Annotated in this window: 65 protein-coding genes and 1 pseudogene (1 of these 66 cut by a window edge); 39 read left to right on the forward strand and 27 right to left on the reverse strand. The window is 57.6% G+C overall.

The genetic code is table 11. The features are described from left to right. Positions 1-140 precede the first annotated feature (140 nt). The 3 genes from tyrS to CVS29_RS16865 all read right to left on the reverse strand — a co-directional run bounded on the left by tyrS (position 141) and on the right by CVS29_RS16865 (position 4,426). Complete coding sequence (tyrS, locus tag CVS29_RS16855) at positions 141-1,451, reverse strand: tyrosine--tRNA ligase (protein WP_110107637.1); 1,311 nt, start codon at positions 1,449-1,451, stop codon at positions 141-143. Between the two features lie 83 nt (positions 1,452-1,534). Further along, positions 1,535-3,775: a HelD family protein gene (locus tag CVS29_RS16860; RefSeq protein ID WP_110107639.1), complete on the reverse strand. Its 2,241-nt coding sequence runs from the start codon at positions 3,773-3,775 to the stop codon at positions 1,535-1,537. A gap of 147 nt (positions 3,776-3,922) precedes the next feature. Continuing rightward, complete coding sequence (locus CVS29_RS16865) at positions 3,923-4,426, reverse strand: adenine phosphoribosyltransferase (RefSeq protein WP_245932319.1); 504 nt, start codon at positions 4,424-4,426, stop codon at positions 3,923-3,925. 148 nt (positions 4,427-4,574) lie between these two features. Between CVS29_RS16865 and CVS29_RS16870 the strand changes: the two genes are divergently transcribed. Continuing rightward, on the forward strand, positions 4,575-5,234 hold the full coding sequence (locus CVS29_RS16870) for a GNAT family N-acetyltransferase (protein ID WP_170121022.1): 660 nt from the start codon (positions 4,575-4,577) through the stop codon (positions 5,232-5,234). Here CVS29_RS16870 and CVS29_RS16875 read toward each other — a convergent pair. After that, complete coding sequence (locus CVS29_RS16875) at positions 5,173-5,838, reverse strand: DNA-3-methyladenine glycosylase (RefSeq protein ID WP_110107643.1); 666 nt, start codon at positions 5,836-5,838, stop codon at positions 5,173-5,175. The genes CVS29_RS16870 and CVS29_RS16875 overlap by 62 nt on opposite strands. Positions 5,839-5,944: 106 nt before the next feature. Between CVS29_RS16875 and CVS29_RS16880 the strand changes: the two genes are divergently transcribed. The 4 genes from CVS29_RS16880 (at position 5,945) to CVS29_RS16895 (ending at position 9,895) form a co-directional block, all read left to right on the forward strand. Next, the gene (locus tag CVS29_RS16880) at positions 5,945-7,003 is read left to right on the forward strand and encodes an NADPH:quinone reductase (protein ID WP_211315166.1); all 1,059 of its coding nucleotides are present in this window, start codon (positions 5,945-5,947) and stop codon (positions 7,001-7,003) included. A gap of 62 nt (positions 7,004-7,065) precedes the next feature. After that, positions 7,066-7,962, forward strand: coding sequence for a DNA-3-methyladenine glycosylase family protein (locus tag CVS29_RS16885; protein WP_110107644.1), 897 nt, complete (start codon positions 7,066-7,068; stop codon positions 7,960-7,962). Positions 7,963-8,172: 210 nt separating this feature from the next. Further along, a complete protein-coding gene (locus tag CVS29_RS16890) occupies positions 8,173-8,586 on the forward strand; it encodes a hypothetical protein (protein ID WP_146213096.1) in 414 nt (137 codons plus the stop codon). Between the two features lie 943 nt (positions 8,587-9,529). Continuing rightward, positions 9,530-9,895, forward strand: coding sequence for a hypothetical protein (locus CVS29_RS16895; RefSeq protein WP_110107648.1), 366 nt, complete (start codon positions 9,530-9,532; stop codon positions 9,893-9,895). A gap of 90 nt (positions 9,896-9,985) precedes the next feature. Here CVS29_RS16895 and CVS29_RS16900 read toward each other — a convergent pair whose 3' ends face one another. The 3 genes from CVS29_RS16900 to CVS29_RS16910 all read right to left on the reverse strand — a co-directional run bounded on the left by CVS29_RS16900 (position 9,986) and on the right by CVS29_RS16910 (position 12,421). Next, complete coding sequence (locus CVS29_RS16900) at positions 9,986-10,801, reverse strand: hypothetical protein (protein ID WP_211315167.1); 816 nt, start codon at positions 10,799-10,801, stop codon at positions 9,986-9,988. 590 nt (positions 10,802-11,391) lie between these two features. Then, positions 11,392-11,709: a hypothetical protein gene (locus tag CVS29_RS16905; protein ID WP_245932312.1), complete on the reverse strand. Its 318-nt coding sequence runs from the start codon at positions 11,707-11,709 to the stop codon at positions 11,392-11,394. 301 nt (positions 11,710-12,010) lie between these two features. Further along, positions 12,011-12,421: a hypothetical protein gene (locus CVS29_RS16910; protein WP_146213098.1), complete on the reverse strand. Its 411-nt coding sequence runs from the start codon at positions 12,419-12,421 to the stop codon at positions 12,011-12,013. A gap of 501 nt (positions 12,422-12,922) precedes the next feature. Between CVS29_RS16910 and CVS29_RS16915 the strand changes: the two genes are divergently transcribed. Together CVS29_RS16915 and CVS29_RS16920 are read left to right on the forward strand one after the other, a co-directional pair. Further along, on the forward strand, positions 12,923-13,120 hold the full coding sequence (locus CVS29_RS16915; RefSeq protein ID WP_110107656.1) for a hypothetical protein: 198 nt from the start codon (positions 12,923-12,925) through the stop codon (positions 13,118-13,120). Positions 13,121-13,157: 37 nt separating this feature from the next. Then, the gene (locus tag CVS29_RS16920) at positions 13,158-13,748 is read left to right on the forward strand and encodes a hypothetical protein (protein ID WP_110107658.1); all 591 of its coding nucleotides are present in this window, start codon (positions 13,158-13,160) and stop codon (positions 13,746-13,748) included. A gap of 74 nt (positions 13,749-13,822) precedes the next feature. Here the strand turns inward: CVS29_RS16920 and CVS29_RS18555 are convergent, their stop codons facing one another. Next, entirely contained in the window at positions 13,823-14,005 is a 183-nt protein-coding gene (locus CVS29_RS18555) for a hypothetical protein (protein ID WP_211315168.1), read from the reverse strand. Positions 14,006-14,090: 85 nt separating this feature from the next. Here CVS29_RS18555 and CVS29_RS16930 point away from each other — a divergent pair, with 85 nt between their 5' ends. Next, a complete protein-coding gene (locus CVS29_RS16930) occupies positions 14,091-14,837 on the forward strand; it encodes a formylglycine-generating enzyme family protein (protein ID WP_110107662.1) in 747 nt (248 codons plus the stop codon). 750 nt (positions 14,838-15,587) lie between these two features. On the opposite strand, the gene CVS29_RS18725 is transcribed toward CVS29_RS16930, so the two are convergent. Together CVS29_RS18725 and CVS29_RS16945 are read right to left on the reverse strand one after the other, a co-directional pair. Then, positions 15,588-15,983, reverse strand: coding sequence for a GNAT family N-acetyltransferase (locus tag CVS29_RS18725; RefSeq protein ID WP_211315169.1), 396 nt, complete (start codon positions 15,981-15,983; stop codon positions 15,588-15,590). Positions 15,984-16,385: 402 nt separating this feature from the next. Beyond that, positions 16,386-16,859 carry a hypothetical protein gene (locus tag CVS29_RS16945; protein ID WP_110107665.1) on the reverse strand — a complete coding sequence of 158 codons (474 nt, stop codon included), beginning with the start codon at positions 16,857-16,859 and terminating at the stop codon, positions 16,386-16,388. Positions 16,860-17,251: 392 nt separating this feature from the next. Between CVS29_RS16945 and CVS29_RS16950 the strand changes: the two genes are divergently transcribed. The 9 genes and pseudogenes from CVS29_RS16950 (at position 17,252) to CVS29_RS16990 (ending at position 22,878) form a co-directional block, all read left to right on the forward strand. Beyond that, entirely contained in the window at positions 17,252-17,515 is a 264-nt protein-coding gene (locus CVS29_RS16950) for a type II toxin-antitoxin system Phd/YefM family antitoxin (protein ID WP_110107668.1), read from the forward strand. Beyond that, positions 17,512-17,772 carry a type II toxin-antitoxin system RelE family toxin gene (locus tag CVS29_RS16955; RefSeq protein ID WP_110107669.1) on the forward strand — a complete coding sequence of 87 codons (261 nt, stop codon included), beginning with the start codon at positions 17,512-17,514 and terminating at the stop codon, positions 17,770-17,772. The genes CVS29_RS16950 and CVS29_RS16955 overlap by 4 nt, the downstream gene beginning before the upstream one ends. A 331-nt stretch (positions 17,773-18,103) precedes the next feature. After that, the gene (locus CVS29_RS16960; RefSeq protein WP_110107671.1) at positions 18,104-18,331 is read left to right on the forward strand and encodes a hypothetical protein; all 228 of its coding nucleotides are present in this window, start codon (positions 18,104-18,106) and stop codon (positions 18,329-18,331) included. Between the two features lie 200 nt (positions 18,332-18,531). After that, positions 18,532-19,560 (forward strand): PDDEXK nuclease domain-containing protein, encoded by a 1,029-nt coding sequence (locus tag CVS29_RS16965; RefSeq protein ID WP_110107673.1) that lies wholly within the window; start codon positions 18,532-18,534, stop codon positions 19,558-19,560. A gap of 411 nt (positions 19,561-19,971) precedes the next feature. Beyond that, positions 19,972-20,213, forward strand: a pseudogene (locus tag CVS29_RS16970) (IS110 family transposase); the annotation flags it as partial. A 72-nt stretch (positions 20,214-20,285) separates the two neighbouring features. Next, complete coding sequence (locus CVS29_RS16975; RefSeq protein WP_110107675.1) at positions 20,286-20,693, forward strand: DUF3021 domain-containing protein; 408 nt, start codon at positions 20,286-20,288, stop codon at positions 20,691-20,693. A gap of 253 nt (positions 20,694-20,946) precedes the next feature. After that, the gene (locus CVS29_RS16980) at positions 20,947-21,678 is read left to right on the forward strand and encodes a hypothetical protein (RefSeq protein WP_110107677.1); all 732 of its coding nucleotides are present in this window, start codon (positions 20,947-20,949) and stop codon (positions 21,676-21,678) included. A 65-nt stretch (positions 21,679-21,743) separates the two neighbouring features. Beyond that, the gene (locus CVS29_RS16985; protein WP_110107679.1) at positions 21,744-21,947 is read left to right on the forward strand and encodes a hypothetical protein; all 204 of its coding nucleotides are present in this window, start codon (positions 21,744-21,746) and stop codon (positions 21,945-21,947) included. Positions 21,948-22,248: 301 nt separating this feature from the next. Continuing rightward, positions 22,249-22,878, forward strand: a complete 630-nt coding sequence (locus CVS29_RS16990; RefSeq protein WP_146213099.1) for a hypothetical protein — start codon at positions 22,249-22,251, stop codon at positions 22,876-22,878. Between the two features lie 241 nt (positions 22,879-23,119). Here the strand turns inward: CVS29_RS16990 and CVS29_RS19125 are convergent, their stop codons facing one another. Beyond that, a complete protein-coding gene (locus CVS29_RS19125) occupies positions 23,120-23,422 on the reverse strand; it encodes a recombinase family protein (protein ID WP_281268053.1) in 303 nt (100 codons plus the stop codon). Between the two features lie 64 nt (positions 23,423-23,486). On the opposite strand from CVS29_RS19125, the gene CVS29_RS17000 reads away from it, so the two are divergent. Together CVS29_RS17000 and CVS29_RS17005 are read left to right on the forward strand one after the other, a co-directional pair. Beyond that, the gene (locus CVS29_RS17000; RefSeq protein ID WP_110107682.1) at positions 23,487-23,831 is read left to right on the forward strand and encodes a hypothetical protein; all 345 of its coding nucleotides are present in this window, start codon (positions 23,487-23,489) and stop codon (positions 23,829-23,831) included. A 432-nt stretch (positions 23,832-24,263) separates the two neighbouring features. After that, on the forward strand, positions 24,264-24,905 hold the full coding sequence (locus tag CVS29_RS17005; RefSeq protein ID WP_110107684.1) for a hypothetical protein: 642 nt from the start codon (positions 24,264-24,266) through the stop codon (positions 24,903-24,905). A gap of 100 nt (positions 24,906-25,005) precedes the next feature. Here the strand turns inward: CVS29_RS17005 and CVS29_RS17010 are convergent, their stop codons facing one another. Next, positions 25,006-25,338, reverse strand: a complete 333-nt coding sequence (locus CVS29_RS17010) for a hypothetical protein (RefSeq protein ID WP_211315170.1) — start codon at positions 25,336-25,338, stop codon at positions 25,006-25,008. Between the two features lie 1,213 nt (positions 25,339-26,551). On the opposite strand from CVS29_RS17010, the gene CVS29_RS17015 reads away from it, so the two are divergent. The 5 genes from CVS29_RS17015 to CVS29_RS17035 all read left to right on the forward strand — a co-directional run bounded on the left by CVS29_RS17015 (position 26,552) and on the right by CVS29_RS17035 (position 32,256). After that, positions 26,552-28,108 (forward strand): DUF2079 domain-containing protein, encoded by a 1,557-nt coding sequence (locus tag CVS29_RS17015; RefSeq protein ID WP_110107688.1) that lies wholly within the window; start codon positions 26,552-26,554, stop codon positions 28,106-28,108. Further along, complete coding sequence (locus tag CVS29_RS17020; protein WP_110107689.1) at positions 28,105-28,842, forward strand: hypothetical protein; 738 nt, start codon at positions 28,105-28,107, stop codon at positions 28,840-28,842. Before CVS29_RS17015 ends, CVS29_RS17020 begins: the two co-directional genes overlap by 4 nt. Positions 28,843-29,278: 436 nt before the next feature. Beyond that, on the forward strand, positions 29,279-29,866 hold the full coding sequence (locus tag CVS29_RS17025) for an RNA polymerase sigma factor (RefSeq protein WP_245932313.1): 588 nt from the start codon (positions 29,279-29,281) through the stop codon (positions 29,864-29,866). Then, positions 29,841-30,875 carry a CU044_5270 family protein gene (locus CVS29_RS17030; protein ID WP_110107691.1) on the forward strand — a complete coding sequence of 345 codons (1,035 nt, stop codon included), beginning with the start codon at positions 29,841-29,843 and terminating at the stop codon, positions 30,873-30,875. Before CVS29_RS17025 ends, CVS29_RS17030 begins: the two co-directional genes overlap by 26 nt. Before the next feature lie 358 nt (positions 30,876-31,233). After that, on the forward strand, positions 31,234-32,256 hold the full coding sequence (locus CVS29_RS17035; RefSeq protein WP_110107693.1) for an Abi family protein: 1,023 nt from the start codon (positions 31,234-31,236) through the stop codon (positions 32,254-32,256). 630 nt (positions 32,257-32,886) lie between these two features. Here CVS29_RS17035 and CVS29_RS17045 read toward each other — a convergent pair. The 3 genes from CVS29_RS17045 to CVS29_RS18560 form a co-directional block, all read right to left on the reverse strand. Continuing rightward, complete coding sequence (locus CVS29_RS17045) at positions 32,887-33,228, reverse strand: hypothetical protein (protein ID WP_110107697.1); 342 nt, start codon at positions 33,226-33,228, stop codon at positions 32,887-32,889. A gap of 3 nt (positions 33,229-33,231) precedes the next feature. Continuing rightward, complete coding sequence (locus CVS29_RS17050) at positions 33,232-33,687, reverse strand: prevent-host-death protein (RefSeq protein WP_110107699.1); 456 nt, start codon at positions 33,685-33,687, stop codon at positions 33,232-33,234. A gap of 482 nt (positions 33,688-34,169) precedes the next feature. Next, the gene (locus CVS29_RS18560) at positions 34,170-34,325 is read right to left on the reverse strand and encodes a hypothetical protein (protein ID WP_170121024.1); all 156 of its coding nucleotides are present in this window, start codon (positions 34,323-34,325) and stop codon (positions 34,170-34,172) included. A gap of 442 nt (positions 34,326-34,767) precedes the next feature. Here CVS29_RS18560 and CVS29_RS17055 point away from each other — a divergent pair, with 442 nt between their 5' ends. Then, positions 34,768-34,974 (forward strand): helix-turn-helix domain-containing protein, encoded by a 207-nt coding sequence (locus CVS29_RS17055; RefSeq protein WP_110107701.1) that lies wholly within the window; start codon positions 34,768-34,770, stop codon positions 34,972-34,974. Further along, the gene (locus CVS29_RS17060) at positions 34,971-36,215 is read left to right on the forward strand and encodes a type II toxin-antitoxin system HipA family toxin (RefSeq protein WP_110107703.1); all 1,245 of its coding nucleotides are present in this window, start codon (positions 34,971-34,973) and stop codon (positions 36,213-36,215) included. The genes CVS29_RS17055 and CVS29_RS17060 overlap by 4 nt, the downstream gene beginning before the upstream one ends. A gap of 136 nt (positions 36,216-36,351) precedes the next feature. Here the strand turns inward: CVS29_RS17060 and CVS29_RS17065 are convergent, their stop codons facing one another. Then, positions 36,352-36,807 carry an SRPBCC family protein gene (locus CVS29_RS17065; RefSeq protein WP_110107705.1) on the reverse strand — a complete coding sequence of 152 codons (456 nt, stop codon included), beginning with the start codon at positions 36,805-36,807 and terminating at the stop codon, positions 36,352-36,354. A 9-nt stretch (positions 36,808-36,816) separates the two neighbouring features. On the opposite strand from CVS29_RS17065, the gene CVS29_RS18275 reads away from it, so the two are divergent. Next, positions 36,817-37,011 (forward strand): hypothetical protein, encoded by a 195-nt coding sequence (locus tag CVS29_RS18275; protein ID WP_146213100.1) that lies wholly within the window; start codon positions 36,817-36,819, stop codon positions 37,009-37,011. A gap of 112 nt (positions 37,012-37,123) precedes the next feature. Here CVS29_RS18275 and CVS29_RS17070 read toward each other — a convergent pair whose 3' ends face one another. Next, the gene (locus CVS29_RS17070; protein WP_110107707.1) at positions 37,124-37,795 is read right to left on the reverse strand and encodes a VOC family protein; all 672 of its coding nucleotides are present in this window, start codon (positions 37,793-37,795) and stop codon (positions 37,124-37,126) included. Positions 37,796-38,160: 365 nt separating this feature from the next. Here CVS29_RS17070 and soxR point away from each other — a divergent pair, with 365 nt between their 5' ends. From soxR to CVS29_RS17085, 3 genes are all read left to right on the forward strand, one after another. After that, positions 38,161-38,631, forward strand: a complete 471-nt coding sequence (gene soxR / locus CVS29_RS17075; protein ID WP_110107709.1) for a redox-sensitive transcriptional activator SoxR — start codon at positions 38,161-38,163, stop codon at positions 38,629-38,631. 135 nt (positions 38,632-38,766) lie between these two features. Next, positions 38,767-39,069 carry a hypothetical protein gene (locus CVS29_RS17080; RefSeq protein WP_110107711.1) on the forward strand — a complete coding sequence of 101 codons (303 nt, stop codon included), beginning with the start codon at positions 38,767-38,769 and terminating at the stop codon, positions 39,067-39,069. A gap of 160 nt (positions 39,070-39,229) precedes the next feature. Continuing rightward, positions 39,230-39,634: a VOC family protein gene (locus CVS29_RS17085; RefSeq protein WP_245932314.1), complete on the forward strand. Its 405-nt coding sequence runs from the start codon at positions 39,230-39,232 to the stop codon at positions 39,632-39,634. Between the two features lie 329 nt (positions 39,635-39,963). On the opposite strand, the gene CVS29_RS17090 is transcribed toward CVS29_RS17085, so the two are convergent. Then, positions 39,964-40,281, reverse strand: coding sequence for a hypothetical protein (locus CVS29_RS17090; RefSeq protein WP_146213101.1), 318 nt, complete (start codon positions 40,279-40,281; stop codon positions 39,964-39,966). 535 nt (positions 40,282-40,816) lie between these two features. Here CVS29_RS17090 and CVS29_RS17095 point away from each other — a divergent pair. Both CVS29_RS17095 and CVS29_RS17100 read left to right on the forward strand, forming a co-directional pair. After that, complete coding sequence (locus tag CVS29_RS17095) at positions 40,817-41,314, forward strand: hypothetical protein (RefSeq protein ID WP_110107717.1); 498 nt, start codon at positions 40,817-40,819, stop codon at positions 41,312-41,314. Positions 41,315-41,325: 11 nt separating this feature from the next. Then, the gene (locus CVS29_RS17100) at positions 41,326-41,835 is read left to right on the forward strand and encodes a hypothetical protein (RefSeq protein ID WP_146213102.1); all 510 of its coding nucleotides are present in this window, start codon (positions 41,326-41,328) and stop codon (positions 41,833-41,835) included. 307 nt (positions 41,836-42,142) lie between these two features. Here the strand turns inward: CVS29_RS17100 and CVS29_RS17105 are convergent, their stop codons facing one another. After that, a complete protein-coding gene (locus CVS29_RS17105; protein ID WP_110107721.1) occupies positions 42,143-42,457 on the reverse strand; it encodes an ArsR/SmtB family transcription factor in 315 nt (104 codons plus the stop codon). Between the two features lie 96 nt (positions 42,458-42,553). Between CVS29_RS17105 and CVS29_RS17110 the strand changes: the two genes are divergently transcribed. Continuing rightward, positions 42,554-43,606 (forward strand): SDR family oxidoreductase, encoded by a 1,053-nt coding sequence (locus CVS29_RS17110; protein ID WP_110107722.1) that lies wholly within the window; start codon positions 42,554-42,556, stop codon positions 43,604-43,606. Between the two features lie 169 nt (positions 43,607-43,775). Here CVS29_RS17110 and CVS29_RS17115 read toward each other — a convergent pair whose 3' ends face one another. Then, positions 43,776-44,576, reverse strand: a complete 801-nt coding sequence (locus tag CVS29_RS17115; protein WP_110107724.1) for an NAD(P)H-binding protein — start codon at positions 44,574-44,576, stop codon at positions 43,776-43,778. 81 nt (positions 44,577-44,657) lie between these two features. Here CVS29_RS17115 and CVS29_RS17120 point away from each other — a divergent pair, with 81 nt between their 5' ends. The 5 genes from CVS29_RS17120 to CVS29_RS17140 all read left to right on the forward strand — a co-directional run bounded on the left by CVS29_RS17120 (position 44,658) and on the right by CVS29_RS17140 (position 48,281). Then, on the forward strand, positions 44,658-45,071 hold the full coding sequence (locus CVS29_RS17120) for a winged helix-turn-helix transcriptional regulator (RefSeq protein WP_110107726.1): 414 nt from the start codon (positions 44,658-44,660) through the stop codon (positions 45,069-45,071). Positions 45,072-45,229: 158 nt separating this feature from the next. Further along, complete coding sequence (locus CVS29_RS17125) at positions 45,230-46,006, forward strand: aminotransferase class IV (protein ID WP_170121025.1); 777 nt, start codon at positions 45,230-45,232, stop codon at positions 46,004-46,006. A 354-nt stretch (positions 46,007-46,360) separates the two neighbouring features. Beyond that, complete coding sequence (locus CVS29_RS17130; RefSeq protein WP_110107730.1) at positions 46,361-47,053, forward strand: SDR family oxidoreductase; 693 nt, start codon at positions 46,361-46,363, stop codon at positions 47,051-47,053. Beyond that, positions 47,050-47,427 (forward strand): RidA family protein, encoded by a 378-nt coding sequence (locus CVS29_RS17135; RefSeq protein WP_110107732.1) that lies wholly within the window; start codon positions 47,050-47,052, stop codon positions 47,425-47,427. The genes CVS29_RS17130 and CVS29_RS17135 overlap by 4 nt, the downstream gene beginning before the upstream one ends. A gap of 320 nt (positions 47,428-47,747) precedes the next feature. Further along, the gene (locus tag CVS29_RS17140) at positions 47,748-48,281 is read left to right on the forward strand and encodes a hypothetical protein (protein WP_110107733.1); all 534 of its coding nucleotides are present in this window, start codon (positions 47,748-47,750) and stop codon (positions 48,279-48,281) included. A 576-nt stretch (positions 48,282-48,857) separates the two neighbouring features. Here CVS29_RS17140 and CVS29_RS17150 read toward each other — a convergent pair. The 4 genes from CVS29_RS17150 to CVS29_RS17165 all read right to left on the reverse strand — a co-directional run bounded on the left by CVS29_RS17150 (position 48,858) and on the right by CVS29_RS17165 (position 51,909). Then, entirely contained in the window at positions 48,858-49,676 is an 819-nt protein-coding gene (locus CVS29_RS17150; RefSeq protein WP_110107737.1) for an alpha/beta fold hydrolase, read from the reverse strand. A 227-nt stretch (positions 49,677-49,903) separates the two neighbouring features. Then, positions 49,904-50,392 (reverse strand): GNAT family N-acetyltransferase, encoded by a 489-nt coding sequence (locus CVS29_RS17155; RefSeq protein WP_110107739.1) that lies wholly within the window; start codon positions 50,390-50,392, stop codon positions 49,904-49,906. 360 nt (positions 50,393-50,752) lie between these two features. Further along, positions 50,753-51,211: a GNAT family N-acetyltransferase gene (locus CVS29_RS17160; protein WP_110107741.1), complete on the reverse strand. Its 459-nt coding sequence runs from the start codon at positions 51,209-51,211 to the stop codon at positions 50,753-50,755. 143 nt (positions 51,212-51,354) lie between these two features. Further along, positions 51,355-51,909, reverse strand: coding sequence for a hypothetical protein (locus CVS29_RS17165; protein WP_146213104.1), 555 nt, complete (start codon positions 51,907-51,909; stop codon positions 51,355-51,357). A gap of 264 nt (positions 51,910-52,173) precedes the next feature. Here CVS29_RS17165 and CVS29_RS17170 point away from each other — a divergent pair, with 264 nt between their 5' ends. Next, on the forward strand, positions 52,174-52,608 hold the full coding sequence (locus CVS29_RS17170; RefSeq protein WP_110107745.1) for a protein-tyrosine phosphatase family protein: 435 nt from the start codon (positions 52,174-52,176) through the stop codon (positions 52,606-52,608). A gap of 268 nt (positions 52,609-52,876) precedes the next feature. Here CVS29_RS17170 and CVS29_RS17175 read toward each other — a convergent pair whose 3' ends face one another. The 3 genes from CVS29_RS17175 to CVS29_RS17180 form a co-directional block, all read right to left on the reverse strand. Continuing rightward, entirely contained in the window at positions 52,877-53,101 is a 225-nt protein-coding gene (locus tag CVS29_RS17175; protein ID WP_245932315.1) for a transcriptional regulator, read from the reverse strand. 302 nt (positions 53,102-53,403) lie between these two features. After that, positions 53,404-53,595: a hypothetical protein gene (locus CVS29_RS19005; protein WP_245932316.1), complete on the reverse strand. Its 192-nt coding sequence runs from the start codon at positions 53,593-53,595 to the stop codon at positions 53,404-53,406. Positions 53,596-53,619: 24 nt separating this feature from the next. After that, on the reverse strand, positions 53,620-54,343 hold the 3' portion of the coding sequence (locus CVS29_RS17180) for an integrase catalytic domain-containing protein (protein ID WP_245932317.1). 278 nt of this gene lie beyond the right edge of the window; 724 of the gene's 1,002 nt are visible here — the last part of the coding sequence; its start codon lies beyond the right edge, outside the window; its stop codon occupies positions 53,620-53,622.

Consider the following 54,343-nt stretch of genomic DNA (forward strand, 5'->3'; position numbering starts at 1 on the left):
AGAAAACAACCAAAACACAATCATTTTCCCGCTAGTCACGCCGCCCTTCATCAGGACAACTCGATAAACAATACACAGATACCCGCCCCCAACGCAAATCGGGGACGGGTACGCGAATCTGATGCGGGCGTTCCAGTGTATTAGGCGGCTAATTCAACCATGGCTAGGGTGCGCTTGCCACGGCGTACCAACAGGTACTTGCCGTGCAGTGCCTGCTCCACACCCAGTACGGCCTCCAGATCGGTGACCTTCGCATTGTTCACGTAGGCACCACCCTCCCCTACTGTGCGGCGGGCTTCGGAATTTGTCTTGGACAACCCGGAAGCCACCAACAGCTCCACAATGCCCAAGCCGGCTGCCGGCGCAGCGGAACGCGGCAGCTCACGGGTAGCCGATTCCAGTGTCCCCAAGTCCAGCTCAGCCAGATCACCCTGGCCGAACAGCGCTGCCGAGGCCGCGATGACCTTCAACGCGGCATCCACGCCGTGCACCAGAGATGTCACCTGGAAGGCAAGGGTTCGTTGGCCTTCACGGGCTTGCGGCTTTTCCGCAACCGAAACCGCAATGGCCTCAATTTGTTCGCGGGAGAGGAAAGTGAATACTTTCAAGCGGTCAACAACGTCAGCATCGGCGGTATTGAGCCAGAACTGGTACATGTCGAAGGGGCTGCACATGGCTGGGTCAAGCCAGATGGCATTGCCCTCGCTCTTGCCGAACTTGGTGCCGTCGGAGTTGGTGATCAGCGGCGTGCCCAGTGCATGCACGGAGACGCCCTCCACCTTGCGGATCAGATCGGTACCGCTGGTCAGGTTGCCCCACTGATCGGAGCCGCCTTGCTGGAGCACGCAACCATATTGGCGGTAAAGCTCCAAGTAGTCCATGCCCTGCAAGATCTGGTAGCTGAACTCCGCGTAGCTGATGCCCTCATCCGAGTTCAGACGGGAGGCCACAATGTCCTTCTTGATCATGGTGCCCACGCGGAAGTACTTGCCAACGTCGCGCAGGAAGTCCAGCACGGACATCGGCGCAGTCCAGTCGAGGTTGTTGACCATGCGAGCAGCGCTCTGGCCTTCGAAGGACAGAAAGCGCTGCACCTGGCCCTGCAGGTAGCCCACCCACTCCGTCACGGTTTCCTTGGAGTTCATGGTGCGCTCGGCTGTGGGGCGCGGATCCCCCACCAGTCCGGTGGAGCCTCCCACCAGACCCAGCGGTTTGTGGCCGGCCAACTGCATTCGCCGCATGGTCAGCAACTGCACCAAGTTGCCCAAGTGCAGGCTGGGGGCGGTGGGATCGAAGCCGCAATAGTACGTGATGGGATCCCCGGCGAGCAGCTCTTCAAGGGCTGCCTCGTCGGTGGAGACCTGGATCAGGCCTCGCCACTTGAGCTCCTGCCAAACATTGGCGAAGCTGGAGTCATTCTCGGGGACGCGGAGTTCAGTTTGCAAAGACACACCACAAAATTACCAGCACGACGGCGTTTCTTCGCCATTGCTGCCCACGCCGAGTCCCCGAGCCACTCCACAGAGCTTTGGGGCTACTCCACAATGCCTCGGGGCAAGGGGGCCGAGCCAATCAACCGCAGGCGCCGAGTGGGCCTGGTCATGGCAACATAGAGGTCCCCCACACGTCCCTGTGCACCGGCAAGAAGTGCTGCTGGCTCCACAATGATCACGCCGTCAAATTCCAGCCCCTTGGCCTCATGCGGGTCAATCACCACAATGTCCTGCTCCAACGAGCCTGCACCGTGGCCTATGCGGGAACCGTACACGGCCCGCAGCGCCGCAGCGATTTCCGCCACCATGGATGGCGGGGCAATCACTGCCACAAGTCCGCCGCCCACGGCCGCGGTTTCCTCAGGCATAACAGCCACAACTTGGGCCACAACCCCGGAAGCCTGGACCTGGTCAACAACAGGTTCCCATTCGCCGTCGCGCACTGCCTTGGGGGCAGACACCAACTGTCCGGCAGCATTGGCCATCCGCACGGCAGCTTCAGCAATCTGCCGAGGCGTGCGGTAGTTGACGCTCAACTCCTCCACGTTCCACCGCTCCCCCAGGAACGGTGTCAGCGCCTGCCGCCAGGATGTGGCACCGGATGCGGAACTGGTCTGGGCAATATCGCCCACAATGGTGAAGGATTTAACGGGGCATCGGCGCACAAGAACACGCCACTGCATGGGAGAAAGCTCCTGGGCCTCATCCACCACCACATGGCCGTAGGCCCAGGTCCTGTCGGTGAGGGCACGCTCGGCACTGGTCTGGGACTGCGCTTGCACAATGTTGTAGTCCGCGAGCTGCTCAGCGGTTAACATGCCGTCAACACCGGAGTCCTCCAGCTGCTGATTCACGTTGGAGATGGCCTTTTCAGCATTGACCAGGTCCCGCTTGCGTTGGGATTCGGCATGGGCCTGGGCACGGCCGCCTGTAGCGTCCATGTCCCCCAGAAGTTCGGCTGCTTCATCCAGCAACGGCACATCAGACTCACTCCACGGCGAACCCGGAGCCCGCACAAGCAGGTTGCGCTGCTCTGGGCTGAGGTTGGGTGTCACGGCTGTGAGGATGTCCGGCTTGCTGAACATCTCATCAATGAGTTGTTGCGCCGTCATGGGCATCCAGCACAAGTTGAGCATGACCCGCACGTCACGTGATGAGCGCACATCCTCGGCCAGGTAGGATCTGTCGGCGTTATTGCCGGCGCCTGCTGATTCAATGTGTTCGCGTAGTTGCTCGGTGAGTTCGCGCAGCAGAGTCTTGACGAAGGTGACCCGCGCTTCATTGTGCGGTAAGCCCGTGGCCTGGGCCTTCTCCCTGGCGCGGCGCACCTGGCGGACGGAAAGGATCAGACGGGTACCTTCGACGTCGAGCCGAACATCGCCTTGAGGCAGGCGTTGGCGGTTGGCCACGGCATTGGCCACAATTTTGGCCATTCCTATACGGCCCTTGAGCTCCGCGGTTTGTGCAGATTCTGGAGCCTTGGCTTGCACCCCAGGGAACAAGTTGCCAACGCTGGCCATGACCACGCCGGTCTCGCCCAGAGAGGGCAGCACGCGTTCAATGTATTTCATGAACGCGTTGGAGGGCCCCACCAGCAGCACACCGGAGGATTGCAGCCGTTCGCGGTGCGTGTACAGCAGGTAGGCGGCCCGGTGCAGCGCCACGGCGGTTTTTCCGGTTCCTGGCCCGCCCTGAACCACCAAGGCGCCGCTCAGCGGTGAGCGGATAATCCGGTCCTGCTCGGCCTGGATGGTGCCCACAATGTCATTCATGCGTCCGGTGCGCTTGGAATTCAGCGCCGCCAACAAGGCACCCTCGCCTTGGACGTGCTCGCCATCCACCAGCATGGTGTGGTCCAGCACGTCGTCTTCAATGGCCTTGACGTTGCGGCCCTTGAGCAACAAATGACGACGGCGGCGCACACCCATGCGGTCAAAGGCCGTGGCTTGGTAGAACGTGCCAGCCTCCGGTGCCCGCCAATCGATCAAAAGTTGACGCAGGTCCTCGGACAGCAGCCCGATGCGGCCAATGTAGCGGGCCTGACCATCGTCTAAGTCAAGGCGGCCAAACACCAGCCTGTCATCCACGGCATTGAGCTGGGCCAGGCGGTTCTCGTAGAGCGTGGCGAACGCGTCGCGTTCGGAACGGTTCTGGTGCGTGCCCATGGACTTGGCGCGCCGCACCTCACCCAACTGCTCAACCTTTTCGGCGCGGAGTTCATCAAGTCGCCCGTAAAGGACGTCAACATAGTTGCGTTCGTGGGCCAACTCGTCGTCATACATGCAAGGCTCCTGATACGTAAGGCTTCCCGCCAAAAGACGGACCGTCTATTCTATCCCGCTTCTTGGCCGGGCCACTCCGGGCCCAAAAAATCCGCGCAACAAATGGCAATGCAGCCTAAACGGGGAGCAGCTTAGACGTGCAGCAGCCTAGACGTGCAGCAGAGAGAGAACTTCGTGGCCGGCTAGATTATCCCGGCCGGGAAGGCCGTCTATTTCCAAGACAACCCCGACGCCGGCCACCACAGCTCCCGTGCGTTCCAAGAGTGCCGCTGCGGCACCCAGCGTCCCGCCCGTGGCAAGCACATCATCAAGAATTAACACGCGCGTGCCAGCTGGAACGTCTCCTTGATGCAGTTCCAAGGTGGCCTCACCGTATTCCAGGGAGTAGCTTTCGGAAAGTACCTCACGGGGCAGTTTTCCTGCCTTGCGGATGGTGATCACACCCGTACCCGTAGCGTAGGCAGCAGCCGCCGCCAAGAGGAAGCCGCGCGCTTCAACTCCTGCAACGGCGTCGAACTTTCCGGCGAAGGCACAAACTATGGCATCCACCACCTGCTTCAGGGCCGGTCCGTTGGCAAATACGGGGGTTAAATCTTGGAAAACAATCCCAGGCTTCGGGTAGTCGGTAACCGTGGCGCACAAACCTTCAATAACCGCGGAAACATGCGGACTTTCCGGGGCATTGCAGGTGCTGGAGGCGGGCGTTTCTGGGGTACTAAAAGTCTCATTCACCCCTCCACGGTACAGCCTCTTGGAGAAGGGCTTTTCGGATGCCCAAAAAGGTGCTTATATATTCTCCGTGCAACACAACATTTCACTTCCCGGACACGGTGTCCGGCTTGTGCCGCTACGGCGTTCTCACGCGGCAGATCTGTTCCCCTACATCGATGTGGAAATGTGGGCGGGCATGGCCTCTGAACGGCCAACATCAAGGCGTGCCCTGGAACGACTTTTCGCTGCCCGGATCGCTGATCGGTCCGTTATTGCTTTTGCCGTCATCGATGAAGAGACGGACACAGTGGCGGGGACCACCAGCCTGTACGACTACGTGCCGGAGCAATCACGGATTGAACTGGGCATGACTTTTTTTGGCCGCAATTACTGGGGCCGCAACGTCAATGCCTCCTCCAAGTTGGCCTTGCTGAGCTTTGCTTTCGAGGATCTGTCCGTCCAGCGGGTCACGTTGCGCTGCGACGTCCGCAACACGCGCAGTGCTGCCGCGATCGTGAAGTTGGGCGCAACACTGGAGGGAGTGTTGCGCAGTTACCGGCACGGACACGACGGCGCACGTGTTGACTCCTGCGTGTACTCGCTGCTGGCACACGAATGGCCGGCGTCAAGGTCCGGTCTGGTTCAGCGGCTCACACCAGCCGATCTACATCCGGAAGTTACCGAGCTTATTGAGCTGTCGGAGCAGTTGACGCGGGACGACGCGAAGAACGCACCACTCCCGGTCTGAACTTTGACACGGTGGGCTCACCGTCCAGCCAGAACCGCCAAAGATATTCGCTGGTGCCCCCCGGTCCGCTAATGCCCACCCGTGGTCCGGTCATCAGTGACGCCGCCGGTGTCTTTGGCAAGGTGACACTGACCTGCCCACCGAGGGCGAACATGCCGTTGTGTTCACGGGAGAACCCCATGGCTTTGGCCAACCGCGCAGGACCCTGCGCCAGCTCGACGTTGTTCTTGGCGGTGGGGCGCCGGCGTCTGGCCAGCTCCAGCCCCTCTACAATCTCACCGGCGCGCAGGAGACAACCTGAGGAGAACCCCTCCGGGCGGCACACAAGATTGGCGCTAAAGTGCATGCCGTAGCTGAAATACACGTAGAGGTACCCTGGCGGGCCGAACATGGTGGAGTTGCGCTCGGTCATGCCGCCGTAGCTGTGCGAACCCGGATCGGGATCGGCGGAATCGCGGGGGCCCAAGTAGGCCTCCACCTCGGTCAGGCGCACGGCAACGGCACCCTCTGGACTCTCATGGCGCACCACTGCGCCCAACAAGTATGGCGCCACATCAGGGGCCCGGTTTTGAAGTAGCTCATGGAGGTTAAGTGGCGTAGCCATCTTCCCAATTTAGCAGGGCCGGTCAGGTCGGTGCTGTGGCGTTCAGGAAGCCGGGAGCCGGGCACCGAGGTGAAGCTGGCCTGTAGGACAGGTTTAGACTCCTGCCATGGACACCACACCGCCCGAGAATGCAGCTGCAACCGCTGGCAGAACCCGGCCCACATCCATGAAGGCCGCCTTTTTCACCTCGCGCGGAGGTCCCGAAACCATCAGCTACGGGCAGCTTGCCGTGCCGCAGCTGGCCACAGGCACCGTATTGGTACGTGTTGAAGCATCCGCTGTAGACCACGTGGATACGTTTGTGCGCAGCGGCGCCTACACCACTGAACTGGTGTTTCCACAGGTGGTGGGCCGGGACTTGGTAGGAACCGTTGAACGGTTTGGTCCGGGTAGTGCGGAGCTGTACGCCAGCCTTGCCCCGGGCGATGGCGTGTGGTCCAACTCCATGGGTTTTGCCGGCCGCCCCGGAACCGCAGCCGAGTTCGCCACTGTACCAGTGGAGCGCCTCTATGCCCTGCCAGCCGGAGTTGACCCCATTGCAGCAGCCGCCGTGCTGCATTCGGGGGCCACCGCGTATTTGGCCCTGCACACACACGCCGAGCTGCAAGAGGGTGAGGTGGTGTTCATCGGTGGGGCTGGTGGCGGTGTTGGCCAAGGCGCCCTCATCCAAGCCATCCGAGCAGGAGCTGTGGTCATCGCCTCATGCCGCGCATCCGACGTCGACCATTGCCTTGGCCAAGGAGCCAGCGTTGCGCTCGACTACCATTCGCCAACGTTTGGGCAGCAACTGCGGGCCGCCATGGAACGGGTATCCGGCGGACGTGGCATAGATGTACATGTGGAGACCTCGGGGCGGTATCAGCTGGAGCTTGCCGTGGACGTGTTGGCGCCACGGGGGCGCATTGTGGTGCTCTCCGGAGTTGCCGCCACGAACCCGTTGCCTGTGGGCAAGTTGTACATGCGCGACGGCAGCATCCGCGGTTTTGCCATCAGCAATGCCACAGTTGCCGAACTGGCCGAAGCCGCAGCCACCGTGAACGAGCTGCTCTCAGTTGGGGCGCTACACGCCCGCAGGCTCACAACCTTGCCGTTGCGCGAGGCCGCCCAGGCACACGCGTTGATGGAAGCAGGGACAGTGCGGGGGAAGATTGTGCTGCTGCCCTAGATGGCAGCCTGCGCGGCGAGGCTTCGGAGCAGCGTCGGAGAATTGGGTGAAAGAATGATTCCATGGCCTTGGAATTAGCGTTCATTCCCCCTTTTGACCCGGGAATCTTCAGTTTTTTGGCTGCCCGCGCCGTCACTGGCGTGGAAGAGGCTGACGCTACAAGCTATGCACGCACCATAGCGCTTACCGGCGGCCGCGGCCCCATGTTCGGCACCCACGGCTGGTTCCGTGTCAGCTGGGACGGGACCGCGCTATGGCTGGACTTTGAGCTGGAAGATCCCAGCTCCACAACGGACTTGCTGCTGGCGGTGCGGCACTTGTTCAATCTGGACCACGACCCCGTTGCGGCCGATGCTGCGCTCTCTGCCGATCCGTTACTGGCTCCACGGGTGGCTGCTGTGCCAGGTATCAGGCTGCCAGGCTGTGTGGATTCCGCCGAGATTCTCATCCGGGCCATGGTTGGGCAGCAAATCACTGTTGCGGCTGCACGTACCGCGCTGAATCAGCTCATGCCACTGGCCACACCAAGCCGGCTCCCCCACGGCACCATGACGCACGTGTTTGCGGCACCTGGTGAAATTGCTGCTGGCGGAAGGGCAATCCTGCGTGGGCCGCAACGCCGCATTGACTCAATCCTTACCGTCTCAGCCCTTCTGGCCAATGGCACTCTGGCATTTGGAGAGCAGGACACACTAGATTCCTTGCACGAGAAGCTCCTGCCTCTGCCGGGTATCGGCCCCTGGACAGTGGGCTATGTGGCCATGCGTGTATTGGGCAATTCCAATATCTTCTTACCAACGGATGCGGCCGTCCGCAATGGTTACGGGCTGTTGCGAGGCGACTCACCGGCAGAAGCCCGCACCATCAAGGCTGCCGAACTAGCCCGAATGGCGGCCCCTCTGCAGCCTTGGCAGTCCTACCTGACATTGCATTTGTGGCGCGTGGCCGGGGAAAAGTAGCCTCCGCCTTTCGCTGGCACCGCTTACTGGCACCGCTCGCGCGTCACCCCCCTCCTGTTTCACTTCTACTGTGTCACCCATCTGGGGGACAAAGGCTGCTAATACAGGCCTGAGGCGTGCCGAATAGGGCTAAAGACATCTACAGTGAAAATATCCGGCATGCCGTATTGGGGGCATGATGATATTGAATTTCCCATCATGAGGAGGACCATGCGGAGGTTGCCAGAACAGCGTATGCCGCACGAACCTATGGCGGCGGAACCAAGCATTTCGGAATTGGCGGCACGCTGTATTTCCGCCGCCGGTACTGCACATGACGCCGATCCGGCCAGTGTCAGGACGGGGATTTTGAACATGGCAGCCACGCAATTGCCGCACTGGTTCAGGGCGGAACGGCGCACCGCCGAGGCCACCGCCGTTGAACAAATGCTGGCGAGGGATGACTTCCAGGAACAGCAACTGTGGGCATTCCTCGCGGACGATCCTGGAAGGCTCGCTGCACGCAACAAGCTGGCCGAGCTGTTGAGCTCATCCCTAGTGCACGACATTGTGGTTGGTTCAATCCGGCAAGGTAACCACGCTCCGAAATCCGGTACGGCAGCAGACTTCGGCGCACTCTGCTGATAAGAGCAGCCAGAGAAAATCACTAAGAGCGGTTAGGCGGCGGCTTACAGCCACCGGCCCCAAGTGCGGCTGCAACTTTCTGCACAACGGCAGGTTCATCGCCTCATCCATCTTCACGTGAGATCCGCCCTTCCTGCCAACCAAGGGATTTTGTGGTTTCCAGAGACCGAATATCGCGCTGGTACTGGTCCGTGTCGTGGTGGCCGCCGGCGCATTGCAAACTAATCCGGTATTTCTTCTAGGGGCCATCGGGCCACAGCATTGCCCGGCCATGTTCGTCACTAAGAACGACGTTCACCTCTGGCACGCAGCACATCGCCTTCCGAAGCACTGGAAATTCCTCCCCGTGCTCACACACGGTAGGCCCCCGCAACTGCGAGATCGCGCAGTGACAGGCCTGCGGCCAGATCAAACCACGTCCGTGCGGCATCTGTGAAGTGCACCCGATCCATAATCCTCACATCACCGCGCCCAAATACAAATCGATGGCCGATCACGTTGACTCGACGCGGTCCACTCGTTTGGGGTCGACTCAGAAATCGTAATAGATCGTACGTCAAGACGTTCGGAATGACGTGAGGTAATTGAGCCACGCCTGATAGATACCTCTACATCAGTCGAAATCGGTCTCGAATACTGTGTCACTTATGGCCCGGCACCGGACAGTTCACCGTACACCCTATACGGACACTTCATTGGCCACCATCTGCAAAGCAGCAGGTCAGCGGCGGGTGTGCCCGGTGAAGGACCGGCTTACGATACACCTTGCCGATGCCTAAATGGCACACCTCTTTCGGACGTGACAAGAGTTCCAAGTACAAGGAGGTAATCGTTTCTGGTTCTGCTAATAGGACCGCGAATGGCGGCGCCCGAAACGAACAGTCATAGACGCTCTGACAGGCCCAGTCGCATTGATTTCAGGATTCGTGGTTGGATTACAGGCATGGGGAAACGATGGAGCGGCCACAAATGGCTTGCCTTGGCTTGGGCATTGTTGGGCTTGTCTTTGGTATCAACAATCGTGGCATTGGGCGTCTGGTTTTTCGGTGTTGACCCCGACGATTACGAAACAAGGAACTTCAGCGCAGTACTTTTTCAGCGCCAGCTGACGCTAGCCGGAGCGTTACTTCTCCCGGGGCTCTCAGCCGCAGCGGCTATTCGATCGATGTTCGTCACGCCTCGCCGCCCGTCCCGGGTTATCGCATCATTTCTTGTCCTGCTATTGGCGGCAGTAGTGTTCTGGTTCTGCTGTTCATGGGGCTTTTCGGCAATTGACCATGCGAGCCGGGCCGCCTTGTGGCACGACTAGAGTACTTTCCGGTGAGGGTTTCCCGTTAGCCGTAGACTCCGGACACCGCGGGAACCCAAACTTTCGGGGAGCAGTGGTCTTCTGGGTCGGTTATTCAACGATGCTGATCGGGGCTACCCCGATCCTTACGTTGACTGGCAATGGCCCCGTCCTGACACGGGGGAGGTTAATTGGTGGCTCGACGATGAGGATCGTCCCGGCTACTATTCCGATGAAGGGTTCGCCGGTGCGTTGTGTGGCCACGATCTGCGCTTCGACAGGACCGCGAGCAGCAGGAACTAGGAACGGCAGCTCCTGAGGGAATCCGATAGAGGACAAGCTCTCAAGGTCGGCGTCATCAGTTGTTCCAGGATTGAACATATCCACAGTGAGTATTTGATCCGGATCGTCCAGGCTCAAGTTTGGGTTCGGAGTTGTGAAGCTAATTTCTTGGTTGGAACTCTGGCCACCTCCCATTCTGCACGGTGAGGACCAGTGTGTAGAACACTTGTATCCACTCAATTCAAGCTCTGGGCCGGCTACTTTCATCGTCGTTGCGTAGTCATTGGCCGCATACGGCCAGCTTCGATCCTGAACCGCAGAAGTAACGAGGCGGAATTTAGGGACAAGCCCTCCTTCAGCAACGAGGTAGCTGGCGTTCGTGGTGCTGAACTCCTTTATGACAGGTGGGTGCGGGTCATCGGGGAAGAACCTAGGGCCCCTGACAACCTCCGTGATCACTTTGTGGACCTTTGCCGCATCGCTGTGCCACAGTGCCAGGAATGAAGCATCCAGCACTTCGCGCAGTCTGTCCCAGTCGCCGTCGCGCCCACCTCTTTTGGCCGAGATATCTGCATACTGGATGACGCCATCCCGGGTTGTAACAATGTTCACCGAAGTCGCCGATCTGTCGACCTCATTTCCCACGGGGTCCTCTGACGCACGACACCAAACTTGGGCGGCGTCGCTATTGGCACGTACTTGTGCGCAAAAGAAACCCGATTCTTCCAAGCGTGAGACGACGAGTGCAACCTCACCGCGATCCGATACTGGCACTGCCACGGAACTCTCATCCACCAGCTCATGATCAAACGGGTGCGTCGGGACTGAAAGGCTGGTGCAGCCCGTGGCCAGAACCGCCGCTGCCACGAACATACAAAGCAGGGAAATCGCTCTTTTCACTGGTTCCCCACTCGTTCAAAACCCCAAAACATAGTGGCCATGGCTAGTTTATGCATCGGTCCAGTCTGTCAGTAGCCGAGAGAAAGCACCTCCGCCCAGAGGTTGATTCTGTCGGCCGGGGACGCCGGTGAAGGTTCCCCTGCGGGCAGCACCATCGATCACGCATCGACTGCTGAGCTGGGCGGTTCAACGCCCCGGAGCCGGACAGGCTTACGGGACGGTTCTGAGATCCTATACGGACAGACCCCTTACGGAATAAAGAGAGCCGCATTCATGGGGAACACCAGCGTGCCGGAGACTGCGACGGTAGCTCCGAGAAGACTGCGGCGGGTGACTTACCGCTTGACATGAATTTGGCTTTCTCGTCGGTGTGCTTTCAAACGTTTGGTCGCCGCGACGATAAACGCGCAGATAAATGTGGCCGTTAGAACGGCGAATATCACCAGAGCAGGATTGACCCAGACCGGGATCATGTCATAACCGGCGTTGCATTTGTTGTGTAGAGGGAAGAATCGCCCTGGTTCTTGCCAGTTCTGCGACCGATAGTTATTGTCAAGCAGTTGGCCTGCCTTCGCGCATGTCTCGTCAGTGTCCTTACCGGAGGCGAATATCCCGATGAAAAACGTGACGCCGAGGACAAGGAAGGAGAGCAAGGTTAGTCCAAGCCATCCTCGTAGTGGCATTCGTTGCAATTCAGATCATTTCCTTGTGAGTCACGGCGAGTGCACCCATAACGACCGCGGTAGCATTCGGGCTGGGTGCCATCTGTCAATTCTTCCAGGATATGAAAGTTGGATCGCCCAACCAAGGGATGATTTCATCAACCGTGATGACCGCAGAGCGTTCCAGCTGCGGGAGCTGGTGCTTCCATATGGGTGAATTCTTGATCGCTCTTTCATGGCCATTCACCCACGAACCTTTCAGACAGTTCTAGTGTATGAATGGTTCCAGAGCCTACTCACACAAGGGCAAATCGGCCGGTATTTCGATGATTTCAAGAACCTTATCCGTAGCAGTATCGATCATCACGGCGTGGTTCTTCGGCCAAGACGGATCCACATTGACTTTGTAATCGACGCTCTCTGGTGCAACGGCCTCCGCTGTCCCGTCCGATCCCCTGCGCATGGCATCAAAGATACGGCCCGTCTCCGAAACTACCGTCACGGTCTCCTGGGGCAGCTCGGATACATTGCCGTCAACTGGGGTCGAATTCCAGATGGACTCGAATCCCCCTGAGCATTTTTCACCCGGTGTTGAGGCGATGCCCCCGGCAGCTTCAGCTGATGCGCTTGCCTGTGCCGAGCAACCAGTCAGTGCCATCATGACCACTACTGCAGTCATTGCCAGAACATTTCTTGAATTCATTTCCCCCACCTTTACGCCCAAACGGTTCCAAAAACCGAGCCTACCAAGACCTCAGCCTACGCCGTGGCAACGATGATTAATAGCAATTGAGTTCGGCGACGGTTCAACCTACGGGTTGATGTAAAGCGTAGTGTTGCTGTGTTTCGATGTATTGAAGATCAGCCACTAGGCCTGTAACTCATTTGGGGGAACCATGAAATTTGTTCGATTACTCGCAGTTGGGATCATTGCCACCTCGTCTAGCTCGGGCTGCACGACCGCGACAGCACCTATCAAGACAGTCCAGAGCTCCACGGTGAAGTCAGTAAGCTCTAGCCCACTTGCTACCGCACCACTTTCTAAGACCCTGTCCGGAACATTCGTTTCTCAGGCCATTCCAACAAGCGGCGAGATCATCATCACCCAGACTCCCGATAGCCTGACTCTGGAATTAACAGACTTTTCCACTAGCCCTGGGGACTATGGGGCCGAACTATATTTGACCGCGAGTACGGGGGGGCCATGACCAAAAATGCGGACGGGTACAACGTCGTCAATGAACCCACCACCTACAGTCTCGAGAAACTCAAATCCATCACTGGAAACCAGAGCTATGACCTGAGCTACATGATTGATTTTTTCCCTGACGCTCACAGCATCACGATCTACAACACCCATTCCAGAGAGGCCTTCGGCTCAGCAAATCTGCTAGAAAAATAGGCCACTACAAGCTAACAATGACTAAAAGGTACCCAGCATGGATCAACCTCACGACGTGAAGATTACCGAAGCGGACAGCGAAACGGTGGCTGCCCAAATCTCCCGCCACAGCATTGGGCTTCTGAGGGGCACCGCATTCACAGCACTTCTCATCATCTACGTGGCCTGGACCCTAGCAGTTGCCTTCCAAAGCTCAGTCCAATTTAGCGGGTCCGTGGCGCCCTATCTTGGCGCCCTAATTGGCTTGGCCTTCTTGATATCGCTGCCTGGACTTGGCTATCTCTGCACCGTGCGGGACAAGAACGGGAACTTCATGGCCCCCACTGTGATGGTTGTGCTGATTTTTATCAGCTATGGACTACTGGCTGGCGTTGTTCTCGTCTTGGGGCTGTCCTTGGCAATCGGAACATCCTCAACGGTGGGCGAGGCTTCCATGTGGGTGGGTATCCTGTCACCGATTCTGTCCGTCGCTCTGTCCATGCTCCTCGCCGGAATCGTCCGGACAAGACTGGTGTGGGAACCGCAATCAAAGAGACTCAAGACTGCCAAGTACTGGCTGTACCTTTCGCCGCCGTCGTTATTCCTGATTTGCCAGGTGCTGTACATTGTGGGCCGCCTCGTCGGATGAACTCAAAAGCCTTAAAAGCGAGAAACGGCGAGGCACCAGATGCGCGGTGTCTCGCTGTTTCTACTATCTGGTTTTCAGCCAATCACCTCGAAGATCGTAGCTAGGCCTTCTGGGTGCATGGGTAACAACTCGCCGCCCTCAGTGACGCCAGTGATGTCAGGGACGAGGAACTCCTTGCCACTGATGCTGGAGCCGCGGCTGACACGGCGAGCGTATGCATAGCTGTCCCGTAGGAGGTTCCTCACCGGAACTGCCAAAGTGCGACTTTTCAGCTCCGACGGGCGCATGAATCCACGGGTCGGTCGACGAACGGGTGACAGGACTACATGGGAGCATTGTGGAATGTCTACGTTTGATCTTCGACCTCTACCGGCCGGACAAGTGGAACTGCACGACGCTCGACGGCAGCGTCGATGGGTTGTCCAGCTGGAACCATTCGAGATCGGGGCCGTCCCTGTCACCACAGCCCAGCACGCGCAGCTGATGGGTAATGTCGGACCAGCCTCCCAATCGCCGCTAGTGGATATTAATTGGCTGGACGCCGTCAAGTTTTGTAATGCAGCGTCAGTGAGCGAGGGCCTTGACCTTGCCTACGCCTTTGACGCAGGAGAGGTGATTTGGCGGACGACAGCCTCCGGGTACCGCTTACCCACTGAAGCTGAGTGGGAATATGCGTGCCGCGCTGGCACCGTTGGGCCACACTACGGACCCCTCGATGCTATTGGGTGGACATCGAATGACAAGCTGGAAAATCCTGAAGACGTTGGCCTAAAGCAGCCCAATGCCTTCGGACTTCACGACACCCTCGGAAACGTCTGGGAATGGTGCTGGGATCTGCTCGACCCTGCCCGGTACGGCGATTACCATGTTTTTCGTGGGGGAGGTTTTGCTGATAAACAGTGGAGCGTGCGGGCCTCGACGCGTCGTGGCGGTGCGCCTGGGATGAGTCACCCAGATCTCGGCCTACGTCTGGCGCGGGGTGCCTTCCAAGATGCGGTAACAGTTCAAGGCTGGTCAGCGGAGGCTGATTCTGAACGTGGAAAGATCACTGGCATGTTGCCATCAGGGTGGACGCCCAGGCAACACTAACTCTGTTCAATATTGAACAGCTTGTGGGCATATCGGTGAGTGTCCGCAGGAGGTTCCTCGAATGGATACCCTGAAGTGATCAGGACTACTCTTTGTCCGGCGGGTAGTGATGGAGGATAGGTGCATGGTCAGCGCGGTGAAGGGTGAAGGTTGTGTAATTCGAGTTGGGGGCCGATCGTGAGGTGATGTCATGCAATTGCTACACAGCGCAAATGTCTTGCTCAATGTCCACGCCGAGACGCTGCTCGCTCACCCCGCCTTCGACGCACCAGAGAGTCGAAGCTTACGAATCGTGGAAAGAACGGTAGAGGAGCTTGGCTTCGAGCGCGGGGCTACTTGGTCACGGGTCTTCGCCGCTGCGAAAAACCAAGGCCTCGAACTTTGCCCCTTGGTGACGGGCCCCTACCTCCGATTGGCGATGATGGAGCAGGCGGACGCGCCGGACTCGGTCTTGTCTGCAGGCCGCGCCCCGACTGGAGCAATCCACGTCGCTTCCGAGCCGCCGAGCGGAGACGTGGAGTATCCGAAGGGGTTCTACATCCGTGTCGTGGGCGGGCGGGCATGGCTCAGGGGTTACCGGTGCGATGACACGTACGAGTGGCCGCCAGAACAGCGGCTCGCATTCGTACTGCCAGCTGCCCGACAAAGCGCGAGCTCATTCTCGGGCCACGGGAAGGGGTAGCGATCCCGATGCCGCTTCGCGTTCCGGTGGTGGTTCCACCTACGGGCGGCGTCGCGCGGAATTGCTTTCTAGACGTTGAAGAATGGACGGGCTTTTGCCAGGCCGGTAACGACCAGATCCGCGGGGTCGGTCGGTACCCAATCTGAAGCATCGAGGCGAAGACGGTCGGAGACTACGGCTCGCCCGGCGAGAACGTCCCGCGAGATGCCATCGTGAAGGTATCCGAGCCGACGCGAGACGCCTTGCGAACCAACATTGTCCTGGAACACCTCGGTCAGCGCGGTGACGGCTCCCAGTTCCTCAAAAGCAAGACCCAGCAAGGCCGTCCGGGCCTCAGTACCAATACCCTGCCGCTGAAATTCAAGGCCAAGCCACGATTCGGTTTTTACTTCACGCAGTACAGGAAAATTGCGTGCCTTCAGCGTGACCATGCCTACTGGCTGGTCTCCTCGGAATACGCCCATTTCCAATGCCCAAGCCTCCGCACACCACGCGCCCGGCGGCTCCAGTGCTGTTGCATCACGTGAAGTGCCCGCTCACGAGGAGGAAGGTCTGTCCATGGTGTCAGAAAAGGCTGCTCACCAGGCTCGTGTACGCCGTTGGCCGCGACCTGAGCGAACTCGGATAACTCCTCATCGTTTGGAACGCGGAGTTCCAAACGCTTGGTTGCCAGCTTCAAGTGGGCGAGAGGCCAGTAATCGTTCAGCACTTCGCCAGTATCGCACGGCAGCGTCCACCGGTTTACGTTTAGGCATGCGAGGAAACGCATGCCAACTTCCGCCACTGCCCCGCAGAAGGTTCCGCTTCCGGACGGACTCATAGGCTGGCCAAAGCCATGCCGAAGCTGGTTGGCACCACCTGAGTATCTAGCTGTGTTTTGCCCGACGTTCCCGCCGCTCCTGCCGCTGAATGCCACGCAACGTTGTCGGTACTTGCGCATACTCCACACGCCAAACTCTGACCGCACAACTGGTGATTGTCACTAGAGCTATCGTCGACAGCAACCACATCCCAAAGCCACCAATATCAGCAGTTGCCCCCGCAGGGCTCCCGTATGACATCAAAAATCCACTTGTCACAACAACACATGCCGCAAAGAATGCGCAGAGAATGGACAGCCAACGAAATGCCCTGTTCTTTTTAAACAGTCCCCTGGGCGCCGCCACCAGCAAAGTCAATGGAGTCGCGACGGCGAAAACAATTGCGGCTATGAAGGCGGGCACGTACATTGCATCTGTGAGCGGTAATCCGATCCCACAGAACCCTACCAACACGGCAAGTGCAACAGGAATCGCCTGCCGTCCGGACTTCTGTGACTTGTCGACCCAATCCAATTCCATACGAACCCCCAAGTATCGGCGTAAGCCGCAACAGGCATCTTCCAAATCTCGGATGCATGCACAGCATAACCCGACGGGAATCATGACTCGTGGCGTTTGATGACCGGGGCGGTCACGGCGAGGCAACCCACCCCGGCGCAACGGCCTTTACGGTCCGCAGGAAAGCAATCAAACAGCCACGAATGCTAGGAACAAATCACCGTGGTCGAGTTCGCCATGCACTGCGCAGTCACCCTATGAATATCAACCGCAACGACCAAACCTTCGAATTATGACCGGCCCGTCCCAGTGAACGTTCCCCTCTGGAATTGCCGGAGACAAGGGGAGATGGAGCCGACTTTGGGTGAAAGAATCGTCGTGTCAAATGTGTACACAAGTGCTACTGTGGTTACATGAACACGATTACTTCATCCGTCACAATTCGGGCACTTCGCGATGGTCTCGCTGATGCTGTGGGCCGTGCTAGCTACGGGCATGAACGCGTGCAGATTACGAAGAACGGCAAGCCGGCGGCTGTGCTTATTGGCCCCGATGACTTTGAACTGCTGGAGCAACTGGAAATGTTCCGTGATGTCGCTGAATACCGGGCGGCTAAGTTGGCTGATGACGGTGAGCGCGTCAGCCTGAGTGAACTGCGTGCTGAGCTAGACGCGTGAGTTCTTACCGCATTGAATTCACCACCGCGGCCGCGAAAGAACTCAGAAAGCTTGACCCCGGAATCCGACGCCGCATCCTGTCCGGCATCGCCGAACTTGGGCAGGACCCCCGCCCTGCTGGTTGTAAAAAGCTGGCCGGCGAAAGTACTGCTTGGCGGATCCGCGTTGGTGACTACCGGATACTCTACGAAGTTGTCGACAACCTTCTCCTCGTTACCGTGGTTCGAGTGGCCCACCGCCGCGAAGTCTACAAATAACCATCCGGCTGCGTTTTAATTACTTAGATATCCAAAACTTTGGGCATACTCAACGCGCATTAACGGATGGGATCGCCAGTAGCAGAACGTGCAGCACCTCGGTTCCTGAGGACCTCAGGCCCGATAAGCGCCAAATTTCAGTAAGCGGTCCCGTATCCCGTTCCCCTCTGGAATTGCCTTGGCACGACTTTTCAGCTCCAGCGCCCGCATGATTCCACGGGCCGGTGTCCGACCGGCTAACGAGACAGTTCGCCAATTTCTATACGGGACACCCGGCGCGGGACGCACTTCGCTGCTACCCAAATTCTTGCTGCCGTTCTAGGGTGGGGTCATGGTGGATTGGGAAGCAGCCAGCCGACAAAGCGACGTGCGATTGTGGCGAGCCATGTTCTGGATTCACATCGTACTTTTAGTGCTCGGAATCGTTAGTCTGCTTCTCGTTATTTTTGGGTCCGAGGGCAATCCCGACCCGTGGGCACTGGTGCCAGGCATCGCCATAGTCGTCATGGTGGCAATCTTGCTGCCCAACTCTTACAAGAAGTGGCAATCAAACAGATAAGCCAGAAACTCCGTACGATCTGCGAAGGCGTGACCATGGGCAAATGTTGTCCTGCGGACTAGGCGCCGGGCGGTCAAGGTTCCCCAGTGGGCATGACCGCGGCTGGCCTCCACGCCTAGAAGTTTGACTGCCAGAACATACTGGAGGTGGGTTGGGAATAAGTGAATGTTTGGTCAAGAGGCGTTGGGTAGTCTTGATTGATGACATCCGGAGACCTTTCCCCTCTTCCCGACGACTATGCCCAGGTGCTGGCTTCGTTGAAGGATCGGGTTCGTGAAGCAAGGATTACTGCCCAGCGCAGAGTCAATACGGAACTCATTAGCCTGTACTGGGGCATTGGGCAGCAAATACTTGCGCATCAAGACAACCAAGGATGGGGTGCCGGCGTCATCCGCCGTTTGGCTGAGGACCTAGGTACCGAGTTTCCGCTGATGAAGGGTTTTTCCCAACGCAACCTGCAGTACATGCGGACGATGGCCAGCGCTTGGGGACCTGAGTCAAATGTGCCACAGCTTGTGGCGCAATTGCCGTGGGGACATATCCGCACCATTCTTGACAAGGCAGAAACCCCTCAAGCGCGTGATTGGTATGCCGCCGCCGTGGAATTCGGATGGTCCCGCAATGTCCTGCTGAACATGATGATGAATCGTTCCATGGAACGCACGGGGACTGCGCCGTCTAACTTCAGGCAGCATTTGGCTGCCATGGACTCGGAGCTGGCGCAACAAGTGGCCAAGGACCCTTATGCCTTTGAGTTTCTGGGGCTCTCGGGCGAGGTGGCAGAAAGAGACCTGGAACAGGCGCTCATGGACCGTATCGTGGAGACACTGCGGGAATTGGGCCCAGGATTCGCCTTTGTCGGTCGCCAAGTTCATATGGAAGTGGACGGAGACGACCTTTACATTGATCTCTTGTTCTTCCATGTCGAGCAGCTGCGCTACTTCGTCATCGAACTAAAAACGGGGAAGTTCCAACCCGAATTCGCTGGGAAGCTGAATTTCTATGTCGCGTTGGTCGATGACAAACTACGACGCCAAGCTCACGCGCCGACAGTCGGAATTCTCATCTGCGGCAGCAAGAACGATCACACCGTTCGATACGCCCTTGGACGTTCCACCTCGCCCATGGCTGTGGCCGCTTACACCTATGATCAGCTCACCAACGAGGATCGTGCGATACTCCCACCAGAGGAACAGCTCACCGCAGCCCTCGATACCCTCCCGGAATGAGCAATCCTGAGCCGGGAACAAAACACCCGGCTAGAAACCCTGTTGGTATATAGCCAGCGATGAAAAGCGAAGCCTAGACCGTCCCGCAGGAGGTTCCCTCAACGGACAGGCTCTGGGCAGTTTCCAATGGCAAGGGATAGTCCCGCGGTTCCCTGGCTCAACTTGCTTCTATGGCCCAGTTCTCCTATGGCTGTCACTAGGGGCAATCTAGTGAGAAATTCCGCTTACTTCTGGGGAATATCTGGGTCTGGGGTTGTGTGAGGTTGGGTTCTTGGGTTCACGGGCTTGGGTGTCCAAGAAACGTGAAAAGGATTCTAATCTGACGGATTCCGCCACTACATCGGACGCCTCGTTGGGATATACCCCAACCGAACCTTCGATTGTCCCTGGCGACACCTTCAGGAGTGCCGGGCCTACTCCGGGAACACGGTCGGGCACCGACTCAACTGGGGCAGTGACCGATCACTGAACAGTGCCCTGCACATGGTCGCGCTCGTCAGGATGACCCATGACACCAAGACTCATGAATACGTGGAAAACGACGAACCGAAGGGCGCACCGACAAGGAAATCCGCCGCTGTATCAAGCGCTACCTGGCCCGCCGTATTTACCGCGCACTCAATGCATCAGCAAAAGCAACAAAAACGGCTTGACGGACATAGAAGAGTCTAGGTAGCCGAGGGTGACATCGGGAGTGGTCTGGCGCTCCGTGATACGTTGGCGCTATGTCTACCCTTCACCTCGGACTCATTCTGGCTGGTGTGCCACTTGTCGTCCTCGGGGTAATGGGAGTTGCGCTGCTTGCTGAAGGGGACTCGGCCACCGCGCGAAGCACATTCGCGGTCGGCGTGATCGCCGCGGCCACAGGCGGCACATCGGTGATCTACCAAGTTGATCGGTGGAAGCTGTCCTTCCAATCAGCAATTCATTTCGTGATCATGCTCTTCACCGTACTACCGGCAATGTTTTTGAGCGGCTGGTTCACCCTCGCCAGTCCTCTCGCATATCTCGCAGTAATCGGAGTTTTTCTCGCGGCAGGGCTGTTAATATGGCTGGTGATGTTCTTCGTTTTCGGAGTGATTCTGTCCAAACGAGGACCAAACCGGAAAGAAACCACGATCAAACGTGACTGATTCCGATTCTGAACACCCTTGCCCCAAAGACCCCTACGCCACGCCGCCCACCTTGGAATTACTCATCTAGTGGGCGTTCTTGGCGGCATCCCAATGGAAGAGGCATCGAGGAGTTCATGACAGCTGTTCGCAGTTCCTCCGGCTGCATTCGCCGCCCGGAGCTCACCACATCAGCGTCGATCAGTTGTCATCTCGTTCGCTGCGAACCATCTGCACTTTCCCAAATTTTGGGCCACAGTAGTGTGCGTTGCCGGTGCTTTTCGCGAGTGGGGAACTGATCGCCGTGGGTCGAGACGGACTGTCCGGCACCGCAAAGAGAGGCACGCTGACGCCGCCGCACTCGTATCTTTATCTTGCGCTGTACGCCTTCGCTCTCGTCGGGTTCGAGATAGTGCTCCTCGCTGTTGAACCAGTGCTCGGGTTACCGCCAGCTAGTTTCCTTGCGCAGATTGTGCACTGGGCTCTCACTATCGTCATCTGGGTTGTTGGTGTGATCGGTTTGACGGCGTGGGCCCTTCGTCGAACCGATTTCACGTTGCGCGGTAAGGCAGCACCGCGGACCAGCACCCTGCGGGGGCTGGTTGTTACCGTTCTCGTAGTTGCCACACTGGCCGCGCAATGGGTGCTTCAGGGAGGTGTGTTTCCGCCAGTTGCAGAGCACACTGCGTTTTCGGAACGCTTCGGCCACGCGGGGACAGCGGCCTGGCTTGTGCAAGTTGCGTACTACTGTGCCGAAGTAGCCGTCATAGTTTTGATCATTGGATTTGGTCAGCGAGCGGGCGACCGCTGGTTCCGACGACAGTGGGTGCCGTGGGGCGGCATTATGCTGGCGATGACCTGGGGTCTTGTCCACTTCCTCACTCAGGATGCGGGTACTGGGATCTATGGCGTCGCTCTGTCCCTGGTCATGGGAACCGTTTATACCTTTACCGGTAAAAGTCTGCTCATCACGTACCCGCTGCTGCTCGTGGTATTCATCCTCTGAGTACGCCAACGAAGCTGGTCGGTATCTCGTCAAAATTTGTGCAGTACCGCATGTAGGATCGGTCCATGGCCGATAAAGGAAGCAACCGAAAACACCGAAGCTTCATTGAATCGCTGCCCGGCATCGGTATAAGTGTGGGCGCATTGGTGGGGATCGCGATCGGAGCCGCTATCGCCGGAGCACAAGGCCTCGCGCTGGGCATCGCCATTGGCGCTGCACTCGGCTTAGTAGCAGGATCGATCGCACGGCTGTGGTGTCGGCGGTCGTGACACGTCGACGGGCAGCATTGTCTATGCGTAACCAGTAGTTTTCAGAACTAGTCTGCAAAAAAACTGGGGCCGGATGCATTCACCGCGGGCCTCGTGGCACGCCACAGAGTGTGAGTACCGGCCCGTTTGAGGGTGATGGTCCTTCACCAGGAATATGGTTCACTCGACTTGTGCGGTTGAATGAGTGCAATTTTGGGGGTTGTGTGTGCCTTGCCCGGTGATCTGGCGATTAGAGTGGCAAGAAGAGTTGGGGCAGCCGACGCGCCTCAACTCTCGGTCGACAGAGTCGGGAAAGTTGGCCATGCTCAGACGCTATCTCACGTACGACAGGTTGATTGTTCGCTTCTTGTCGCTGCTCGCAGTCGTCGCGGTTGCGTTCGTCGCTGTGTGGGGCGCGAGCTATTGGCTGTTGCCGGAGGGGTTGTTGATGGGTCGCACCGGCGCACACGCCCTCGCGGGGACTGGCCTGGCAGGAGGCAGCGTGTGGCTGGAATGGATACGAATCCTTAGCCTCAACCTGGCGCTTGCTGCTGTCTTCATGGTGTCCGGTAATCTAATCATCACCAAGCGCGGCTACCCTTTTGGCTACGTAAGCGTAGTGCTGGTTGGGGTTATTTTTGCCGTGGCGGTCGGGACCAACTCCTTCACTATCCCCATGCCAGTGAGGATGCCGCCTTCACTGGCCATTCTCGGTAGTTCTGGAGCCTACGAGATCATGGCCTACGTCCTTGCGGTTGCAGCCACGACCTCGATTGGCAGATGGCGTATCAGACGATGGTGGGCGATTCACGGGACCACGGAACGAGTCAGGCTTGTAAAGGACAGGTCAACCATCACGGAGCGCAACCTGGGCGTCGTGTTGGCATTCGTTGTTCTTGCCGCAGCGTGTGCCTGGGAGGCTGTACAGATCTCAGCTGACTTGTCCTCATGATCGATCAGTGCGAGGCGGTTGGTCAAGCAGATGGGGCCCTTACGCCCACGACCTTTTGCTTTGGCGCTAGCGAGGCGGGCTCTGTTCCAGGGAACGACACGGAAGCGCTGCTGCTGCCCGCCGGTCTACTCATCCGGCCGCCGAGTCACGCGGGCCCGGATTCCCCAGTGTCCGCCACTATGGGGTCTGGCCTGCAGCGGAACAGTGGTTGGCGCTAAGGATTTTGTTCTTGCGGCATGGTTCAGGGATTGCTGGTTGGCAGGTGGCGGTAGACGGATGCGCGGGAGACGCCCAGTGCCTTGGCGATTTGGGTGGGGCTTTCCCCGTTGCCGGCTCTGGCCTGGGCGGCTGCGAGGGTATCGGTATTCATGACGGTGGGTCGGCCGCCGGTGCGGCCTTGGGCGCGGGCGGCTGCGAGGCCGGCCATGGTGCGTTCTCGGATCATGTCGCGTTCGAGTTCGGCGAACGCGGCCATCATGATGAAGAAGAACTTCCCTTCTCCGGTCGGACTGTAGGTTCCGGTCAGGGTTCCTTCACTGGCCATTCGTTCTGCCTGCCGATTTCTCCGCCAGCCAAGGCAGCGCGGTGACATGTGACACACTGAGGCTATGAGCGGTAAATATCTGACTCGTGTCGCGGCTGCATTCTTGGTCGTCGTTGCCATGACTGGCTGTACCTCCGGCCCGCAATCCGGAAGCGTTGAAGTCGAAGTTCGCGCTATGCGGCCCGGAGCTCAAGGTGGCTCTTACGAGGTGAAAATCATTGGCCCTGATGGAGACTTAGCCGATGCGCAAGAAGTCGCAGTGGGCTCTACTTACGGCGTCGAAGGTATCCCCTTTGGTTGGATCTCAGTCGAGGCAACGTCAGGGTGCAAAGCTAAGACAGAGCTGACCTCAGAGTCGCCCACGCTGCGAATGGTAATAGACGGGGAAGACTGCGCTCTCTCTGATTAGCCCATTCGATCACTCGCCTAGACCGCCGCTTCATCTGACCTCCAGCGACAGCTATCGGAATCTCAGGGCCCTCAAAATATTGCATTCGAGCGCACTGTCCCGCAGATGGTTCCCCTCTGGAACTGCCAGGGAGAGACTTTTCAGCTCCAGCGCCCGCATGATTCCACGGGCCGGTGTCCGACCGGCTTGCGGGACGGTTCCACTGCGTCTATACGGTGCACCCCTTTCGAAGGATGCGAGAATTCTAAATACAAGGAGAACTCGTTCTTTTCGGCTATGGAATTTAGGAGAATTTCCCGACTCTGCTGCAGAGCGGCGAACTCTGGTCGTACAGTGTGATCAGGCGATTAGCTTCTTGGCGGTTGTGGTGTTTTCAAATCCAAGGGCGGCCCGAACGGCGATACCGAACTAGGAAGTGTGGTTAAGTAAGTGATGAGCTCTCGAACACATCCAGGGGAGGTGGCACTTTGTGATGCTCTGGTGGGCGCCGGATTTAAGAAGCGCGCCGATGGGATTTTCACTATAGTCCTCGACGACGATGTTCTCGGCATTCTCGGACTGAACTACGCAAGCCGTGCCGGAGGACCTGGTGAGTTGAACATGAACCCAATATGTGGTGTGCGCATTCAGTCGCTGGAACGCAGCGTGGCCGACATTACTGGCCGAAAGTACAGTCAGTACATGCCGGCAACTGTGTCAGAACCGCTCCGGTATTTGGTTCCAATCGAACATCGAATGGACTGGATCCTGACGCGTGAAAACCCCGAGAAGAATGCTGCTGTCATCGCAGACATTCTCGCCAGCCTAGAGTCGTATGGTTTGCCTTACATGCGCGAGAGGGCGACTCTTGAGGCCATGGCTCAGGCGCTAGTGGCGAAGGAAGGCCACAGATGGCAGACAGTGTTCCGTGCGCCTGTCGCGTTGTGGCTTCTCAACCGTAATGAGGAAGCCCTAAGCGCCATGGAGGCCCAGCTCACCGAAATCGGGAGTCAAGAAAACGCGGCCTATAACGACTACCGGGCCTTCGCCTCAGCTCTAAAACGGCGTATCGCCGAATCGGCTGCCCTGCCATAGTTTGACGTGCCGTCTGCCGTTCTGCCATTGACACTCACCATAGAACCAAAGTGGTTGGTTGCCAGACTAGCTTGCCGACCCAGCACTGGTAAGGTCTTTGCTAATTTCGAAGGGCCTCCAACTGCGGATCAAAGCACACCAGGCCATGTTCACTGGCAAGTTGCGCGGCAAACTCGGCTGCTTCTTCGGCCTTGCTGTAGACCATGGCGAAATAGATGATAGGTCCTGCAGCATTGTTCATCATGGGCCCGTCGGCCCATGGTGTTTCGTCCTCGTCCTCGTCCTCGTTGTCGAAATCCAGGTCGGGCCATCTGGCCAATAACGCTTCGACGTACGTTCGGATTCTCGTTGTTGGTTCTGGAGCAGGTTCGAGATTGAGAATTGCCATGTTCATTTCCAAGGCGGCATTCAATTCGTAGTCCGAGTTGGGCATTTCACCCTCCCATACAGCAAGGTCATAACTCACATTGACTCTCCGATCTGTTCGATGCGATCGTGGCTCCATCCAAGCCGAGCCTCCAAACTGCACCACCGACGCAACAACCAAGCCCAGGAATGGGGTGACTCAATCCGCCGTTCCCTACCAGTCTTACCGTCGCTTTCGGTAAAGCTATCACCCCCGGCGACAGTATTAACCCGCAACATGCGAGTTCCGACCATGGAAATGAGCTCAAATCTGCCAGACAAAAGTACAGTCATCTGGTTCTGCCAGGTAGGGATTGGGGTTGGAACCGGCGAGCAGAAATCGACTGCGACGGTGGTAAATTCGAGGCCACCCGATGGGCGCATGAACGCGCCGTCCTGTCCTTCGCCTCATGGTTGGGATCCATAATCGTTATCTCTTAGCCGCAAGTTTCGCTCCATCGCGGAGCCGCGCCGACATTCCAACTGGAAACGTCAGTGTCCATCGCTACGCCGATGTCCCGTCGTAGCACCTTACCCAGCCCAATTCCTACGGTCATTCCTGGCGGACCCCATTATTGGAAACACCCTGCTGTCGGTCATCACCGGTTCTTGCCATGGTCAGCGGTGTCAAAATCCGGGCAACAACACAGTGGATTAACCCATCCGCCCGAGCTCTGTCGCAGCTAAGAAACTAACTGCCAAGGAAAACAACGAAACGTGTCCCGCGGAACGTTCCATCTCCGGCATAGGAGAGAAACTTCGCTGGTTGCTCCTCACGGCTCATTGGTGGTGTGCTCTTGGCCTGCTGGACTGTCTCCTTCCCGACTTTTGAGTTCCATCCAAGCCCGAATTGCTTGATAAACGCAGAAGCTACCAAGGGCCAGCGCAGCGACAGCTACCCACGTTTTGATAGAAGAGTCTCGTTCAAAGAGCACAAAGGAGGAGATAAAGAAGCTTGCCGCTAAAACGAAACGATTATTCCTGAACGCCCGCACCTGTACGACTGATGACTGCCGCAACTTGTCTCCATTCATAGCTAAAGGTAACAAGCTGACGACGGGATATATAGGTCCTGGCAACGTCCCGTAGCGGGTTCCCCTGAGGAATGCTGGTACCTTGCTGTGTCCGCTTACCCTGAAATTACACTGCCAGTCCAAGGAATCGGTTAGCTGATCTTCAACTATCGCAAAGAGATGACAAGCCTTCGCCCGTAGACTTGGCAGCTGGCTTAAGGGGAATGTATGGCAGTGGAAGTGTTGGACGGTCCGCAAGATTCGTTGGCTGTGGTTCAGTCGTGGTGGCGACGTATTGTGGCCCGAGTAGGAACACCTTTCCGCGGAGAACTTCGCGCGGTGAGCATACTGGCGTTCCTTGCTACACTCACGTATTCAACGTTGTCGATGCTCCGCTACAGCACTTTCCGCTCTTCCGGGTATGACCTGGGCATTTTCGATCAGGTGGTGCGGCAGTATTCGGCATTCATGGGCCCCTACAGTGAGATCAAGGGCCTGACCTACAACATTCTCGGCGATCACTTCCACCCCATCATCGCCATCCTGGGCCCCTTGTATTGGCTCTGGAATGACCCACGCATGCTCGGCATAGCACTGGCCGTCTTAGTGGCCTCGTCGATCTATCCCGTGTATTTGTTTTGCCGGGCCAGGCTGGGGCCTTGGGCTTCTCTTGCAGTATCGGCCGGGTACGTGTTCTGGTGGCCGATCCAGTCCCTAGTGAACTTTGACTTCCACGAGATAGCGTTCGGCGTCCCGCTGATGGCCTGGATCATCCTTGCCCTGGATCGAAACCGGTACATAGCCGTGGGTGTGCTCTCCGTCATCCTTCTCGGGGTGCGGGAAGACATGGGGTTCATGGTCATGGCCATCGCCCTGATCATAGCCCTGCGTCGCCGATGGAAGCTTGCCCTGGCACTGTTGGCGACCGGGGCAGCGGGCTACCTTTTCACTACCGGACGATTCATCCCTCACTTCAACAAGTCCGGCAGCTTTGGATACTGGGAATACACAACCTTGGGGCCCACCATGGGATCGGCGATAGCGTTCATGGCGGCCCACCCGCTCAAGACCGCGGCCATCCTGTTCGATAACGGCACCAAGCAGTTCCTCTGGGCTGCCTTGTTCTTTCCTTTGTGGTTACTTCCGTTGGCATCCCCGTACGTACTGCTCGCGGCCCCCATCCTCGCCAGCCGGCTCCTCAGTGACCGGCCGGGGACCTGGTCCACGGCGTTCCAATACAACGCCATCCTCGCCCCGATCCTGGTCCTAGCCGCCGTGGATGTCCTCTCGAAACTCGTGAAACGGTTTCCTCGCATTCAGGCAGCAAAAGTGTGGGCGCCGGCCGCCTTCACCATGTCCGTCGCGGTTGGTATCGCCTTCATCCCTGGGCTCTTTCCCATCCATAACCTGGTAACGGGCAAAACCTGGGAACACACCGCACACATGGCAGCCCAACAACGAGTGGTCAACATGATCCCCTCAGGCGTCTGCGTGGAAGCCGACGACAGGCTCGTCCCACACCTGACCAACCGGACCAATGTGGGGCTGCTCGGCCGGCAGGTGGACTACGCCAACTGGGCCGTCATCGACTTCGCCCAGACCGACACCGGGGGCGGCGGCGATGGCAACTTCACCCCATTCGACGCCCTACGGTTCAAGGAAAACTACGGATTCCGGATCGTCCACCAAGATGACGGCATCGTGCTCCTCTATCGCCCCTACCTACCCGACCGAGACGCACCTGAACTGTGCTCATCGCCCTACCAGTCAGGACGCAACGAATGACGGTCCGCACATGTGTGGTTCATCCCCGGTCACGACGCGCCCGGGCGGTGCGCATGCTGGCAGCAATCGCCGTCGCCCTCACCTTGCTGACCGGCTGCGCCACGCAAAAACTCACGCCGTTGAACGTCTCCGGCGTACAACGACTCACCACGGCGGAACGCTTTTCCGTGACAACCAACGGCATCTACCATGGCTGGTGGGATGAAAAGCCATTGCCCGGCCAACCCACAAATCTTGCTATTTTCAGCACGAGCACGAACACAGTCATCCAACGCGTGGGCAACCCACCGAAACTTACTAAAGCGAACCTTGAATTCTTGAGAAGCAGCAAATGGGCCGCCAACGTCATCCTCGTGCTCGACCCGGCACGCAACCGAATCCTTGAAAGCTTCGCCGTTGATCCCGCCGGCAACCCCACCTGCGACTCGGTCGAGCAGACAACGATCAATGGCTACATCGGCTGGTGGAACAGCACGCCCGAAGACGGCGACGTCACCGGGCTACCCAACGAAACAGTCCAAATCAACACCAGAACCAACACAGTCATAGACGGGTTCAACCGCACCACAAAGAGCACCCACATCAAGTACACGGTCCCCCCGGATCCGGCCTGGCCCAAGAATTCAATCATCATCATCGACACCGCCACCAACAAAGTCACGTACAGCTTCCCCGTGGAAGCCGACGGAACCCCCAGTTCAATGAAATCGCACGGCAACGGTTGCACACCATAGTCACTTACCCGACCACATATCCTTCCCGCAGAGGGTTCCGCAGCGGACAGCCCAACAGATCCCAAAACTACTGTTGCCTCCGGTGATCCGGCCGGCCTCTGATCGACCGGCTTGCGGGACAACTTTAAACGTATGTGTGAAACACGCCTTACGGTCATGGATGGCATTTTAGTTGCCATCGAGGTGTCCTCCCACGGGTACGGACGACTGCTCAGCTAAGTACTGAGTTTGTGCCGACGGAGATGATGACAGTGGTTAGGAATCTTGGGAATGGCCTCTTTGCTAGGGTTGAAGCGCGACCGGGGCTAGTGCGCTTTCGTCCCAGCGCCCACCCACCTAATATCGATTCGGCGGCCTGTCCATCCGTTTCCTAGACATATTCTGAAGGTTTCCATTTCTCCGTGAACTATTTTCCTCCCAACGGGCAATAGATAGTGTGACTACAGACGCCGACATCATTCGCAGATCCCGTGAGAGCCCTCAGGCCTTCACCGAGCTCTACGACAAATACGCACGCATGATCCACAGGTACGCCGCCCGCCGCGCCGGTGAATCGGCAGCCGAAGACGTTATGGCCGAAACCTTCCTCGTCGCCTTTGAACGGCGGGACTCCTTCGACCAAGCAAGGAACGATGCCAGGCCCTGGCTATTTGGCATCGCAACGAACCTGCTGCGCAAGCATCACAGGACCGAGGCAAAAATGCTGAAGGTCTTGGCGAAGTCTTCGGGCCGTGATTCCTATGCGGACAGCACTGACAGGATTGCCGAGCGGCTGGACGCTGCGGTAGCCGCCTCGGCCATGGCCGGTGCGCTGCGCGCACTCTCTGCAGCTGATAGGGAATGCATCCTTCTCTTCGCCTGGGCGGAGCTGAGCTATGAGGGCATTGCCGAGGCAACCAAGGTGCCGATCGGCACTGTGAGGTCACGACTCAACCGGGCCCGCCGCATCCTAAAGGACGCCGCCGGCCCTTTCCGAAACGACACCGAGGAGGCAGAGCATGGACGAGCTCAAGCTACTGCGTGAAATGCGTAACGACATTCCAATCGTCAAGGATTCAGTGATCGACAGCGGCCGTCATCAGCTGCTCCATCGCATCGCCCCTGGGGGTGTCAAGAAAAGCAAACGCCGTCCCCGGAAGGCCTTGCGCATCACCCTAATGACAACAGCAACGCTCGGACTTGTCACGGCTCTGGTGGGTGGGAACGTGATTGGTTTGGCAGGCTGGCGGGGAGCTGCCAGCGCCGAGGCAGCCGAAGTTCTGAACAACGCGGCGTCTATGTCCATCAAAACTGTGGATCCCGTTGTGGGACCGGGCCAGTATTTGAAGATCGACAGTACCAATCTGTGGATGAGTACCTACGGTGTGCAGGATGCCTCGGGGAGCGTCGGTTCCAACACCACAGTTGAATGGCTTGATACCGAAAAGATGTCCTTCTACGTGCCCGCAGACCGCGACCAGGAATGGGTCTGGGACCGCTCGGGTCGCGTACCTACCACATTCTTTAGCGCGCAGGCCAAGGAAACTGCCTTGGAGCAAGCGAAGGACATCGGTGACACCTCCGAGCACCTCAGGGCAGCCAACGGCGCCTTTTACGGGTCGCCCAGCACTTTTCCCACTGAAAAGGAACTGGCCGGATACTCCAGGGACCCGCGCATGCTGCTCAACGGCATCTATCTAAAGACCCTTGGTGCCGGCCAGTCCCTTGACGGTGAAGCACTAGTCTGGATTGCTGACCTGCTACGCACGGGCCTAGTACCTGCCGATTTACGTGCGGCACTTTACCAGGCCGCAGCACTCATTCCAGGGGTTTCCGTCACCGACAACCAAGCCACATTGGACGGCCAAAGCGGGGTGGCAATCGGCCGGGTTGAAGGCGCATCAAACATTCGCCAAGACGTCATCATAGACCCTGCCACGGGCCAGTTAATTGGAGAACGACAGGTCGCTCTTGAAGCCATGGGCTCGGTACCGGCCGGGGCAACGATCGGCTGGACAACCATCCGCACCACCGTGGTTAACTCCTTGCCCTAAGCAGCGTTTGCCAACGCGGTACACAAAAAACTTGCCTGTGCGAGTGGTTCAACGAACGGGACCACTCGCACAGGCAGACACCTCTCTAGCCTTTTCCTGCATCCGGTAGCAAGGCGACATTCAGCAAAGTCTCCATGACCCGTATAAGGTTCCTCCGGCGGGCGGTGATTGGCGAAGCGACCATCCACAAGCTGTAAGGACTGGGCCCTTGTGTGCGTCAGAAACGTTAGCCCCAGTTGCCAGGCAATGCGGCCCGGCCCCTGTCAGCGAAGTGTGCTAGCTTGTAGTTATCAGACATCGCCCCCCTCTGAGCCTCGGCTCAAGGGGGCGATTTTCATTGGGCGACAAGCGGTGATGCGTGGAGTATACAAAGGAATTCAAGGAACGCGACGAGCTACTTCGACAACTCGAAGCCGACGGACTCGCCATTCCTGACCGAGTCGAGGCACTTAATTTCCTGACCCGCGTAGGGTACTTCCGTTCCGGGGCATACCGATACGTCTTTCGACAGTTGCTCCCATCCGACAAGGTGAACGAGCGCCTGCGGCAGTACCGCCAAGACCAGTACATCCCCGGCGCGAGTATCGAGCACGTGATGCAGCTGGAGGCATTCGACTTCAAGTTGTCGCGGGTCTGTTTGGAGGGGCTTCTGGACTTCGAGGTTCGGCTGAGGGCTGCAATCGCCCACACCCTGGCAGCAAAGGACGTCGCCGCCCATTCGCTTATCCGTTGTCTCGACGCAGACGCCTGCGGGAAACCCAGCGGCGAGCAGACCAAATTCGATGCATGGATGGAAACATGCCGGGAGGCGGTGCGGTCCGGTTCAGAAGACGAGGACTTCATCGCGCATCATTTGCTGAAGTATCCGAATCAGCCAATGCCGATTTGGGCCCTGACTGAAGTGCTGAGCTTCGGAAAATTCCCATACTTGTTCGAGCTGATGCAGACACCAGGTGCTCGTGAGGTGGCACGTATGTTCGGATTCGCACACCCGCGTCCATTCGGAGCCGTGCTCCGCATGATGGTCGATTTCCGCAACACATGTGCCCACGGCTCCCGTCTGTACAATCGAGCCTTCAAACGGTCGCTCTCAATCCGAGCGCACGAAACTGTGGGCACCTCACTTGCGCACTTGATCGCGCCGGATTTCACGGCCACACCCAAGCCGAACCAAAGGCTGTACATTTACGCAGCTACGCTTGCGTTCATGCTCATGTCTCATTCAAGCGGATCGGGCTGGAATATGACTTTCAAGACTCAAGTCAAAAAGCTCAACGTCGAGCTCGAGGCACCAGACGGGTCCATGCTCGTCTCCCCGGAGGTGGGCATGGGATTCCCTCGGAACTGGCTGGACCTGGACCTCTGGCAACCAAGGCGCTAATAATCGTGCCGGCTGACAGCCACCGCCGTACGGTCCCAGCCGGCCTGCTGTTTGCGCATGTTCATGGGGCCAACCGGCAGTGCTCATGCCCGTATGAAGGCCGCTAAAAAAAGCCTCACCCGGATGCCCCGGAAAGGGTTCCGGTTGCGGACTATCGAGGCTAAACCGTGGCTTGCAGTCAGCATGTCACTACGGACTTGCTATTGACGAACTCGAAACCCCAAAACTGAACGATTGCGGCCGCTTGCTTCGCTATCCCATGGACCACGCGTGGACAGGACTACGAGAGCAAACCCGAGCAGGATAAACCAGATGTACCCCCACGAGCCCGACGTCAGGATTCGGAGAATTCCAGCCATGGCGACGAAACTACCAAGGGAAAAGAGAAAGCGTGTCATTTTCCAGCTGAACATTCCGTGGTTGGATCGCATCCAACAACACTACGCGAGCAGAACATACAACGCAGTCCACCACCCAATTACAGAATGCCTCGGTTTGGCGTGACTCGCTGTCCCGCTCAAGGTTCCCCTGCGGGTGGACTCTTGGAGGCTTGCTCCAACCAGGCTGTGGTCCAGTGGTTAGGCATCTGAGAGAGGCGCTACCGTTGGATGTTTTCTTTTCCCAAGATCCCTACTTGGTCTCGTTGGGATGCTTGGTATGGACCTGCTCCAGATAGACCACCGGGCCCTCGACGTAGAACCATATACGAGCATCGCCCTTGGGCGTTGGCTTGTGCTGCCATCGCTCATGGGTGGAGCCATTACGGGTGACGGCGCCGTGTTCACCACGCAAGTGATAATTGGTCGGTGTAACAGCCAGAGGTGTCCTCGTCAGAAAATCCCAAGCATCGGCCAAGGGGCCCCTGATCGTGGCCTTTAGATTCATCCAGCCACGCTGGGCTTGGGTAGAGGCGAAGCGAATCTCGTATTCAGACTTCTTTGTTGGCCGCTCGACTTTCAGGTTCTTGGCCATCCCTTAGGGGCGCTCAACCACTACGGAATCATCGAGCCACTCCACGGGCTCCTGGCCGAGGCCAGCGGCGATAGCCGTCGCCGTTTCGCGCCAAGCTGTGAGTTCAGCAATGGCCAGGTGCGGCTGGTTGGTGGCGAACGAAGCGCGTGCGGCGGACAAAATATCATTGGCACAGGCCTGCTGATCGGCCGGGCTCAGCGCCAGCATCCAAGGGAACCTGTCGATCATGCGAGTTACTAGAGGTCCATCCGTGCTCGTTGAAACCGCAACAAGCTGGGCTGCCAGCTCCAGCAGATTAGTGCGTGCTCGATCTGCACTGCCGGACATGAGCACCAGAGATTCACCGTCACGACGAGTGACCTCAACAGGATGATCTGCCGCAGCCGCGAAGACCTCAGCGGAAGAGCGGCTCAATTCAGAAGACTGAAACGTGGTTCGGGAACGGGTGCGTGTGTTCATGCTTCGAGTCTAGTTCAGAACGTATTCAGAAGTCCATTGGATTCTTGATCCTTGAGTCTTAGGCAGTCCCGCCGGAGGTTCCCCAGTGAAACAAGAGCAACTCGGACCGCTCAAAGTCGCTGTCCTGGTTTCAGTGAACCATTTGCCGACCGGCTTGCGGGACACTTTGACTGCGTCTATACGGAATACCCCTTACGGCACGGCTAGAGCCGCAATCGTGGGGAACGTCATCGCGCCCGAGACAGCCACGGTAGCTCCGAGGAAACCGCGGCGTGCGATTTCAGGGCTTGTCATGAGCTTGCCTTTCTTGTCGGCTCTTGTCGGCGTCTTTTCTCATATTTAACTTCCGAGACGACTAACGCACAGATAAATGCGCCTGTGAGAACCAAAAAAATCACCAGGGCGGGGTTAACCCAAACCGGGATCATGTCATAGCCAGCGTTGCATTTGTCATGTAGAGGAAAGAATCGGGATGGCTCTTTCTAGTTCTGCGCTCGATAGTCTTCGTCAAGCAACTGACCTGCCTTAGCGCAGGTCTTGTCAATGTCCTTACCTGAGGCAATAGCCCCGATGAAGTACGTTACAAGGAAGGCAAGGAAGGAGAGGAAGGAAAGTCCAAGCCAACCTCTCTGTGTCATTCGTTGCAATTCAGATCATTCCCTCGTTAGTCACGGCGCGTGCACGCATGACGGCCGAGGTGGGTTGCTGGCTGGATTCCATCAGACAATTCTTTCAGTATGTGAAAGTTAGATCGTCCAACCAAGGGATGATTCCATCAATCGTGATGACCGCAGCGGGTTCCCCTACGGGCTCAGAGCTACCAAGCTAACGACTTCTGATAGTCGTGCCGTCGCTTTCTGAAAGCGACAGCTGCATAGCCAACGGTCAATATGACCAGCTGCGATCCTGAATTGCAAAGGTGCTGAGGTCAACGGCATTCGCCAGACACCGGAATTGATGCGAATATTCATATCATTGGTTATGATGTGAATATTCGTATCACAGCATCGTCTGTGTCAATGGGGAAGGCTCAAAGTGTCGAAACAAATAGCGAAGATCCATTCACCGTCTGATCTAGGGATGGCTTTGCAGCAGGCGAGGCTGGCCGCAGGGATGTCCCAGAGGGAGCTTTCCGCGCGGACGGGCGTCACGCAGAGCGCTATCAGCAATCTGGAGTCCGAGACCTATACCCTCTACGCGGAAAGGCTTTTTAAGCTCTTTCGCGAATGCGGTGTGACCGTCACCGCGGAGTGGGACGACAGTACTGAAAGTGGAGAACCTCAATGAGACTCCATGTTGAGTTGAGCGGGCAGTTCATTGGGGAGCTGAGCGGTGACGAGCGCACATTCGACTTCACACCGGCACGCACGGCTATCGATCATTTCGGGGTGGGCAGCCGGGCCTTATCCGTCGCTATGCCCTTCGTCGCGCGGCCAAACAGGGCGCACTCATCGCGGAGGCGGAACTTCTTCGAGGAACTCCTCCCGGAAGGAGACCAGCTTGAGTTCATGCTGGCGATGGCCGGGCTGCGCAGGCGCGATACTTTGGCGTTCTTGGCCCGGTTCGGGCGCGACATCGCGGGCGCGCTTCAGATATGGGACGCTGACAATCCTACGGAGCCACAGACACCCGAAGCCCGGCCGGTGTCGGAGGAGGACGTGCACGTCCTGCTGACTGAGCGCGCCGCGAACCCGCTCGCTAACTCCGGCGTTCTGGGCAAGACGTCACTCGCCGGCGTGCAGCCGAAGATTGTTCTTGCCCACCTGAACGGCGGGTGGCACCAAGTCTTCGGCGGGTTCCCGTCGACGCACATCGTGAAGCCGATAGTTTCAAGTCGGCCCACGGAAATATTCGATGAAGAGTACGGAGCGCGCTTCACCCGTGCGCTTGGCATTGCCAACTTTGACACGCATCTTGCAAACTTTGGCGGAACCGATGCGCTCGTTATCCAACGGTTCGACCGTGATCTTGCAGTTCCCGGCGGGAGGGTTCACCAAGAAGACTTCAACCAGGTCCTCGGAGCCGCCAGGAACCAGAAATACCAGGCGTACGGCGGCATCGTGAATCTGAAGCGCATCGCTGAAGTACTGAGAACTCACGGTCAGGCACACGATATGCGGAAGCTTGCCGTCATCACAACCCTCGGCGTCGTCATCTCAAACCTCGACATGCACGCGAAGAACCTGGGTCTTCTTCACTATGCCGATGGGCACATTGCATTGGCGCCAGCGTATGACTTTGTACCTCATGGTCTTCGCGAAGGGTTGGATGGGCAGCTGGCCCTCGCTGTGAACAAGAAGTACTTGCACGCGACCGTCACCAAGGACGATCTCGTCCTCGAGTTCAGTTCGTGGGGTCTGCGCGGCACTAAAGACATCGTCAACGACACGCTTGAACAGGTGCAAGTCATTGCCGCTAGGGAGGAACCCGTTACTCAGGCGGCGCCAGGATTGGCAGAGAATGCTAGTGCGACTGTGCAGCATCTGCTCGACGGACGTGCCGCGGGCGCAATGGAAATAGGGTCGTGACAATCAACGACGAGAGATTTATGCGCTAGCGCCAGCATGCGGTTTCGGACTTACATGCCTCGTTCGGCTCTCCTTGGATCAGGCCTTCAGCCCAGGCCACCAACGTGTTCCGTCCAAGGTTGGGTTACCGGATGACTTATCTGTGCGTCAGTTCCTCGGTGAGGTGGCGATTCCGTGTTTCAATCATTTTTCGCATATAGCGGGCCAGGACCAGCTTCTCAACGAGTAGCCCGACGGGGCCGAAGGGTGCCGCGAACTCTATGCGATCAATCATCGTGGTCCCCTTCGCATCCTGGCTGAACTCATGGATATGACGGAACGACTTAAACGGGCCCTTAACCTGTTCATCAACGAAGGAGTCAGGCGCCTCCATTTGTGTGATCCGGCTTGTCATCCGCAGCGGAAGACCGAAATGCCACGCACGCCACGTCACCTCTTCTCCCAACGAAATGAGTCCCGAGGTGACACCAGCGACAGCTTTTTCACGGGAGTGCGCCATCGAGTCCTTATGCGCGTCAATGCTGCGCGCCAAATCAAAAAGCTGCGCTTTTGGCAAGCTGGATGGTGTCGTGCATTCGAACGAAACGGCCATGATCAGAGTATGTCAGGTAGTTCCGTCTTTGCCCGTATCGCCGGGCAACCACTGGCAAACCGCCATAGAAGCGGCTCCCCGTGGCATGAGATACCCACCCAGCAGCTGGATGCCTGGAACACCACGAGGTTGCCCCGCGGAGGGTTCCCCTCTGGAACTGCCATGGCAGGACTTTTCGGCTCCCGCGTGCGCCTGAATCCGTAGGCCGGTATCCGACCGTCTTGCGGGACGAGTTGCTAATGTCTACGAGGAACCGTCAAACAGGATGTTTTCCGAGGTAGATTCCGATCTAGAAGAAGTCCGGTCGTGGCCTTAGCTATCCGCTGACTATCGAGATATTCGGGCCGAGATCTACTCGGGATTTCCCCGCCAGCGGTTCGATCTGAACGGTGAGGGGCCCGCGAGCCGGCTTGGATACCTTGGTGGGGAACCAGAGCCGTTCCTGCTGCACAACGATCAGGAGTCCATCGTGGCTGCCCATCGAGGTGAAGGTGCTGGACCGATCGTAGTAGGTGGGGATGGCCAACTCTTCGGAGAGCGTGGCCACAGTGTCCAGCACGTCGTCTACACCAATCCCGACTTCGCTGATGGACAGCATGTGCGGGCTTTCGCCCGTGCCGGGAACCGTGGACGCATCGGCGTCGCGGGCGATGTACTCCAGGATGATTCCTTCGGGTCCCAATAAATACAGGGAACGGGATTTCCACTCTTTCGAACCGAGGATGACCTCCGAGCCGTCTGCCTGGAGCAGGGAGACACGACGGGCCAACCACGTGTGGGCCAGTTCAAACTCCGAGGGAGGGACTCCGAAGGCGAGGTGATGGACACCGTCAAAACTCTCCCCGGTACTCAGCCTCAGTCGGCTGGAGCCGATGGTGACCTCCGCGCCAGCGGGTGTCGCTTCGACAGGCAGCAGAAGAACGTCGCGGTAGAACTGCACGGCCTTTTCGAGGTCGCGGACGGTGATGGAGACGTTGAGGATTTTCATTCCGGAACTTCCTTCTCTTGGAAATGGGTCCTAGCAGGATGCGTGCGGGGTCAGATGATTCTCGAGCCAAAACTTCCGGCCATCAGCATCTGGGGTGATTCGTGTGGCCGCGCGATGCTCGCCGTCCGACTTGGGGCTGTTCCTTCGCGGAGCCGTTTCCTCAGGAGCCTCAATCTTCGGCGTTGTTCGCGGGCGGAGTTTGCGCTCTGCACTAAAGCTTGTTCCCCGTCCCCCGTAGTGGTGGCTTCGCATTCGCCGTGGATCGATATGGCAGTCATGGTTTTCCTTGTGTTCGAGGGCGTACGCACCATGGAACTAGGTAAAGCTAGCTTGAGGTCAAGCCGGTGGCATGCAAACATGAGCACATGACCACCGCCATACCCAGAAGCATGCTGCCCATCGGTGAGATTGCGAGCAGGGCAGGCTTGTCGGTGCCCACCGTGAGGTATTACGAGTCACGCAACCTGATCACCTCTGAACGAACCGCGGGCAACAAGCGTCTCTTTCGTCGCTACACCCTACGGCGTCTGGCCGTCATTGCCGCTGGACAACGGGTAGGGCTGACCCTCGCCGAGATTGCGGAAGCGCTGGCCGAGCTGCCGCCAGACAGGGCCCCGACCCAGGACGATTGGCATCAGCTCAGCACGCACTGGGCGCAAATGGTGGCACGACGAATCCGTCAGCTGGAAAAACTCCAGGGATCACTCGATGACTGCATCGGCTGCGGTTGCCTCTCCCTCAAAAAATGCCACCTCTTCAACCCCCAAGACGAGGCGGCATCCGAAGGCCCGGGGTCGCGTTGGATTCGTAAGAGTATGGAATACGACGAAGAATAAGTTACTTGCTGTTGAACGCTGTCTCCTGATGCCATCGCATTGACCGTTCCGGCGCGATGGTGTCTCGCAGGCCGTTCCTCAATTGAAATTCGTGGGCCTCTGACGAATGCTTAGCCGCGCACGTAGAGTGTGCTCATGGGCACGAAAAACCTGAAGGTCACTGGCGTTGACCCTCGATATGTCAGCGAGGAAGAGCCCCGTCCCGTATATAGGGTGGACTTCTGGGACGAAACCCGCGCCAGCTACGAGAACCGTCTGGAGAACGCGGAAAGCATTGACGATGTCCTGGCGTGGGCAGAAGCTAACCGTCGTGGACGCTACGTCGTGATCTGGGTCGAGTACAGCTACGAAGGCGGCACCGGCATGGCTCGGCTGCGCGGATGGGAACCAACACAGGAGGGCTCACCCTCGGCTCAGGACCCCTTCTTCCTGCAATGACTGCACAGTCATGCTGACCTTCGACAAAAAGAAACACGCTCCTGCCCACTATCGTGCCCGCTCAGCGTTCCCCTCTGGAACTGCCATTGTGCGACTTTTCGGCCCCAGCGCGCACGTGAAGCACCGGGTCGGTCTCCGACGGCTGTGTGAGACTTGGAAGGTGGACGAAGATCTAGAGGGTTCCCTGCACCATGTCGAGCTCTGGGTGCCCAACCTTGAACGCGCCAAGGATGAATGGGGTTGGATGCTGACGCGTCTAGGGTACTCGCCGGATCAGAATTGGGATCAAGGAATTAGTTGGCGGCGAGGTACCACCTATATAGTCGCCGAGGAATCCCCAGCGCTGACCAGCAGAGAGCATCAACGAACAGCGCCGGGATTGAATCACTTGGCATTTCATGCTGGAAGTGAAGAAAAGGTCGATGCTCTGACGGCGGACAGCCAGCTCCACGGTTGGCAGCCGTTATTTGCAGAGAAGTACCCCCACGCTGGCGGTCCTGAAAACTACGCTGCCTACCTAGTGAATTCCGACGGCTTCGAAGTCGAACTCATAGCCACTAAATGATCCATATCTGTTCCACCTATGCACGATAGACGTTCCCCTGTGGAACACCATGAGCGCGGGGACTTCAGCGGTGCCGTCTAAGCCAAAAGGACCCGTGAACCGACCGGCTTACGGGACAGTTTTGTTTCGTCTATGCGCGACACCACTTGCGGGACGGCTTTGACTGCACCCGACGGAAATGGGACGCCCATATTTTCCGCAGCCGAGTGTTGATTCAGGAGAATCTCCCGACTCGTAACCATGCATTGAGCTCTCGCCTGCTTGCCATCCTATGCACCGAACTTTGCCCACTGCCCCAAAGCCGTGAAGATGAATTGTTCCGACTGGGGTCAGGGGCCAGAGGTGAACTTGTCGGTATTGATGTGCTCAGTTAGCGCTACGCTGCTCTCAGCAGTTGTCGGTCGACCAAGCAGCAACGATTGATATGTGTCCGCCGCTCCGACAACCGGCGAGAACGCAGTCCGAATCTTCTTTCCGCGCATGGTCCGGATCAGCCTGAATACAATTCCGAGGGCTATAGCAATCCAAAGCGCTGCAGAGGCCCCAGCAACAACAATTCTTGCCCCATCGGATTCAACAAAAGAATAGATGGCTATCGCAACGAGTGCCAAGATACACCCAATTACCATCAACACTTTTGACTTCATGGCCCCCACCCCATCCACCCCATCGATTTCTGTAAGACTACAAGGGGAAATTTTGCTTGAACAGGGTCCATCATTCCTCGCCAGAACTCAACTCACCGCTTGAAATGCCTGGGGAGACTTCCTGCGGATCGGAAAGCAATGGCTTCAGGTCAACGATGTTGACTGATCCGAGCCGGACTCGTTGAGAATGAGCCGGCCACACCCAAAACGGTATCTACCACTGGTCGCAGACTGTGCCTCACTTAGCGTTCCCCTCTGGAGCTGCCATGGAGAGACTTTTCAGCTCCAGCGCCCGCATGATTCCACGGGCCGGTGTCCGACCGGCTTATGGGACGGTCCGAAATGCGTATCCGGACGGACCCCTTGCGGGTGCTTCTTGCGAGGATGGGACGGTGGGCGATCGGCCACCCGCATGGAAGACCGAGGGTATTTTCCAGAAAGCGAGCTCTTGTGTAACGCTAAGGGAAACGGCTAGATTCATGTCGTCGGTGATTATTGATAGCGATCGTCACGACACATAGGGCAGGGGGACCCCATGAAGATCTGTAAGTTTTGTACTTTGATTGCTGCCATCCTGATGGCAGTAGTTTTCGGGATGTCAGGCCAGGCAGCGTCCGCTTCATCGCTCACGTCGGAAACAACGGTAGGCGTCACCACCGTTGCCGCGCCCCAGGTTCAAAACAGGGTCATGGTGGCGGCGGCAGAATACAGACCGTTTACGTCGGCGAATTTTCGGTACAACCTGATCCAGCGAACCGGTTACGACCCCGGGTCGCGGTGCCAGGAGCACCACACCATGCCCGAGGCCTTCAGTACGTACTTCGGCGCCAAGGGAATTCTGATCCACGACCCGAGCTTCGGTTTGTGGTGGGGTTCGGCTGCTGGGGTGGCCAACAACCACTCCGATCTTTCCGCCGCGTACAACCGTGACTGGCAGAGATGGATTGACCAGAACCTGAACGCGACGAAGGCAACCGTGCTTCAGTTCAACACGTCGATTACGGCCGTTTACGCGAGGTACGTCCGTTGCTGAAAGGTGAGAGCTTGTCCGAGTGGTTTCGCATAGAGGCTAGATCAAAACGCAACGACGTGTGGCTCGGCGTCTGCGGACAAGGTAAGCCGAAGATCACCGGAGATCCCTGGTACATGCCCGACGGTGTCACCAGTGTCTACCCGTTCATCGTGGACTGGCGTCCTGAAGAACTTCCGTTCCCGGTATGGCTTGCTCCCTATAACGGAGGCAAGAAGTTCGGTGACCTGCTGTGGACCGGTGGGAACGCGTTGAAGATTGCCTCCACTCGTTTCATCGAGGCACTTCGCGCCGCTGAGGTCACCGGTTACCGAACCTTCGCGGTCGAGGTTCGAGACCACGCCGGCTCGCCTGTCGAGGGATACATCGGCTTCGCGACCGATCCGTTCCCGGGGTCTGACATCCAGAACATCTACGGCCAGACGGTTCAGAACTATGTTTTCATCGCCACTCAGCGTGTCGTCGAGGCATTGTACGATCACGGAGTTGACCAGCTGGAGATCAGCCCCTACACCCCCGACTGACGTCGGACCCCTCGCGCAGAGAACGAATCGCGCAAGCACAACCTGGTGTCGGACCACGCACCAGCCTCAGGCGCCGCGGCCACAAGAGGACGAGACTATCGAATCCATTAGAGACTTGTGCCGATCGGCGCCAAATTAGCGATGCTGGATCTTGAAAGAATTGCCGAGACAACGAGTAGCTTTCGGATCCATTAGTCGGTTCGAAACAATTCTGGCGAACCCTGTCCGCAGGAGGTTCGACTTGCGGTCACCTGTAGGAGCGCCAGCTTGTTTGTGGCTGTACGGCGATCCTATGACAACAGGGCACTTAGACGCCGCTGCCGATGGCCTTGCTGAGCTCGGCGATGGTCTGCTCATTGCGTCGGTAGTGAGAGAACTGGCCGATGCGGGTACAGATCACAAGATCCGCGCGTTGCAACGTCGCCATGAACTGCGAGGCGGTGGATTGGGAAACTTCCGCACGAGCCTGGATGTGCTTCAAACACACCCCAGCTTCCTCCGCTGGCCGATCTTGCGGCGGAAACGAATCTCCGTCCTTGAGCCAGCCCAGAATCTCCAAGCGAGTTGGGTGACCGAGGGCCTTGAACGCGCTCACCAGTTGATCGTCATTTAGTTCTCCCATGCCTCCAGCATACCTCCAGATCGTAATATCGCGATCCTACGATTATGTGATACTACTTAGATCGTTAAATCACGTTTTTACGATGAAAGGAATTTCATGGCTACGAGAACTGCATTGGTCGTTGGAGCACGGGGTGTGATCGGGGGCAATCTGATCGAGCACCTCGACCGCGCCGGTGGGTGGGAGATCATCGGACTGTCGCGGCGGGGAGGTGTCAGCCAGGGCTCGGTTCGGCATATCGCTGTTGACCTCCTGGACAAGGAAGACGCCGCACTGAAGCTCTCCAGACTGACCGAAGTCACGCACATCTTCTACGCGGCATATCAGGATCGGGCCAGTTGGGCGGAACTGGTACCGCCGAATTTGGCAATGCTGACCAATGTCGTCGACGCGATCGAGCCAGTGGCCCCGAACCTGGAACACATCAGCCTAATGCAAGGCTACAAGGTATACGGTGCTCATCTGGGGGCGTTTACGACCCCAGCTCGTGAGGATGATCCCCCGCACATGCCGCCGGAATTCAACGTCGACCAGCAACAATTCCTTGAACGCCGACAGGCCAACGCAACGTGGTCGTGGTCCGCACTCCGACCCTCGGTTGTGGCCGGCATCGGACTCGGCAATCCCATGAACCTGGCCATGGTCATTGCCGTGTACGCCTCTATCAGCAAAGAACTCCGCGTTCCTTTCCGATTCCCAGGCAAGCCCGGGGCCTACACGAGCCTGATCGAAATGACGGACTCGGGGCTGTTGGCAGAAGCGACCGTCTGGGCTGCGACGAACCCCGGCAGCAAAAACCAAGCATTTAACATCACCAATGGCGACATGTTCCGGTGGTCCTCAATGTGGCCCAAAATTGCGGCGTTCTTCGACCTCGACGTAGCACCACCCTTGCAGATGAGTTTGAACGAGGTGATGGCGGACAAATTCGACCTCTGGGAATCAATGGTCACGAAGCACGCGCTGGAGAAGACACCATACTCCGATGTGGCCTCCTGGCAGTTTGGTGACTTCGTCTTTGCATGGGACTACGACGTCATCGCCGACACCTCGAAGTCAAGGCGTGCTGGTTTCCACACATATGTCGACAGCGAAGCGATGTTCATGAGAATCTTCCAGAGCCTCCGAGACCAGCGACTGATTCCGTAGTCACACGGCAGAAACCCCATCGCCCAAGCGCATGCCTAGAGGGTGCCCTGACGCGGCCGCTATTCAAGCTACGTCCGCGTCAATCGGCCCCATTTAGGATTCCCCTTCCGTGCAATGCACTTTTCATAGTTCGCTCAGCTGGTGAGGACCTCCCCATTAGTGCTTGTCGCTATCGAAGTGCTGCAACCACAACCGGGACCGTATCCGTTAGGGGCCTCCCAAGCAGCTGTTGCAGATCGCTGCCCGTACCTTCCAGGAATCTGTGTGCAGCGGACGAGTACAGCGAGAGCAGCATGCTTGGCTGAAACGGCAGCATACCGCTGGCATTAAGTGTCATTCGCCGTACATTCAGGGATTCAGGATTGTAGGGAAGTCCTGCATACCGGGCGACCTCTTCGGCCGTGATCGCGTGGGAACCCACCAGATCGTAGATCTTCCCGGCGTGATTCTCAGGCTTACTCGCCACAACAGCGGCTGCTTCTGCCAGATCCTCCCGGGTCACCACGGCCACGCCACCCTTGCCCAGCGGTGAAGTGATGACGCCGTCATCCGGTGCCATCAACGAACCGAGCAGATCGGCATAGATCCCATTGCGGAGAATCGTCCACTGCAATCCACTTTCCTGGATGCGGCGCTCGGTCCAACGGTGTGCCAGCGCAAAGCCCAGATGGTCTCCAGCGGTGGCCAGACTCGTATAAATCAGGTGCTGCACCCCGTCGCGCTGCGCGGCTGCGACAACACGTTCATGGCGGGCAATGACAATGTCATCCTCTGCATAGCCTGCAGAAACGAGCACTAAAGTTTCAATGCCGGTGAGATCAAGGGTGTCAGGGTCGTCAAAATCCACATAGCGATCACTGGAACCAACGACAGGGCTGCGTGTACCCGAAATATGGGGCAAGCTTGCCGCCTTCAGGGATTCAACGATGGCGCTGCCCAGCTGGCCCGAAGCACCGGTAACTAAAATCATGAGGCATTCCTAACTGTGGTTCTGAAAAGTAACTATGATCATCATCAGTAACCACCGAAGAACGCACAAGGAGGCACTTTGATGTCACAGGGGCACATGGAAGTAACCGCACTGCTCGAACCTTGCGGAAAGGAAGAGCATCCCGACTGCGGCATCAGGGACGTACTGACCCGAGTTGGGGACAAGTGGTCAGTCTTAGTGATTGTCGAACTCGCCTCAGGCACCCGGCGGTTCAGGGAGCTGCAACGCGCCATCGACGGCATATCTCAACGAATGCTCACCCTCACCGTCCGCCGACTGGAACGTGACGGGCTGGTCGCCAGGACCGTCTTCCCGACCGTCCCGGCACAAGTCACCTATGAACTCACCGACCTAGGGTCCAGCCTTACCCACCTGGTGAAGCAACTCGCAGACTGGTCTCTTGCACACCGGGAAGACATCGCGAACTCCCGCACCGACTACGATGTCGCCAACCCGGACCATACGATCCACTAGCTCCAATTGCCAATTGCCGATTGACGGCCGAGCTGAAATCCGTCCCGGTAAGGGCCTTCCCTTTGTAGGAACTGCACGACCACCGGCCCAAGCAGTTCTTTGTTGCAAGTTACGGACGGTCCGAGTTACATGCATCTGCCCTGCCATAGGCTGAGATGATGACAGACAGTGTAAGTATCAGAGTTGACGGCCTTGAAATACTCGACAACGCAATTGCACAACTCGCCCTGGTCAACTACGGGCACTTTACAGCGATGCAGATTCGCGACGGGCGAGTACGAGGGCTTTCCCTCCATCTTGATCGCCTCCAATCCGCTCACGCCGAGCTTTACGGAACCATCGCTGATCCAGCGCTCATCCTCGACAGAGTCCGGGAAGCCGCGAGTGATGCACCTAATTCATACCTTCGCGTGACTCTCTTCGAAAGCGATCCGGGGAACGTGCAGGTCATGACCGCGTTGCGTCCACCCGTCGCACCGGCCGGTGCACCAACTGGCCTTCTTCCAATCGTTTATCAGCGTCCCGCCGCGCATATCAAACACGTAGGCGGTTTTGGTCAGCTGTACTTTGGTCGCATGGCAACAAGACAAGGTTTCGACGACGCGCTTCTCACAACAGCGGACGGCGAGATTTCCGAAACAGCCACCGCCAATATCGCCTTCATTGAAGCCGATGGAACGCTCGTGTGGCCGTCAGCACCGTCGCTGTATGGCATCACCTGGCAGATGCTCGATACCGCCCTAGCTGAAGCAGGAATCAGGACCCGGAGACAGTCCGTCACACTCAACGATATATCAGGATTCTCCGGAGCGCTCCTCACGAATTCTGTCGGTGTAGTCGGCGTCTCAAGGATCGGGTCTGTTGTGTTCAATGATGAGGCCCCTGTTCAAGCCATCGCGGATGTTTACGAATCTAGCCCTTGGGACATCATCTAGCAATCAGGCGGTCGGCCTTCACGAATCCGCACCTGCGTGTCCCACAGGAGGTTCCGCCTACGGACGCACAATCGCAGTGCAGAGGACTGCGGACACCAGTGCAGTCGCCTTCGGAAAGCGACAGGGACTGCATTCTCTAAACCAGAAAGTGCGGCGGTAGCGGTCACTTTTGCCTAGGTGAGCCAAAACACATGCAGTCTTGGAGTTGAGCTTCTACCCGCAGCCCTAGTGTTGACTGCAATGCCGCAGGGTGCGCGCCAAGCATCCTAGAAGTACGACCACCCATGGGGTGACAGACCGGGGCGTTACGTACAGGGTCCAAATGAATGACACAACGAACTATGGGGTATTTTGATGGAACGAACCGCACTCATTACAGGAGCATCAGGCGGAATCGGACGGGCAATCGCCGAATCTTTGGCGCCCACGTTCCACCTTTACCTTGCAGGACGCAATCGTGAATCGCTGGAAAACCTCGCGGCCGGTTTGCCCTCCGCCAAGGTGCTCATCGGGGACCTAGCAACGGAATCCGGCATCGCTTCTGTCACTTCGGGCGTGCAAAACCTAGATGTCTTAATTCACAGCGCAGGAGTTCTCCACCTGGGAACGGTCGAAGAACTTAGCCTGGACCAGTGGCGGGAGAGCTTGGAACTTAACCTCCTAGCCCCCGTGGCGCTCACGCAGGCATTGCTGCCGCAATTGCGCCAAAGCGCCGGTCACCTAGTCATGGTGAATTCCGGACTGGGTCACCGCTCGGTCCCTGGCTCAGGTGCCTACAGTGCCAGCAAATTCGGTATGAGGGCTTTCGCAGACGCACTCCGTCTAGAAGAAGGACCGCGCGGCGTCCGGGTAACATCGGTGCATCCGGGCCGTGTCGACACACCCATGCAGGAACAAATGCATTCCTGGGAGCAAAAGGAATACGACGGCGGGGCATGGATACATCCGACCCAAGTGGCATCAGTGGTCCTGTCCGCCCTTGACCTCGGAAGCAATGCCGCGATCGATTCGATCAACATCAACCCGGCACACCAGGTGCACAAATGACCCCGCCCGCCTTCAGTCAAACCCGCACCGCCGATGGCCCGTTACTTTTCATTTCGGGACAGATACCGCTGGACGCACAAGGAAAACCCGTCGACGGTGGAATCCGCGAACAGGCGAGAGTGGTCTTCCAACAGCTATCCGCCATCTTAGATGCAGAGGACTACAGCCTGGCTGACGTGGTGAAACTGACCTATTTCCTCACCGATATGGCCGATCTGCCTCAGCTCCGCGAAGTCATTGGCGAGTTCTTCGAAGATCCAAAACCAGCCAGCACCCTCGTGCAAGTTTCCGCACTCATCGATCCGAAATTCCTAGTCGAAATCGAAGCCATCGCAGCGCGCCGCACAGACCAAGCTAAGTCTCGGCAAAGCTGAGCGGCTCGTCTACTTTTGATAAACATCAGCTTGTCCCGTAAACCGTTCCCTGAGGGCACTTTGGCGTACAGAAGCGGACTTCGGACACTCAGTACAGTCGCCTTCGAAAAATGACATGCACCTCGAACTGGCCAGCCCTCCAAAATCGGTCGTTTTTGGCCAAGCTTTCCTGTAGGTGTCACCAAGGGCAATCGAGGAGATTGCAGCGCGCTGGCAAGAACAAGGCCTCAAGAGATTGTCTACAAATCCTTGAAGCACTGTTGGGCAGTCTAGGGTGATTGGAAAGGAACAGGGGAAAGCGAATGAGCTCTAGGCGTCGAATGAAACCCAAATTGGCCGGACTGGCTATCTTAGCGTCTGTACTAGTCGGCTGTGCCCCATCCTCAGAGGAGACACTCACCGCTACTGGTTTCCATAATGTAGGCACGACAGCGGAGTCCACTATATGGGTCGCCGGAAAACCGAATGTGGACGGCGATTACGAGGTTAAGGTCACCGGCAAGCTTAACGGCTATTGTAACGGTTCTGTCCTCGCCGCCGTCGGCACACAAATCTGTAATATGGGGGAAACAGATCGCGATTCTATCTTCATTATTGGTGCACCTGACGTCGCCACGGGTGGAAGCTTGACTCTGACAGATGAAACGATCGTGTCATTAGCCGCATTTGATATACCGGGTCGTAGCGATCTGAAAATCGTCGTAGGAATCGCCCCGTCAAACACTGGGGCGAGTTTCATTGATGTTCAGTTCACTACAGCCAGCGGCGAAATCTTGAATCGCCAGGGTAACCCCATGGTTGATGCGGAGTCTCTGGTCGGGGGCCCGAGTCAGGCGAGTTTGGGGGCGCCGTAGACATTTCTGGCAGTGTGTCCGGTGAGCCAGGGCACTGAATATGGGTCGCAGGCTGGTATTCGCTGTCCCAGTCAACGTTCCCAAATAGAACTGCTGACCTTCGAGGTCTGGATTGTCGGATAAGAATAGTGGCCGTGCCATGATCGCCTCAAGCTACGGACGGCATCTTGACTACTTTTTCCTGTTTCTCAATGAGCCCCACAAACCAATTGAGCACAGCACGGCCGCGCAGATCAGGATCAGTATCGGTAGCGTTGAAGGACCCTCCAAGAAAAGAAAGATGGCGAATGCCACGAATAAAAGCGCCACGATGATCATCGAAGCATAGGTTTTTCTTTCTCTGTTCATAATTTCTCCGACATATGAGGCACCGACCATCCAGGAAAAAGTTCGTGGGTGGCGAGGTTCATGATTCCGCCACGAATTGGCCTACCGCGTGCTTCAGCGTATGGCCAGCGTGCAGCAAATAGTAGCGAAATTACACCACCACAGGCGACTGTCCGGATAAGGTTCCGCCTGCGGCCACGGAATGGATGTTCGAGGTCGCCTGAACTGGGTGCCATCCCCGGACAGCAATCAGGCGACAGGCAAGCTGGAAGAGCCATTTTGCTTCCAACTTTCCATCCGAACAAGCCACTCTTGGAGGAGGGTTGCGGTGATTTCATGTTGGTCAAGATGTGCGTTATGTCCTGCTCGGTCCAGAATCGCAATTGTAGACTGCAAGTAGTGGTCTGAAAGCTCCATCTGATCCTGAAAACCGACTACGTGGTCTTGTCGTCCCATGATGAAAACGGCGGGACCCTCAAACTTGGGTGCTCGTTCCTCCGGCTCGATAGACAGCGCGTAGCGTCCCGAAATCCGTTCGATCGCGGCTTGGTCGAATGCTCGCAATCCTGGCAGGACGGAATCGCGGAAGAGTGCCCAATTCTCGCTGGATTGGACGACCGCCATTGCCTCGTAGTCTGAGCGATCCACAGCATCCAGGGATTCCAGTAGGAGTTTGTCTTTTCGCAAGACAGTCTGCGACGGCACCGTTCGAGAGCCGTGCTCTGCCACTACCACCGGGCAAAGGAGCGCGATGCCTAATACCTGGTCGCCGAATTCGGCCGCAATGTGCCGGGCGATCATTCCGCCAAACGAATTTCCAAGGACGGCAAATTTTTCGGCGCCAAAGGTCCTGCGGGCGAATGCAACCACTGCCTCCGCGACGGCATCGGCACTATCAATCTGCGGCCCTGCTGCTGACATTCCCATGCCCGGTAGGTCAATGTAGACACGTTTCCATTCCCCCTGGGAAGCAAGTGCGGGATCAAGTCCAAGCAATAGGCGATGGTCGACGCAGAATCCATGGATTATCAGGATCGGGGTGCCTGACCCGTATTCAACAGAATGCATGGTTGAACGCTAGTAGCACCCGGCAACGCCAAACAGTTTGGGTCGTTAGGTCGCCGTGGCAGAAACCGCGATGGTTCATGCCTGATCAGCCCGTGGTCTCCATGCATACATGAGAGCTGTACTCCACCGCCCGTTCAAGGTTCCCGTTACTGGCTGGTGTGGATGGGTGATGCAGGCTATGTGGAAGTTCAGTGCAGTATTTTTTTAGCACGTACACCGACGGTGGCTCAGACACGACTGATCGGCAAACGAAGTGTTGGCTGCTCTCGGCGCGTCCAACCAAGAGATTCATAGAGGGCGAGCCCGTCTTCGCTGGCCGCAAGGTCAACTCTCGCAACGGCGGTTTCGTCACGAAACCAGCGGACAAGTGCTTCGACGCATGCGCGGGCATGTCCCTGGCGACGGTGGCCTTCGAGGGTGATCACGTTCGACAAGTGTCCGGTGACGGTGGCGCTACTCGATGGGGACGGCGGTGCCGTATGCACGTAGCCGAGTGCGGCTGCAACAGCTGTGTCAGCGACGTAGACGATGTACGCGCACGCGTCCACGTTCAAGTGCTCCGCGAACCACTTCGACGCTTCGTAACTCCATGCCGCTTCGGAGTGGCCCTCATGGCCCATGGCTTCGAACATCGCTGCCCGAAGTGCCACTAAGGTATTGACGTCATCGATTGTTGCCCGCTGAATCATAAGGTAAGTGTGCCAGAGCAACCGCATTGACAGCACAATGGAGAAAAGCCTCGAGCGGAGGGTCGTGCACCAGATCGGCTACTGGCTCAAGGGCATCTCAGCCGCTCAGTTCTTTCTGGCAAATTTCGTCCGCATATGCTTTTCTCACGCAACCTTCTGCGCCCGCTCAATTCGCGCTGCTTCCCGCCCAGGGTTAACCACTGACAGTCCGAAGCTTGATCGCCAACTGGCTTCCCTACCCCGCATCCCATGACCTAGACCAGGCAACCCGCAAACCATCCCGATGAGCGTTCCGCCTACGGAAACCTGCTCTGGCCGAGAATCACCCAGGAGTCAGCTTCAGTGCCAACATTGAAAGCTGCACGGTGATGGTCCCTCTTCGGGTGTCTATCGCAGCAAGAGTTCCATAGCCAAGACGCTGGGTTCCACTGACGTTGGAGTAGTTCTGAATCCGATTCGCTCATATGTGCGGATGGCGGGCGAATTTCCGGCGATGACATTTAGCGTGATGCGGGAGGCTCCTAGCGCTTGACCCTTGGCCACGGCCTGCGCGACGAGAAGCCCGGCGAGCCCTTGACCTCGTTGTGCCGGATCGATGATGACTCGACCGATCCGGAAGGAAACGCCGTGCTGGGTGAGATCGAAATGGCCTACGCGTTTGCCGTTGCTGTCGCTCGAGCCAATCCATGCGCTGAGGTTCGGGTTGCTCTCCATCTCTGAGAGCTTCTTTGTCGATAGTGGCCACGTCAAGCGTGATCCAGTGAATAGGTAGAGAGCCGCAGCATCGGGTACCCATCCAACTATCGTGTCGAGATCAGCTTCTTTTCGCTGCCGTATGGAGATCATAGATAAAGTCTCACACAGAGCTTCAAGCGCCCTTATGCCGTTCCCCAAACGGCGGGGCAGCCATACTTCCTGATCCCACTACTTGTCTGGGTTTTTTGGGGCAAACGGCTCCTGCTGCGCTGACGGGGAATCAGTGTTACCAATCATGGACCAGCGTGAGAGGTGGCAGTAGTAGGTTCCTGCCACATTTTGATGAAACGCGGCAGATTCTTTCCTTGCCCAGATTCGGAGGACAGCACAGTTGCCGGTGATGGTGATTCCTTCCAGAACTGAACCAAGTGCCGTTCCACTGAAGATTCCACGACCAAGTCAAAGGCTTCGTCGCGGCCCGTAGCGTGGAGCCTGACTCGGTAGCTGCCCTTCTCACTAGCCATGATCGTGCCGACGTCCTTCATATCCCAGTCAGTTGGCGTGTTGAAGTACGCTCGGCCCTCCGGGAGCCTCACGGACACCTCGTGGATGTCTTCCCAGCCTGGAGAGATGGACTCCGGTCTAGCTCGAAGGACCTCAACAGTGAGGTCAATGGGTCCTGAATAAATTCCAGTGGAGACCAACGGAACCGCCAGGCCAGTCTCCTGCATCTGCCCGCGCACGGCCGCCTGGAGGGCAGCTAAAGGGTCTACCGAAGGAAAGGGCTCCACGACGAAGTCCACGACATGACTCCAGGCATTAATCGCGAAAGTTGCCGATTCGAGCACGGGCTCTGCCTTTCAAGCAATTTGGAATGGGACATACCTGCTTTTATCGCTCGTATTGAATGTATACGACACTGGCCAGCACAAAGCGTATTGGCGTGTGAATCGGCGTCAGAGAGCATGATGGATCGGGTGATAACTTACATTATTTGTATCGCCTCAGGCCAAGAGGCACTGGCAGACGGGTTGTTCCACTCAGGCTTCCCTTACGGCCCCGTCCCCACGATACGCACTGCCTTGTCCTTTGTCGGCAGATAGGTTGGGATCATGCACAGTGTTTGGGATGCTGACGATTCGGGTGTGATGCGTTTGCCGTCGGGCCGATTACTGCGCGGCCGCGGCCTACATCAACAAATCCCCAGTGGAGCTACACCCGACTTCGCGGTCTACCTCCTGGGCAAGAGACCTTCCCCGTCCAAATGGGAAGCACGATGGGTGCTGTGGCCCGACTTTCCGCTGCCCAAGGACCGCGACGACGCGCGGGACGCGCTGCGTGAAGCCTGGCTTCGTTCCGAGAGAGAACGAGTCGAGATCTTTTGCGATGGCGGCCATGGGCGCACGGGCACCGCGCTGGCGTGTATCGCTGTGCTCGACGGCGTGCCCGCCGACAAGGCAGTGAAGTTCGTTCGCGAGCAATACAACTCACGCGCAGTCGAGACACCGTGGCAACGCCGGTACGTCGCGCACTTCACCGCGGACTGACCCACTCGCCTGACGACCAGCCTCAAGAGGTCTGTCGCACAAGCCGTTCCTCAAAGGAACGTCGGCTCTACCAAGCCTTGAAAATTTGCTTGTGATCCCAGTGGCCCCTCTGTGGTCCGGCATATGGGACGTTTTCAAAGGTCTGTGCGAGACACCACGGGATGAACTTCTTCTGCGAGATCGCGGTCTTAGGTGGGTTTCCCTGCAATCTTCTGGAGTGCTTGCACGTGGGCTTCAAGGCGGATCGTCCTGCGCTCGTCAGGGATATCTAGGTGATCTGGCGCGCGTCGCGCCGGTCCACGGACGCGTTCTTCCCAGAAGAGACGTAACCGGCTGAGGCTAGGACCTTCACGTTCTTAGAGAGGGTCGCGTCAGAGACCTCCAGCGCATCCTGGAGTACGGCGAAATCAAGATTGTCAGCCTGGTGCAAGAGTCCACAGATCCTCAACCGCACGGGTGCATGGATGATGTTATCGAAACTACTCTCACTCACGTCCCAACACCTCCACGGCCGGGCAGACCCGGCGGCCCCTCTGGAGGACAGAGCGCTACGTTGTCAACTGCAATTTAGAACTGACCACTGCCGCAAACGGTCAAATCTAAATGCCGCCTGTGGTCAGTTTAGAGTTGCAGTTAACACAGAACAGCACGAATACTCAACACCAGCTCCGACCCAGCCAGATACCCAAAACCATACATCTCAATAATGGTTCCATTGATGGGAACGCCTATAGCCGCTTCTTACAATGCGAGTCAGTAGATCATCGCCGGGGCTGACCTCCCCGGGGAATCATGTCAAGATGCCCGCTTAGGTTTCTTCGTGGAATCATTTGATAGTGCCCGCAGGGCTGGTTGATTCTTGGCGCCTTGTTTTGCCGTTGTTAGTGTCAGCAGTTCGCTGGCGAGGTGTTGGAGCTGGCGTTGGATGGCGGCCGGGTTCAGCGGTTTGTTCTCCCTTGCCAGTTTTGTCTTGACTGCTTTCTTCACGGTCCCCGTGTCGGCCAGGACTTGTTAGTACGGGGTGGCCGGCAGGTCGTACTTCTTGGTGATCTTCGCCCCGGTGCGGACTTTCTTGACGAGTTTCTGCTGGGGACCGAAGTGGTTCGTCAACAGGCGTTGCAGCGCCCAAATCTGGTTCAGCAACTCCAGTTCTGCAGCGGTGTCGTAGCGGTGGTAGCCGACGGTCTGGCGGACGATGTGCCAGTTCTTCTGCTCCACATGCGCACCGTCATTCTTGTTCCCGGACCTAGACCTAGTGAACGTCAAATTCTCCTGCTCACACCAGCGAAACAACTCCCAATTGATGAACTCACTGCCGTTATCGCTATCGAGTCCAAGGATCGGAAACGGGAACGCCGCAGTGGCATCCTTGATGGCCGCAAACACCCATTTCTGGGCCTTGTTCTTCACCGACCGGGTCTCGGTCCATCCCGTGGCGATGTCAGTGATATCAAGGGTGAAACAGAACTCGCCCCGGGAATTGCCACCCTCATGACCAACTAAATCTATCTCGACAAAACCGGGGACAGCGTCGTCCCACTCGGCCCAGGTCCGCATCGGGATGGAGTCTTTGAGCAGCGTCCCGGGCTTGGTACGAGAGCGCCCGCGTGGGTCAAGCTTTCCCCGATCTCCTTTGAGCCGGCGATCGATCATGGCCGGGGCAATCCGTAACAACAATTGAGCTGTCACATCGTCAATATCCAGTTCCTTGAACCGGCGCAGCCGGGGCACAAGA

Source organism: Arthrobacter psychrochitiniphilus, from assembly GCF_003185915.1.
GTDB lineage: Bacteria > Actinomycetota > Actinomycetes > Actinomycetales > Micrococcaceae > Specibacter > Specibacter psychrochitiniphilus.

What these genes read in the sequence shown, in the direction of transcription:
- CVS29_RS17095 (WP_110107717.1), top strand. Translation starts at nt 40,817, where the DNA reads ATGAAGATCTGTAAGTTTTGTACTTTGATTGCTGCCATCCTGATGGCA.
- CVS29_RS16860 (WP_110107639.1), bottom strand. Translation starts at nt 3,775, where the DNA reads ATGTATGACGACGAGTTGGCCCACGAACGCAACTATGTTGACGTCCTT.
- CVS29_RS17130 (WP_110107730.1), top strand. Translation starts at nt 46,361, where the DNA reads ATGGAACGAACCGCACTCATTACAGGAGCATCAGGCGGAATCGGACGG.
- CVS29_RS17045 (WP_110107697.1), bottom strand. Translation starts at nt 33,228, where the DNA reads ATGGCCAAGAACCTGAAAGTCGAGCGGCCAACAAAGAAGTCTGAATAC.
- CVS29_RS17000 (WP_110107682.1), top strand. Translation starts at nt 23,487, where the DNA reads ATGAGCGGTAAATATCTGACTCGTGTCGCGGCTGCATTCTTGGTCGTC.
- CVS29_RS17005 (WP_110107684.1), top strand. Translation starts at nt 24,264, where the DNA reads ATGAGCTCTCGAACACATCCAGGGGAGGTGGCACTTTGTGATGCTCTG.
- CVS29_RS16965 (WP_110107673.1), top strand. Translation starts at nt 18,532, where the DNA reads ATGACATCCGGAGACCTTTCCCCTCTTCCCGACGACTATGCCCAGGTG.
- CVS29_RS17110 (WP_110107722.1), top strand. Translation starts at nt 42,554, where the DNA reads ATGGCTACGAGAACTGCATTGGTCGTTGGAGCACGGGGTGTGATCGGG.
- CVS29_RS16945 (WP_110107665.1), bottom strand. Translation starts at nt 16,859, where the DNA reads ATGGAATTGGATTGGGTCGACAAGTCACAGAAGTCCGGACGGCAGGCG.
- CVS29_RS17015 (WP_110107688.1), top strand. Translation starts at nt 26,552, where the DNA reads ATGGCAGTGGAAGTGTTGGACGGTCCGCAAGATTCGTTGGCTGTGGTT.
- CVS29_RS16990 (WP_146213099.1), top strand. Translation starts at nt 22,249, where the DNA reads ATGCTCAGACGCTATCTCACGTACGACAGGTTGATTGTTCGCTTCTTG.
- CVS29_RS18275 (WP_146213100.1), top strand. Translation starts at nt 36,817, where the DNA reads ATGTCAGGTAGTTCCGTCTTTGCCCGTATCGCCGGGCAACCACTGGCA.
- CVS29_RS17050 (WP_110107699.1), bottom strand. Translation starts at nt 33,687, where the DNA reads ATGAACACACGCACCCGTTCCCGAACCACGTTTCAGTCTTCTGAATTG.
- CVS29_RS17170 (WP_110107745.1), top strand. Translation starts at nt 52,174, where the DNA reads ATGCACAGTGTTTGGGATGCTGACGATTCGGGTGTGATGCGTTTGCCG.
- CVS29_RS16895 (WP_110107648.1), top strand. Translation starts at nt 9,530, where the DNA reads ATGGGGAAACGATGGAGCGGCCACAAATGGCTTGCCTTGGCTTGGGCA.
- CVS29_RS17070 (WP_110107707.1), bottom strand. Translation starts at nt 37,795, where the DNA reads ATGAAAATCCTCAACGTCTCCATCACCGTCCGCGACCTCGAAAAGGCC.
- CVS29_RS17020 (WP_110107689.1), top strand. Translation starts at nt 28,105, where the DNA reads ATGACGGTCCGCACATGTGTGGTTCATCCCCGGTCACGACGCGCCCGG.
- CVS29_RS17065 (WP_110107705.1), bottom strand. Translation starts at nt 36,807, where the DNA reads ATGGCCGTTTCGTTCGAATGCACGACACCATCCAGCTTGCCAAAAGCG.
- CVS29_RS17055 (WP_110107701.1), top strand. Translation starts at nt 34,768, where the DNA reads ATGGCTTTGCAGCAGGCGAGGCTGGCCGCAGGGATGTCCCAGAGGGAG.
- CVS29_RS16985 (WP_110107679.1), top strand. Translation starts at nt 21,744, where the DNA reads ATGGCCGATAAAGGAAGCAACCGAAAACACCGAAGCTTCATTGAATCG.
- CVS29_RS17140 (WP_110107733.1), top strand. Translation starts at nt 47,748, where the DNA reads ATGAAACCCAAATTGGCCGGACTGGCTATCTTAGCGTCTGTACTAGTC.
- CVS29_RS17160 (WP_110107741.1), bottom strand. Translation starts at nt 51,211, where the DNA reads ATGATCTCCATACGGCAGCGAAAAGAAGCTGATCTCGACACGATAGTT.
- CVS29_RS17080 (WP_110107711.1), top strand. Translation starts at nt 38,767, where the DNA reads ATGGGCACGAAAAACCTGAAGGTCACTGGCGTTGACCCTCGATATGTC.
- CVS29_RS17060 (WP_110107703.1), top strand. Translation starts at nt 34,971, where the DNA reads ATGAGACTCCATGTTGAGTTGAGCGGGCAGTTCATTGGGGAGCTGAGC.
- CVS29_RS16950 (WP_110107668.1), top strand. Translation starts at nt 17,252, where the DNA reads ATGAACACGATTACTTCATCCGTCACAATTCGGGCACTTCGCGATGGT.
- CVS29_RS16960 (WP_110107671.1), top strand. Translation starts at nt 18,104, where the DNA reads ATGGTGGATTGGGAAGCAGCCAGCCGACAAAGCGACGTGCGATTGTGG.
- soxR (WP_110107709.1), top strand. Translation starts at nt 38,161, where the DNA reads ATGACCACCGCCATACCCAGAAGCATGCTGCCCATCGGTGAGATTGCG.
- CVS29_RS19125 (WP_281268053.1), bottom strand. Translation starts at nt 23,422, where the DNA reads ATGGCCAGTGAAGGAACCCTGACCGGAACCTACAGTCCGACCGGAGAA.
- CVS29_RS17010 (WP_211315170.1), bottom strand. Translation starts at nt 25,338, where the DNA reads ATGCCCAACTCGGACTACGAATTGAATGCCGCCTTGGAAATGAACATG.
- CVS29_RS17090 (WP_146213101.1), bottom strand. Translation starts at nt 40,281, where the DNA reads ATGAAGTCAAAAGTGTTGATGGTAATTGGGTGTATCTTGGCACTCGTT.
- CVS29_RS16915 (WP_110107656.1), top strand. Translation starts at nt 12,923, where the DNA reads ATGACCAAAAATGCGGACGGGTACAACGTCGTCAATGAACCCACCACC.
- CVS29_RS17120 (WP_110107726.1), top strand. Translation starts at nt 44,658, where the DNA reads ATGTCACAGGGGCACATGGAAGTAACCGCACTGCTCGAACCTTGCGGA.
- CVS29_RS17155 (WP_110107739.1), bottom strand. Translation starts at nt 50,392, where the DNA reads ATGCGGTTGCTCTGGCACACTTACCTTATGATTCAGCGGGCAACAATC.
- CVS29_RS16920 (WP_110107658.1), top strand. Translation starts at nt 13,158, where the DNA reads ATGGATCAACCTCACGACGTGAAGATTACCGAAGCGGACAGCGAAACG.
- CVS29_RS18725 (WP_211315169.1), bottom strand. Translation starts at nt 15,983, where the DNA reads ATGGGCGTATTCCGAGGAGACCAGCCAGTAGGCATGGTCACGCTGAAG.
- CVS29_RS17105 (WP_110107721.1), bottom strand. Translation starts at nt 42,457, where the DNA reads ATGGGAGAACTAAATGACGATCAACTGGTGAGCGCGTTCAAGGCCCTC.
- CVS29_RS16975 (WP_110107675.1), top strand. Translation starts at nt 20,286, where the DNA reads ATGTCTACCCTTCACCTCGGACTCATTCTGGCTGGTGTGCCACTTGTC.
- CVS29_RS17150 (WP_110107737.1), bottom strand. Translation starts at nt 49,676, where the DNA reads ATGCATTCTGTTGAATACGGGTCAGGCACCCCGATCCTGATAATCCAT.
- CVS29_RS16885 (WP_110107644.1), top strand. Translation starts at nt 7,066, where the DNA reads ATGGCCTTGGAATTAGCGTTCATTCCCCCTTTTGACCCGGGAATCTTC.
- CVS29_RS17125 (WP_170121025.1), top strand. Translation starts at nt 45,230, where the DNA reads ATGACAGACAGTGTAAGTATCAGAGTTGACGGCCTTGAAATACTCGAC.
- CVS29_RS16910 (WP_146213098.1), bottom strand. Translation starts at nt 12,421, where the DNA reads ATGAATTCAAGAAATGTTCTGGCAATGACTGCAGTAGTGGTCATGATG.
- CVS29_RS18560 (WP_170121024.1), bottom strand. Translation starts at nt 34,325, where the DNA reads ATGACACAGAGAGGTTGGCTTGGACTTTCCTTCCTCTCCTTCCTTGCC.
- CVS29_RS16875 (WP_110107643.1), bottom strand. Translation starts at nt 5,838, where the DNA reads ATGGCTACGCCACTTAACCTCCATGAGCTACTTCAAAACCGGGCCCCT.
- CVS29_RS16880 (WP_211315166.1), top strand. Translation starts at nt 5,945, where the DNA reads ATGGACACCACACCGCCCGAGAATGCAGCTGCAACCGCTGGCAGAACC.
- CVS29_RS16930 (WP_110107662.1), top strand. Translation starts at nt 14,091, where the DNA reads ATGTCTACGTTTGATCTTCGACCTCTACCGGCCGGACAAGTGGAACTG.
- CVS29_RS17135 (WP_110107732.1), top strand. Translation starts at nt 47,050, where the DNA reads ATGACCCCGCCCGCCTTCAGTCAAACCCGCACCGCCGATGGCCCGTTA.
- CVS29_RS17030 (WP_110107691.1), top strand. Translation starts at nt 29,841, where the DNA reads ATGGACGAGCTCAAGCTACTGCGTGAAATGCGTAACGACATTCCAATC.
- CVS29_RS16890 (WP_146213096.1), top strand. Translation starts at nt 8,173, where the DNA reads ATGCGGAGGTTGCCAGAACAGCGTATGCCGCACGAACCTATGGCGGCG.
- CVS29_RS17115 (WP_110107724.1), bottom strand. Translation starts at nt 44,576, where the DNA reads ATGATTTTAGTTACCGGTGCTTCGGGCCAGCTGGGCAGCGCCATCGTT.